The 57,671-nt window shown below is 60.9% G+C and carries 48 protein-coding genes (1 of these 48 running past the window's edge); 22 read left to right on the top strand and 26 right to left on the bottom strand.

Going from position 1 to position 57,671, the window contains the following annotated elements; translation table 11 throughout:
* Positions 1 to 634, top strand: the 3' end of a protein-coding gene (locus U367_RS0108160; RefSeq protein ID WP_028616498.1) for an EAL domain-containing protein. 1,442 nt of this gene lie to the left of the window's left edge; the window shows 634 of its 2,076 coding nt (coding positions 1,443-2,076); its start codon lies beyond the left edge, outside the window; its stop codon occupies positions 632 to 634.
* Here U367_RS0108160 and U367_RS0108155 read toward each other — a convergent pair.
* The 3 genes from U367_RS0108155 to U367_RS0108145 are packed head-to-tail and all read right to left on the bottom strand — an operon-like array spanning position 631 to position 3,905.
* The gene (locus U367_RS0108155; protein ID WP_028616497.1) at positions 631 to 1,464 is read right to left on the bottom strand and encodes a metal-dependent hydrolase; all 834 of its coding nucleotides are present in this window, start codon (positions 1,462 to 1,464) and stop codon (positions 631 to 633) included. The genes U367_RS0108160 and U367_RS0108155 overlap by 4 nt on opposite strands.
* Positions 1,465 to 1,479: 15 nt before the next feature.
* Positions 1,480 to 2,370 (bottom strand): SDR family NAD(P)-dependent oxidoreductase, encoded by an 891-nt coding sequence (locus tag U367_RS0108150; RefSeq protein WP_028616496.1) that lies wholly within the window; start codon positions 2,368 to 2,370, stop codon positions 1,480 to 1,482.
* Positions 2,367 to 3,905 (bottom strand): flavin-containing monooxygenase, encoded by a 1,539-nt coding sequence (locus U367_RS0108145; RefSeq protein ID WP_028616495.1) that lies wholly within the window; start codon positions 3,903 to 3,905, stop codon positions 2,367 to 2,369. The genes U367_RS0108150 and U367_RS0108145 overlap by 4 nt, the downstream gene beginning before the upstream one ends.
* Positions 3,906 to 4,172: 267 nt before the next feature.
* Here U367_RS0108145 and U367_RS0108140 point away from each other — a divergent pair, with 267 nt between their 5' ends.
* The 10 genes from U367_RS0108140 to U367_RS0108095 all read left to right on the top strand — a co-directional run bounded on the left by U367_RS0108140 (position 4,173) and on the right by U367_RS0108095 (position 17,791).
* Entirely contained in the window at positions 4,173 to 5,171 is a 999-nt protein-coding gene (locus U367_RS0108140) for an alpha/beta fold hydrolase (protein ID WP_050587848.1), read from the top strand.
* Between the two features lie 294 nt (positions 5,172 to 5,465).
* Complete coding sequence (locus U367_RS0108135; protein WP_028616493.1) at positions 5,466 to 6,746, top strand: alkane 1-monooxygenase; 1,281 nt, start codon at positions 5,466 to 5,468, stop codon at positions 6,744 to 6,746.
* Positions 6,747 to 6,879: 133 nt separating this feature from the next.
* Entirely contained in the window at positions 6,880 to 7,374 is a 495-nt protein-coding gene (gene praA / locus U367_RS0108130; RefSeq protein WP_028616492.1) for an alkane oxidation protein activator PraA, read from the top strand.
* 132 nt (positions 7,375 to 7,506) lie between these two features.
* A complete protein-coding gene (praB, locus tag U367_RS0108125) occupies positions 7,507 to 8,001 on the top strand; it encodes an alkane oxidation protein activator PraB (protein ID WP_028616491.1) in 495 nt (164 codons plus the stop codon).
* Positions 8,002 to 8,133: 132 nt separating this feature from the next.
* Entirely contained in the window at positions 8,134 to 9,588 is a 1,455-nt protein-coding gene (locus U367_RS0108120; protein WP_028616490.1) for an outer membrane protein transport protein, read from the top strand.
* A gap of 267 nt (positions 9,589 to 9,855) precedes the next feature.
* Complete coding sequence (locus U367_RS0108115) at positions 9,856 to 12,381, top strand: acyl-CoA dehydrogenase (protein WP_028616489.1); 2,526 nt, start codon at positions 9,856 to 9,858, stop codon at positions 12,379 to 12,381.
* Positions 12,382 to 12,523: 142 nt separating this feature from the next.
* Positions 12,524 to 13,867: a 3-oxoacyl-ACP reductase gene (locus U367_RS0108110; RefSeq protein ID WP_028616488.1), complete on the top strand. Its 1,344-nt coding sequence runs from the start codon at positions 12,524 to 12,526 to the stop codon at positions 13,865 to 13,867.
* A gap of 3 nt (positions 13,868 to 13,870) precedes the next feature.
* Positions 13,871 to 14,761, top strand: a complete 891-nt coding sequence (locus tag U367_RS0108105; protein WP_028616487.1) for a MaoC/PaaZ C-terminal domain-containing protein — start codon at positions 13,871 to 13,873, stop codon at positions 14,759 to 14,761.
* Positions 14,758 to 16,056 carry an acetyl-CoA C-acetyltransferase gene (locus U367_RS0108100; RefSeq protein ID WP_028616486.1) on the top strand — a complete coding sequence of 433 codons (1,299 nt, stop codon included), beginning with the start codon at positions 14,758 to 14,760 and terminating at the stop codon, positions 16,054 to 16,056. The genes U367_RS0108105 and U367_RS0108100 overlap by 4 nt, the downstream gene beginning before the upstream one ends.
* Before the next feature lie 31 nt (positions 16,057 to 16,087).
* Complete coding sequence (locus tag U367_RS0108095) at positions 16,088 to 17,791, top strand: AMP-binding protein (protein ID WP_028616485.1); 1,704 nt, start codon at positions 16,088 to 16,090, stop codon at positions 17,789 to 17,791.
* Between the two features lie 70 nt (positions 17,792 to 17,861).
* Here the strand turns inward: U367_RS0108095 and U367_RS0108090 are convergent, their stop codons facing one another.
* Positions 17,862 to 18,977 carry a Gfo/Idh/MocA family protein gene (locus U367_RS0108090; protein WP_028616484.1) on the bottom strand — a complete coding sequence of 372 codons (1,116 nt, stop codon included), beginning with the start codon at positions 18,975 to 18,977 and terminating at the stop codon, positions 17,862 to 17,864.
* A 306-nt stretch (positions 18,978 to 19,283) separates the two neighbouring features.
* On the opposite strand from U367_RS0108090, the gene U367_RS0108085 reads away from it, so the two are divergent.
* From U367_RS0108085 to U367_RS0108065, 5 genes are all read left to right on the top strand, one after another.
* On the top strand, positions 19,284 to 20,312 hold the full coding sequence (locus U367_RS0108085) for a WD40/YVTN/BNR-like repeat-containing protein (protein ID WP_028616483.1): 1,029 nt from the start codon (positions 19,284 to 19,286) through the stop codon (positions 20,310 to 20,312).
* A gap of 15 nt (positions 20,313 to 20,327) precedes the next feature.
* Positions 20,328 to 22,703 carry an efflux RND transporter permease subunit gene (locus U367_RS0108080; RefSeq protein WP_028616482.1) on the top strand — a complete coding sequence of 792 codons (2,376 nt, stop codon included), beginning with the start codon at positions 20,328 to 20,330 and terminating at the stop codon, positions 22,701 to 22,703.
* A 78-nt stretch (positions 22,704 to 22,781) separates the two neighbouring features.
* The gene (locus U367_RS0108075) at positions 22,782 to 23,078 is read left to right on the top strand and encodes a DUF5629 family protein (protein ID WP_016980183.1); all 297 of its coding nucleotides are present in this window, start codon (positions 22,782 to 22,784) and stop codon (positions 23,076 to 23,078) included.
* Positions 23,065 to 24,240, top strand: a complete 1,176-nt coding sequence (locus U367_RS0108070) for a lactonase family protein (RefSeq protein WP_028616481.1) — start codon at positions 23,065 to 23,067, stop codon at positions 24,238 to 24,240. Before U367_RS0108075 ends, U367_RS0108070 begins: the two co-directional genes overlap by 14 nt.
* Positions 24,241 to 24,396: 156 nt before the next feature.
* Positions 24,397 to 24,576 carry a hypothetical protein gene (locus U367_RS0108065; protein WP_016980181.1) on the top strand — a complete coding sequence of 60 codons (180 nt, stop codon included), beginning with the start codon at positions 24,397 to 24,399 and terminating at the stop codon, positions 24,574 to 24,576.
* 32 nt (positions 24,577 to 24,608) lie between these two features.
* Here U367_RS0108065 and U367_RS0108060 read toward each other — a convergent pair whose 3' ends face one another.
* The 3 genes from U367_RS0108060 to U367_RS0108050 are packed head-to-tail and all read right to left on the bottom strand — an operon-like array spanning position 24,609 to position 30,078.
* Positions 24,609 to 25,202, bottom strand: coding sequence for a glutathione S-transferase (locus U367_RS0108060; protein ID WP_028616480.1), 594 nt, complete (start codon positions 25,200 to 25,202; stop codon positions 24,609 to 24,611).
* A complete protein-coding gene (locus U367_RS0108055) occupies positions 25,199 to 28,840 on the bottom strand; it encodes an AAA family ATPase (RefSeq protein ID WP_028616479.1) in 3,642 nt (1,213 codons plus the stop codon). Before U367_RS0108055 ends, U367_RS0108060 begins: the two co-directional genes overlap by 4 nt.
* A complete protein-coding gene (locus U367_RS0108050) occupies positions 28,837 to 30,078 on the bottom strand; it encodes an exonuclease SbcCD subunit D C-terminal domain-containing protein (protein WP_028616478.1) in 1,242 nt (413 codons plus the stop codon). Before U367_RS0108050 ends, U367_RS0108055 begins: the two co-directional genes overlap by 4 nt.
* Before the next feature lie 416 nt (positions 30,079 to 30,494).
* On the opposite strand from U367_RS0108050, the gene U367_RS0108045 reads away from it, so the two are divergent.
* Positions 30,495 to 30,767, top strand: a complete 273-nt coding sequence (locus U367_RS0108045) for a CopG family ribbon-helix-helix protein (protein WP_028616477.1) — start codon at positions 30,495 to 30,497, stop codon at positions 30,765 to 30,767.
* Positions 30,767 to 31,042, top strand: coding sequence for a type II toxin-antitoxin system RelE/ParE family toxin (locus tag U367_RS0108040; protein WP_028616476.1), 276 nt, complete (start codon positions 30,767 to 30,769; stop codon positions 31,040 to 31,042). The genes U367_RS0108045 and U367_RS0108040 overlap by 1 nt, the downstream gene beginning before the upstream one ends.
* Before the next feature lie 81 nt (positions 31,043 to 31,123).
* On the opposite strand, the gene U367_RS0108035 is transcribed toward U367_RS0108040, so the two are convergent.
* The 7 genes from U367_RS0108035 to U367_RS0108005 all read right to left on the bottom strand — a co-directional run bounded on the left by U367_RS0108035 (position 31,124) and on the right by U367_RS0108005 (position 38,609).
* Positions 31,124 to 32,764 carry a BatD family protein gene (locus U367_RS0108035; RefSeq protein WP_028616475.1) on the bottom strand — a complete coding sequence of 547 codons (1,641 nt, stop codon included), beginning with the start codon at positions 32,762 to 32,764 and terminating at the stop codon, positions 31,124 to 31,126.
* Positions 32,761 to 34,497, bottom strand: coding sequence for a tetratricopeptide repeat protein (locus tag U367_RS0108030; protein ID WP_028616474.1), 1,737 nt, complete (start codon positions 34,495 to 34,497; stop codon positions 32,761 to 32,763). The genes U367_RS0108035 and U367_RS0108030 overlap by 4 nt, the downstream gene beginning before the upstream one ends.
* Positions 34,494 to 35,582 (bottom strand): vWA domain-containing protein, encoded by a 1,089-nt coding sequence (locus U367_RS0108025; protein WP_028616473.1) that lies wholly within the window; start codon positions 35,580 to 35,582, stop codon positions 34,494 to 34,496. The genes U367_RS0108030 and U367_RS0108025 overlap by 4 nt, the downstream gene beginning before the upstream one ends.
* Complete coding sequence (locus U367_RS0108020; protein WP_028616472.1) at positions 35,575 to 36,069, bottom strand: DUF4381 domain-containing protein; 495 nt, start codon at positions 36,067 to 36,069, stop codon at positions 35,575 to 35,577. Before U367_RS0108020 ends, U367_RS0108025 begins: the two co-directional genes overlap by 8 nt.
* Positions 36,066 to 36,998: a DUF58 domain-containing protein gene (locus tag U367_RS0108015; protein ID WP_028616471.1), complete on the bottom strand. Its 933-nt coding sequence runs from the start codon at positions 36,996 to 36,998 to the stop codon at positions 36,066 to 36,068. Before U367_RS0108015 ends, U367_RS0108020 begins: the two co-directional genes overlap by 4 nt.
* Before the next feature lie 5 nt (positions 36,999 to 37,003).
* Positions 37,004 to 37,963, bottom strand: a complete 960-nt coding sequence (locus U367_RS0108010) for an AAA family ATPase (protein ID WP_003174327.1) — start codon at positions 37,961 to 37,963, stop codon at positions 37,004 to 37,006.
* A 292-nt stretch (positions 37,964 to 38,255) separates the two neighbouring features.
* A complete protein-coding gene (locus tag U367_RS0108005; protein ID WP_028616470.1) occupies positions 38,256 to 38,609 on the bottom strand; it encodes a hypothetical protein in 354 nt (117 codons plus the stop codon).
* 491 nt (positions 38,610 to 39,100) lie between these two features.
* On the opposite strand from U367_RS0108005, the gene U367_RS0108000 reads away from it, so the two are divergent.
* On the top strand, positions 39,101 to 43,969 hold the full coding sequence (locus U367_RS0108000) for an NAD-glutamate dehydrogenase (protein WP_028616469.1): 4,869 nt from the start codon (positions 39,101 to 39,103) through the stop codon (positions 43,967 to 43,969).
* Positions 43,970 to 44,023: 54 nt separating this feature from the next.
* Here U367_RS0108000 and U367_RS0107995 read toward each other — a convergent pair whose 3' ends face one another.
* From U367_RS0107995 to U367_RS0107980, 4 genes are all read right to left on the bottom strand, one after another.
* Positions 44,024 to 44,644 (bottom strand): hypothetical protein, encoded by a 621-nt coding sequence (locus U367_RS0107995; protein WP_028616468.1) that lies wholly within the window; start codon positions 44,642 to 44,644, stop codon positions 44,024 to 44,026.
* 128 nt (positions 44,645 to 44,772) lie between these two features.
* Entirely contained in the window at positions 44,773 to 45,456 is a 684-nt protein-coding gene (locus tag U367_RS0107990; RefSeq protein ID WP_028616467.1) for a GntR family transcriptional regulator, read from the bottom strand.
* Positions 45,457 to 45,473: 17 nt separating this feature from the next.
* A complete protein-coding gene (locus tag U367_RS0107985) occupies positions 45,474 to 46,175 on the bottom strand; it encodes a FadR/GntR family transcriptional regulator (RefSeq protein ID WP_028616466.1) in 702 nt (233 codons plus the stop codon).
* A gap of 110 nt (positions 46,176 to 46,285) precedes the next feature.
* A complete protein-coding gene (locus tag U367_RS0107980; RefSeq protein WP_174890959.1) occupies positions 46,286 to 47,611 on the bottom strand; it encodes a C4-dicarboxylate transporter DctA in 1,326 nt (441 codons plus the stop codon).
* Positions 47,612 to 47,828: 217 nt separating this feature from the next.
* Between U367_RS0107980 and U367_RS0107975 the strand changes: the two genes are divergently transcribed.
* A complete protein-coding gene (locus U367_RS0107975) occupies positions 47,829 to 48,458 on the top strand; it encodes a DNA-3-methyladenine glycosylase I (protein WP_028616464.1) in 630 nt (209 codons plus the stop codon).
* Positions 48,459 to 48,580: 122 nt separating this feature from the next.
* Here U367_RS0107975 and U367_RS0107970 read toward each other — a convergent pair whose 3' ends face one another.
* From U367_RS0107970 to pdxR, 3 genes are all read right to left on the bottom strand, one after another.
* The gene (locus U367_RS0107970; protein WP_028616463.1) at positions 48,581 to 48,982 is read right to left on the bottom strand and encodes a cupin domain-containing protein; all 402 of its coding nucleotides are present in this window, start codon (positions 48,980 to 48,982) and stop codon (positions 48,581 to 48,583) included.
* Between the two features lie 96 nt (positions 48,983 to 49,078).
* Positions 49,079 to 49,360, bottom strand: coding sequence for a putative quinol monooxygenase (locus U367_RS0107965; protein ID WP_028616462.1), 282 nt, complete (start codon positions 49,358 to 49,360; stop codon positions 49,079 to 49,081).
* Positions 49,361 to 49,443: 83 nt separating this feature from the next.
* On the bottom strand, positions 49,444 to 50,877 hold the full coding sequence (gene pdxR / locus U367_RS0107960) for a MocR-like pyridoxine biosynthesis transcription factor PdxR (RefSeq protein ID WP_028616461.1): 1,434 nt from the start codon (positions 50,875 to 50,877) through the stop codon (positions 49,444 to 49,446).
* 155 nt (positions 50,878 to 51,032) lie between these two features.
* Between pdxR and U367_RS0107955 the strand changes: the two genes are divergently transcribed.
* Complete coding sequence (locus U367_RS0107955; RefSeq protein WP_028616460.1) at positions 51,033 to 51,485, top strand: carboxymuconolactone decarboxylase family protein; 453 nt, start codon at positions 51,033 to 51,035, stop codon at positions 51,483 to 51,485.
* A 117-nt stretch (positions 51,486 to 51,602) separates the two neighbouring features.
* Here U367_RS0107955 and U367_RS0107950 read toward each other — a convergent pair whose 3' ends face one another.
* The 5 genes from U367_RS0107950 to U367_RS0107925 all read right to left on the bottom strand — a co-directional run bounded on the left by U367_RS0107950 (position 51,603) and on the right by U367_RS0107925 (position 55,886).
* Positions 51,603 to 52,370 (bottom strand): SDR family oxidoreductase, encoded by a 768-nt coding sequence (locus tag U367_RS0107950; protein ID WP_028616459.1) that lies wholly within the window; start codon positions 52,368 to 52,370, stop codon positions 51,603 to 51,605.
* A gap of 9 nt (positions 52,371 to 52,379) precedes the next feature.
* The gene (locus U367_RS0107945; RefSeq protein ID WP_028616458.1) at positions 52,380 to 53,447 is read right to left on the bottom strand and encodes a phosphotransferase family protein; all 1,068 of its coding nucleotides are present in this window, start codon (positions 53,445 to 53,447) and stop codon (positions 52,380 to 52,382) included.
* 129 nt (positions 53,448 to 53,576) lie between these two features.
* Positions 53,577 to 54,530 carry a 2-hydroxyacid dehydrogenase gene (locus U367_RS0107940; RefSeq protein ID WP_028616457.1) on the bottom strand — a complete coding sequence of 318 codons (954 nt, stop codon included), beginning with the start codon at positions 54,528 to 54,530 and terminating at the stop codon, positions 53,577 to 53,579.
* Positions 54,531 to 54,583: 53 nt separating this feature from the next.
* The gene (locus U367_RS0107935; RefSeq protein ID WP_028616456.1) at positions 54,584 to 55,108 is read right to left on the bottom strand and encodes a cysteine hydrolase family protein; all 525 of its coding nucleotides are present in this window, start codon (positions 55,106 to 55,108) and stop codon (positions 54,584 to 54,586) included.
* Positions 55,109 to 55,292: 184 nt separating this feature from the next.
* Positions 55,293 to 55,886, bottom strand: coding sequence for a TetR/AcrR family transcriptional regulator (locus tag U367_RS0107925; RefSeq protein ID WP_028616455.1), 594 nt, complete (start codon positions 55,884 to 55,886; stop codon positions 55,293 to 55,295).
* Between the two features lie 284 nt (positions 55,887 to 56,170).
* Here U367_RS0107925 and U367_RS0107920 point away from each other — a divergent pair, with 284 nt between their 5' ends.
* On the top strand, positions 56,171 to 57,448 hold the full coding sequence (locus U367_RS0107920; protein WP_028616454.1) for a serine/threonine transporter: 1,278 nt from the start codon (positions 56,171 to 56,173) through the stop codon (positions 57,446 to 57,448).
* Positions 57,449 to 57,671: the final 223 nt, after the last annotated feature.

Genomic DNA, 57,671 nt, shown 5'->3' with positions numbered 1-57,671 from the left:
AGGCAAGGTGCATTCGCCCTGGGAGTTCCTGCAGTGGCTGGCCCAGGCGCGGTTGATGCCGGACGTGGATGTGTGGGTCGCGTCCCAGGCGGTGCGCCAATACCAGAAGTGGCAGAAGCTCGGCTTTGCCTTGCCGATGACCATCAATATTTCCAGCGCGACCTTGACCGACGCCGCCTACGGTGAGCGCCTCGTAGAAATCCTGGCCCAGGCCCACGGGCAAGTCTCGGTGGAAATCACCGAAGACGCGCTGGTCAGCGATATCCAAGCCACGCGCCAGACTATCCAGAAGCTGCAAGCCATCGGCGCCAAGGTCTATATCGATGACTTCGGTACCGGGTTTTCGGCCTTGAGTTACCTGCATCAGTTTCCGGTGGATTTCATCAAGATCGATCGTAGTTTCGTGGTGGCCCAGCACGATCCCAAGGGCGCTCAGGTCATGACCGGCATGTTGCGCTTCTGTGAGGCGCTGAACCTGGGCGTGGTGGTGGAAGGCGTGGAGACCGCCGAGCAGTTGGCCTTCCTGAACACCGGCGCCGAGTTGATCATTCAGGGCTGGTATTTCAGCAAGGCACTGCCGGGCGATCAGTTGGAAGGTTTTGTGCGTGAGCGCGCTGCCTTGGCGCGAGCCTAATACACGCGTTGGGTCTGCTCGATCTCCTCGACCAGGGCGTCAATCCCGGCCAGGCGCGCACGGTTGTCGTGATCCCAGGGGTGAAAGCCGGGTTTAAAGTAATGCAGCCACGGCACCAGCATCCGTGGGAACACGCCCCTGGGGCCATACAGAAATTTCAGCATGCGCCAGAAGCCTTTCAGATGCCCGCCAGACTTGCGGTCAGCGATCAGCAGGCGCAGGTGAAAATCGAACACCACCAGCCAGAACAACACCGTGGTGGTGAGCATGGTCCCGGTACGCAGCAAATAGCGCATGGGGCCGGGCTTGATTACGGTGTTCCAGACATCGAAGGCCACTGCTTTGTGTTCGGTTTCCTCCAGGGCATGCCAGTACCACATCTGTTGGTAGCCCTTGAGTGAGTCACCGAAGCGAGACGGATCGCTCAGCAGGATTTCGGCCAGCATCGCGGTGTAGTGTTCCAAGGCAATGGTCACGGCCAGGTTGAAAGACGCCGGCATGTGTTTTTTCTGCCAATCGAGGATGAACTTCAATCGGCGGTCCAAGGTATGCGCCGGCAACCCGGCCGCTTGCAGCAAGTCGTTGTAGGCCACGTGTTCGCGGCTGTGCATGGCTTCCTGGCCGATAAACCCCTGGACCTCTTTTTTTAGCTCAGGGTCATCAATACGCTGGCGGTAGTGACGCACGCTGTCCATGAAAAACAGTTCGCCCTGGGGAAATAGGAGCGACAGCGCATTGAAGAAGTGCGTGATGAACGGACCCTGTTCATGCCAGTCCTTGATGTGCTCGGCGGGCAGGGCGAAACGGATGTCACGGCGGATCGGCAACATAATGCGTGCTCCTGTTCAGAGACGGGGCTCGTCGTTGGTTTCAAACACCGGCGTGCGTGGCTTGGGCGCCATGCGTTTGCTGGCGAACACCACCAGCGCTTGATAGGCCGCCGGCAGGCAGCGGGCGAGCAGGTCGAGGAAATACGCGTCGCGGCCGATTAGCACGCGGCGCTTGTTCTTGCGTACGCCGTGCAGGATCACTTTGGCAGCCTGGTCGGCGTCGGTGATGAACAGCTTTTCGAAGTCGGCGCGGGCCTGTTGTTCGCTGTGGATCAGGAACCCTGTCATGTTGGCGTCGATACGGCTGCTGCGACAGATATCGGTGCGAATGCCGCCGGGGTGCACGCAGGTGGCTGACACGCCGCAACCCTGCATATCCAGTTCCTGGCGCAGGGATTCGGTAAAGCCGCGCACGGCAAACTTGGTGGCGTTGTAGCCGCTCATGCCCGGTTGGGCAAACAGGCCGAACACGCTGGAGGTGTTGACGATATGGCCGTCGCCTGAGGCTTTGAGGTACGGCAGAAACGCCTTGGTGCCGTGGACCACCCCCCAGAAGTTGATGCCGACGATCCATTCCAGGTCGGCGTAGTCCACGCCCTCCACCGTGCTCGACAGGGCCACCCCGGCATTGTTGAAGACCAGGTTGACCTGGCCGTGATCGGCTGCGCAGCGTGCAGCCCAGTCCTCCATGGCCGTGCGATCGGACACATCCAGCACCTGCGTAGTGATCAACACCGGTGCCAGGGTTGAGGCCTTGATCAATGCCAACGTCTGTTCCAGCCCCTGGCTGTTTTTGTCCGCCAACGCCAGGTGGCAACCCTCCCGCGCCAGGGCCATTGCCAAGGCGCGACCCATGCCGGATGCAGCGCCGGTAATGGCCGCGACACGGCCGTTGAATGACTTCATGACAAGCTCCCTTCGGCAGTGGAATGGGGCGTAGGTAAAGGCCGGTTGGGCGCATTGACCGGCATCAGACTGGTCACATAGTCCTTGAGCGCAAACTGGCGGGTGACGCGTTTGAAGCGCCAGGTCGAGCCCGGCCATAACGTGGTGTTCTTGCCCGTGCGTGGGTCCAGGTACCAGCTTTGGCATCCTCCGGTGTTCCAGATGGTGCGCTTGAGCTGGGCCTGCAGCTGTTGGTTGTAGGCGCTTTCCACGCTGGGTTTGACATCCACGCTGGCGATGCGATGCCGCTGCATTTGCTCAAGCGCGTCGAGGATGTAGGTCACCTGTGCTTCGATCATCAGGATCATCGAGTTGTGCCCCAGGCCAGTGTTGGGCCCGACGATCAGGAACAGGTTGGGATAACCGGGCACCGTAGTGCCCTTGTAGGCATGGGCACCGTCTTGCCAGGTGTCCATCAGGTCCACGCCGCCGTGCCCGATGATGCAGTCGCGGGGCAGGGGATCGGTGGCCTGGAAGCCGGTGCCGAAGATCAGGCAGTCGGCCGGGTGCTTGATACCGTCGGCGGTGATCACACCGTCGGCTTCGATGCGCAATACATTGTCGGTGACCACCTCGACATTGCTGCGTGACAGCGCAGGGTAGTAGTCATTGGAGATCAGCACGCGCTTGCAGCCGATGGTGTAGTCCGGGGTCAGGGTCTTGCGCAGGGAAGGGCGCGCCACTTGTTTGCGCAGGTGGCGCAGGGCGATTTTCTGCACCATCTTCATCAGCCGTGGGTGCAGGGCAAAGCCGACCACGCGGCCCTCCAGCGCCCAATAAAAGGCGCTGCGCACCAGGCGTTGGGTGAAAGGCAGGTGTTTGAACAACCAGCGTTCCAAAGGCGAAATGGCCCGGTCGGGCTTGGGCATGATCCACGGTGGCGTGCGCTGGAACAGGTCCAGGTGAGCCACGTGCGGCGCTATCTGCGGCACGAATTGAATGGCGCTGGCGCCCGTGCCGATCACCGCCACGCGTTTACCCTTCAAGGAGTACGCGTGGTCCCACTGCTGTGAGTGAAAGCGCTTGCCCTTGAAGCTGTCGAGCCCTGGAATATCCGGCAGCGCCGGCCGCGACAGGCCGCCCATACCCGAGACCAGCACCCGTGCACTGACCTGGCGACCATCGCTGAAGCGCAATTGCCAGCGCTGTTGTTGCTCATCGAAAACTGCCCGTTCAAGGCCCATGCCGAAACGCAAGTAGGGCGCCAGCTCGAAACGCGTGGCGCATTGCTCCAGATAAGCGCGGATCTCCGCTTGTGGCGCGAACTGCCGCGTCCAGTTCGGGTTCGGCGCGAAGGAAAACGAATACACATGGGACTGCACATCGCAGGCGCAGCCTGGGTAGTGGTTGTCACGCCAGGTGCCGCCGAGGGTGTCGGCCTGTTCGGCGATAAAGAAGTCGGTGAACCCGGCCTCCTTGAGCTTGATCGCCATGCACAGCCCGGCAAAGCCGGAGCCAATGATCGCGATGTCGATTGAGTCGCTCTGGGTATTCATAAGCATTCCTTCATGGGCATCGGGTGTGCTCCTTTTCTTGTTGTGTCTTTTAGATAGAACACCATTGCAAAGAAAAATTGAATTACTTATTTTAAAAAAGATTTTAAATAATCTACCTGAAAATATCGCCTACGCTAGTCCCAGGCTCCTCATGTGTGATTTGTCCGACGGACAAGCACGATGTTCAGGCCCAGGGTATGGGCGATAGCTGAGGCCTTGATCAATTCCGGTCGGGTCGACAGCAGCAGGGATGCAGAGGACCGAGCTATGGCTGTTGAATGGGTTATCGCTGCGGCTGTGTTGATAGGCGCGAGCGCCGTTTTATGGGGATTCAGCGCGTGGATGAAACGGCGCATTGAAGCCGCCGTTCCGAGCAACGGGCGCTTTCTGGAGGTGGATGGCGAGCGCTTTCATTACTACGAAGAGGGTAAGGGCCCACCGCTGGTGATGATTCACGGGTTGATGGGCAGCAGTCGCAACCTGACGTATGCACTGTCCGGGCAGTTGCGTGAACACTTCCGTGTCATCACGCTTGACCGTCCTGGGTCAGGATATTCCACGCGCCACAAAGGCACCGCTGCGGACCTGCCGGCCCAGGCGCGTCAGGTGGCGGCCTTTATCAATACGCTCGGCCTGGATAAACCCATGGTGCTGGGGCATTCCCTGGGCGGTGCGATTTCCCTGGCGCTGGCCCTCGACCATCCCCATGCGGTGTCGGGGTTGGTATTGGTGGCGCCACTGACCCATCCACAACCCACGTTGCCCGTGGTGTTCTGGTCACTGGCGGTGCGACCGGCTTGGCTGCGGCGCTGGGTGTCTCACACCCTCACGGTGCCCATTGGCCTGTTGACGCGCCGTGCGGTGGTCAAGGGGGTGTTCGCACCAGACAATGCCCCTGACGATTTCGCCACCCGTGGAGGTGGCCTGCTGGGCATGCGCCCCGACAACTTCTATGCCGCGTCCAGCGAGATCTCCCTGGTCAATGACGCCCTGCCGGACATGGTCAAGCGCTACCCGCAATTAACGTTGCCCATCAGCCTGATCTATGGCGCGCAGGACAAGGTCCTGGACTTTCGCAAACACGGCCAGGCCCTGGCCGACAAGGTCCCAGGCCTGAAGCTGCAGGTGGTGGAGGGACGTGGGCACATGTTGCCGATCACCGCCACCGCGCGGGTGGTGGAGGCGGTGCAACAGTTGGCCAAGCGTGCGCGGCCAGCGCCAACCGCTGCGATCCTGCATCCGCCGTTTGCGTTGGCAAGCAAATAACCGTGTCGTCCACTGCGGGTTGTACCGTTCGAAATGCTTGCCCTAGAGACCTGACCAGGCGGCTGAAAAAGAGACTGCCCAGTCACGTAGAAAAGGCCTCGAAAAAGTAGTTGACGACCTAACGATTCCGCGCTATTTCTTTAAAAAAATATTTCAATGTTTATTTTGAAATGATTTTTGAAATGCCTAAGAGCGAATAAAAATGAAAAAAACGTCTTTTATCGCATGGTTGATTTCCTGGAGCAGTCAACGCTCCCTGAACCTGTTTTCCGCTTCCCAGCATCGGTGGCTGCCATGAATCAGCCACTGGCAGCTCCAAGCGTATGGACCGACGGCAAGCGTCACCTGTGGTGGTTGGGCATCATGCCCCTGGCCACCCCTTTGTTGTCTGGCGCACTGGCTATTACCACCGGTATCCAGCAACTCTGGTGGGTCGGTGTATTGGTGATCTTCGGCCTGATCCCCCTGATTGACGGCCTGCTCGGTGAAGACGTGAGCAACCCGCCCGAATCAGCCGTCAGCCACCTTGAATCCCAAAGTTACTACCGCTGGATCGTCTACACCGGCGTGCTGTTTGTCATCTCGTCGGTACTGATTACGGGTTGGCTCGCCGCTGGCGGTATCGACTGGATCATCCAGGGTGGGCTGTTGCAGGCCACCGCGAACCTGGAACCGTCGAGTTGGTTGTCCCATACCGCCAGCTACATCACTGCACGCACTCAACTGCATGGCGAAGTGAGTTGGTTCACTTACCTGGGCATGGCCATGTCGACCGGTGCCGCAACTGGCATCGCGATCAACACGGCCCATGAGCTGGGGCATAAACCCAATGCGCTGGAAGTGTTCTTGGCCAAGGTCACCCTGGCCCCGACCTTCTACGGGCACTTCTACACCGAACATAACCGTGGCCATCACGTACGTGTTGCCACGCCAGAAGATCCTGCCAGTTCGCGGCTGGGGGAGAGTTTCTGGGCGTTCCTGCCACGCTCGGTCTGGTTCAGTGCCCGCTCGGCCTGGAACCTGGAGCGCGAACGTCTGCGCAAGCTCGATCTACCTGCCTGGCACTGGCAAAACGGTGTGCTGAGCGCCTGGATGTACAGCGTGGTGTTGTGGGGGGCGATGATCGCCTGGCTTGGATGGGCGGTTGTGCCGTTCCTGATCATCCAAGGCATCTACGGTTTCTCGCTGTTGGAAGTAGTGAACTATGTCGAACACTACGGACTTAAACGCCAGAAGTTGCCCAATGGTCGTTATGAGCGCTGCTCGCCACGGCATTCATGGAACAGCAACCGTATTGTTACCAATATCTTCCTGTTCCAACTTCAACGGCACTCTGATCACCATGCCAATCCGACCCGTAGTTACCAGTCGTTGCGCCACTTTGATGAATCGCCGCAACTGCCCTATGGCTACGCGAGCATGATTGTCTGGGCGTATGTGCCGTACTTGTGGCGCCGCCGCATGGACCATCGTGTACTGAATCATTATGCCGGGGATATCACTCTTACAAATCTTCAACCTTCACAACGGTTGAAGTACCTGGAGAAGTACAGCAACAGCGCCAAACCGTTTTAAGTTCATGTAACACATTGTTTGCGTACTCGGGGCCTGCGTGCCGCGCAGGCCTCTATCGCCCGGGATTTTCCAGATCGGTTGCCAGAAAGTTGTTTGACCCGAACAAAAATAATTAAAGGGAAGGACGTACACCATGCAAGCACCTGCCAAATTCACCACACATATCGTATTGGCTGCGCTGGGCCTGATCGCCTATCACCAGGCCCAGGCAGCGCGCATCGAACCCGCCGGCAGTGCGTTTACCGCCCAGGGGCCCATCAGCTTTTCCAAAGGCGCGCTGATCAGTGCCGACTGCACCATCAAGGTGGCCGGCAAGGTCGCCGCCGATGGTTCATCAGTGAACGTCGACAAAGTTGAATTCGACGGTGGCCTCAAGTGCAGCCGGGTCGAAGCCACCAACTTGCCATGGATCTTAGTAGCCAAAGACACCAAGAGCGGCTCCATGTCGAAGATCAGCGTCGATGTGCATGCATTCGGCCTCGGCGGCAAGTGCGGCCCCTCGACCGCCGACGGTACCTGGGATAACGCCACCGGCAAGTTGGAAGCCGCCAATGTCCCGATCGGCGAAGACTGCAAGATCAAGACGGTGTCGATCAAGATGCCGCCGAACTTCAAAGTTGTTGAATAAGCGTTAGATGGTGTTTCGGTAATTGAATTGAAATTTGGCTGGAAAGGGAAGTTCTGCAGTTTCACCGTGACCTCTCGTTCATGGCCATTACCCCTGGCGAAATGACTTCGCCATAACATGTGAGGAAAAACAATGAAAAGCTTGAAAACCCTCGTGTCGTTGACTGCTTTGACTGTTTGCATGGGTGCTGCTTCGATGGCGAACGCCTACAGCATCAGTCCTGTAAGCACAAGCTTCACTGCGCCAGGCACCATCTCGGTGAAGTCGCCTTCGTCCTTCCAGGCCACCGTTAACTGTGGTGCCACGTTTACCGGGAATGTCGATGCGACAGGCGTTGCCAAGATCACCGGCGTCGCGGTCACCGGTGGCGGCCTGTGCGCGCTGCCCAAGATCACCGGTCTGCCTTGGACCCTGACTGCCACCGGCCCTGCCGCCGGTTCGGTGACAAACGTCGGCTATACCATCGCCAGCTCGATTCTGTACCCAGCCTCCAATTGCGGCCCTTCGACGATTACCGTGGGCTACAGCGGTGGTGTGCTGACCGCTGCCAACCAGACCCTGAGTGGCAGTTGCACCGTGGTGAGCCTGAGCGTCACCCCAAGCCCTGCGTTGACGATCGTGCCTTGAGGCGCGCGTAAGAACGAAGGGTTGATCACCCGTTGAAAAACTGGCGCCTTGACTGGGCGCCAGTTCATGAATTGCAAGCCGAAAGACGAACCGGCAGGGCTGGCTCAGAGAGATAACAATAAGGAGTGCCGCATGAATAATAAGAAACAACATGTGCAGGTTTTGTTGGGGCTGGCGTTGATTGGCGGGGCAATGGCGACCGCCCCGGTGCAGGCCGGTGGTTTTTCGACACCGACCTACGGCGCGCCAGGTTGGGGGCGGGCATTTGGCGGTGGTTCGCTGTTCAAGAATGACCCCAGCTCGGCATACAACAACCCTGCGGCCATGGCGTTTGTGGAGCACAACGTTGCGCAATTTACCGTCGACTACGCGCGCATCAAGATCAAGTACAAGGGCGATGCCTCTGATTATGCGGGCAACCCCATTTCCAATACGCCATTGGATGCCAATGGTTTTCCCGATGTTGCGGCGGCCACGGTCAACAACAACGATGGCGGCCAAGGCGGGTTTACTGCCTGGTTGCCGACCGGTTTCATGGTCATGCCCCTGGGGGATCGCTTCGCATTCGGCTTGAGCCAGGTGGTGCCCCAGGGTATGCGTTCCACTTGGGACCAGGACTCGAAACTGCGCGACTTTGCCGTGGATACCAAAATTGAAACCGTAGGTTTGACCGGGTCCCTGTCTTTCAAAGTGAATGATCAATTCTCCATCGGTGGTGGTGTGATCGTGCAGCACAGTAAGGGATTCGTCAGTCAGAACGTCGACTTGTTATCTGCCGCGGCAGTGTCCGATTCGGTGCTGGGAGGGATCAATTTCCCGTCGGATGTCGGCAGTGCGCTGATGCGTGTCAAAGTTGACAATATCTCGGCTGGCTGGTTTACCGGCGTCGTTTGGAAACCTACCGAGCGCGATACGCTTGGCTTGAATTACCACGCTAAGATCAAGAACAAGATGACCGGCAAATACAACATGTACGCCGATCAGTTTTCCTACAACCTGATGACACAGCCGAGCCCATTTGGCGGCAGCGGTACATTGGTGAACACCGCTTATCCAGGGTTGGAGCTCATGCCGGACGGCGCGCACGCCAGTGTCCAACTGGATATTCCTGCCACAGCGGGTCTGGACTGGGTACACCAGTTCAACGATCGTTTCACCTTGGGAGCCAGCGTGACCTGGACGCAGTGGTCCTCATTCAAAGACCTGACGCTCAAGTCCGGTGGCAACACGATTGTGTCTATCCCGTATAACTATAAGGACACCTGGATGTACTCCCTCGGTGGTGACTATCGCTTGACCGACGAGCTGACCCTGCGAGCGGGTGTCGCGCTTGATCAGACGCCGACACGCAATTCGACCCGCGACCCGCGGATCCCGGATGGCGACCGTACATTCCTGTCGTTGGGGGCTGGCTATGACGTGAAAGCAATCAAGGGGCTGAGTGTCGACCTGGCCTATTCCCATCAGTTCGTGCAAGAGGTCAAGCTCAAGACTCAAAACGTTGATCGCCTGGGCGGTGCAAGCCTCGATGGCAAGGCGGAGTCGTCGGGTGATGTGGTCAGCGTATCGGCCACTTACGCGTTCTGATGCGTTGTGGAGAGTGATGGCAGGGAGGCATCAAGCGCATCTTGGTGCCTTCGTCCAGGCATTCATCCTCATTTCATGGGTAGTTTCCAGCGTAGTGACAGACCCGGCTGACGTGTTCAGCCACTCTTTTTTCGCCCAAGCATTAAATAAAAATTTCAAAACAAAATTTGAATTTAGCGTTCCGAGTTTGTAGTGTGGCTTTACGCCGCAGCTCACATCGAGCGGCCAGCGTAATGGTCGTGCCCTGAATCGAATTGAGGTATCCCCATGATTATCTGGTTATTGGTGGGTTTCGCAGCTGCGATTGCCCTGGCGTATCGACAAGCCGCTGCCCTTCATTGGTTGGGTGCAGGCCTGATCTGGCTGGCGGCGGGTTACCTGTTCAACGTGGTGGCCGGTTTAGGCGCCACAGTCGCGGCGGTACTGGTGGTCGCTCCCGCGTTGCTGATGACGATCAAACCCCTGCGCCGTACCTTGCTGACCAGCAAGGCCTTGGGCTTGTTTCGTACGATCATGCCGGCAATGTCGGACACTGAGCGCGCCGCCATCGAGTCCGGCACCGTGTGGTGGGATGCCGAGCTGTTCAGCGGCAAGCCCAACTGGCAGCGCCTGCTGCAAGCCGCACCGGCCAGCCTGAGCGCTGAAGAGCAAGCCTTCCTCGACAACGAAGTCGAAACCCTGTGCGATATCGCCAACGACTGGGAAACCACCCAGGTCTGGCAGGACATGTCGCCCGAAGGCTGGCAGTACACCAAGGATGCCGGGTTCCTCGGCATGATCATTCCCAAGCAATACGGCGGCAAAGGCTTCTCCCACTACGCGCACTCGCAGGTGGTGATGAAGCTGTCGACGCGTTGCTCGGCGGCCGCCATTTCGGTGATGGTGCCTAACTCCCTAGGCCCGGCCGAGCTGCTGTTGCATTACGGCACCGATGCCCAGCGCAATTACTACCTGCCGCGCTTGGCGCGGGGTGAAGACATCCCGTGCTTTGCCCTGACCAGCCCGTATGCGGGGTCCGATGCCGGGGCGATTCCTGACCTGGGCATTGTCTGCAAAGGCCAGCATGAAGGCCAGGAAGTCCTGGGTTTCCGGGTGACCTGGGACAAGCGCTACATCACCCTGGGCCCGATTGCCACGGTGCTCGGCCTGGCGTTTCGCGCCGAAGACCCGGATGGCTTACTTGGCCAGCCCGGCTCGCTGGGGATCACCTGTGCGTTGATCCCGACGTCCCATCCGGGGGTAAACAGCGGTCGCCGCCATTGGCCACTCAATGCCGTTTTCCAGAACGGTCCTACCACCGGCAAGGATGTATTCATCCCACTGGAATGGGTGATTGGCGGCCGCGAACAAGTCGGCAACGGCTGGCGCATGTTGATGGAATGCCTGGCAGCCGGCCGGGCTATTTCCCTGCCGTCGGCCAACGTCGGCCTGGGCAAGGTGGCGGTGCGTGGCACCACCGCCTATGCCGCGATGCGCAAACAGTTCGGCCTGCCCATCGGCAAATTCGAAGGTGTGCAGGCGCCCTTGGCGCGCATGGCTGGACATCTGTATGCCTGCGATGCGGTGCGCAAGGTGTCGGTGGCGTCTCTGGACGCGGGTGAGAAACCGTCGGTGATCTCGGCGATTGCCAAGTACCACGTCACCGAGCGTGCGCGGATCATCGTCAATGACGGCATGGATATCGTGGCCGGCAAGGGCATCTGCATGGGCCCCAACAACTTCCTGGCCCGTGCCTACCAGCAAAGCCCCATTGCCATTACGGTGGAAGGCGCGAACATCATGACGCGCTGCCTGATCATCTTTGGTCAGGGCCTGATCCGCTGCCATCCCTATGTATTCCGTGAGATGGAAGCGGCGCGCAATCCGGACAAACGTCAAGCGCTGGAAGCCTTCGACAGCGCCATGTTCGGCCACGTGAGCTTTGTGTTGGCCAATACCGTCCGTGCTGCGGTGCATTCCCTGACAGGAGGCCGGTTGATTTCTACCCCGGCCAAGACCGACCCGGCGCTGGCGTCCTACTACCGCCAGGCCAATCGACTGTCAGTGGTGCTTGCGCTGATTTCGGACATTTCCATGGGCGTGCTGGGCGGTGCCCTCAAGCGCAAGGAAAGTATCACCGGGCGTTTGGGCGATATTCTGTCGCAGCTGTACATCCTGTCCTGCGTGCTCAAGCGTTTTGAGGACGATGGCCGGCCCCAGGCGGATCTGCCACTGGTGCACTGGGCGGCCCAGGACGCGTTGCTGCGGGCCCACGAAGCGCTGGCGGAAGTGCTCGATAACTACCCGTCGAAACCTGCCGCAGCGGTGTTGCGTGGCCTGACGTTCCCGTTCGGTATCCCACTGCGCAAACCCTCGGATCGTCTGCTGGCCCAAGTGGCCGAGGTGGTGCAGACACCGGGCGAAACCCGCGACCGCTTGCTGGCCAATTCCTATATCCCACGTCCGGAAATCGACAAATTGGCCTACGGCGAACTGGGTTTCCGCCTGCTGCCGCAGGTCGAGCTGATCGATGCCCGGCTCAAGCCCGCGGTCAAGCAAGGCGTGATCGAACCCATGCCGATCTCCGCCACAGCCTTCACCGCCTGGCGTGTCAAGGCGCGCGCGCTGGACTTGATCAGCGATGACGAGGACACCTTGCTCGGCCGTTATGTGGAATACGCCGACCACGGCATCCAGGTAGATGACTTTCCGCAGGACTTCGGCTTGCTGGAGGCGTTGCAGCAGCGCAAGCAAGCGCTGGAACCGACGGCGAAACGTCGCACCAGCCAAAGCGAAAACGCCTCGGTGAACTAACTCAACCCCACCCCCTGTAGGAGCCGGCTTGCCGGCGATAGCGATCTGTCAGCAAACACCTCTGTGACTGATGCACCGCCATCGCCGGCAAGCCGGCTCCTACAAGGGGCGGTTTACTCGGCAGGATTGAGTGGAACCCTCTATGAGCGACAGCTACCTTTCTTTCGTCAATTCCGCCTGGGGCCGTCGCCTGGCCCAGGCCATCGGCTTGCCGCAACCCTTGCCATTGCAACGCTACCGCCGCGGCCAGCAGGGCTTGGTCAACCCGGTGATCGTCGCCGGGGCAGGGCGCCTGGCCGACGAGGTGCAGCGGATCTTCGCGGCAACGGACACCGTCAGTGCCATCCCGGCCACGCTCAAGGCGCCGTCTACGGTGAAAGTGCAGGGCGCCGTATTTGACGCCAGCGCCGTGGCCGACCTGCAACAGTTGGACGAGCTGTATGTGTTCTTCCACGCCAACGCCAAGCGCCTTGGCCACCACGGCCGCGTGGTGGTGCTCGGCACCGCGCCGGAACATTGCCAGGATTTACCCCAGGCCATCGCCCAACGCGCCCTTGAAGGCTTGGTGCGCTCGCTGGCCAAGGAGCTGCGTCGGGCGATCACTGTGCAGTTGATCTACGTGGCGCCGGGAGCTGAAGACGCGCTGGACAGCAGCTTGCGTTTCTTCCTGTCGCGCCGTTCGGCCTATGTGTCGGGGCAGGTGGTGCGCCTGGAAAAAACCGTGGACGGCCCAGTCACGGTCAATTGGGACAAACCCTTCGCCGGACGTCGTGCCCTGGTCACCGGCGCCTCCCGTGGCATCGGCCTGGCGATTGCCCAGGTATTAGCGCGGGACGGCGCGCACGTAGTGTGCGTGGATGTGCCCCAGGCCCAGGCGGCGTTGCAACAGGCGGCGGACAGCGTCGGCGGTTCGGCGCTGCCCCTGGACATCACCGCGACGGACGCAGCCGCACTGCTACAGGCCCATGTCAGCCACTACGGCGCCTTTGACGTGGTGGTGCACAACGCCGGGATCACCCGTGACAAAACCATCGCCAAAATGACCGAGGCCGCGTGGCGCAGCGTACTGGCGGTGAACCTCGAAGCGCCTTTGCAGCTCAGCAATGCGTTATTGGATAGCCAAGGCCTGAATCCTGGAGGACGAATTGTCTGTGTCTCGTCGATTTCCGGCATCGCCGGCAACCTCGGACAAAGCAATTACGCCACCTCAAAGGCCGGTGTGATCGGCCTGGTGCAGGGCCTGGCACCGCGTGCATCGGCACAGCAAGTGACGGTGAATGCGGTGGCGCCGGGGTTTATCGAAACCCAGATGACCGCCAAGATCCCGCTGATGATCCGTGAGGCTGGGCGGCGCATGAATTCGCTGTCCCAGGGCGGGCAGCCGATCGACGTGGCCGAAACTATCGCCTGGCTGGCGCATCCGGCGTCCGGCGGGGTCAACGGCCAAGTCGTACGGGTGTGCGGCCAAAGCCTGCTGGGAGCCTGAGCCATGGACTACGTGACGCAGATCATTGATCCGCCGCCTTCACGCACCCGCTTGCTGCTGGACGGCGTGCGCGCCTTGCGCAAGCCCAAGCTTGACGGTGCGCCTGTACTGCCCACGGAACGCCTGGTGCGTTCGGCAGTGGCGTTGTCTGCCGCCGACATCGCCGCCTATGGTCGTGCCTGTGGTTTTCGCCGCGAGCAGGGGGTGCCGCTGTCCTATCCCCATGTGCTGGCGTTCCCTTTGCACTTGATGCTGCTGACTCGCCCCAGCTTTCCGTACCCGGCCAGCGGTATGGTGCACCTGGCCAATCGCATCCGTCAGCACCAGCGCTTGCACGAAGACCAGGCGTTGCGCATTGAGGTGTATTGCGAGCGCTGGGTCGCCCATCCCAAGGGCCAGGCGCTGAGCATCGCCACCCGTGCCTACGGTGCCGACACACTGGTGTGGGAAAGCGACAGCCTGTACCTGCGCCGGGACGTCAAGGACCCGGTTGGCGAACCGTGGGGTGACGTGTTGCCCTTGCAGGAGGCGGGCTTGCTGCGCACCCAGCGCTGGGTGTTGCCCGCCGATCTGGGCCGGCGTTTTGCCAAGGTGTCAGGGGATTTCAACCCGATTCACACCTCGGTGATCGGCGCCAAGCTGTTCGGCTTTCGCCGTGCTATTGCCCATGGCATGTGGACCCTGAGCCGTGCGCTCGCCGCCCAGCAACCGCCCGGTCGCCTGGACCAGGCCGAGGCCCATTGTGACTTCAAGCTGCCGATCTTCCTGCCCGGCCAGGTCGCGCTGTGGAGTCATCCGGTGACCAGCCCGCGCCGCGAGTTCGAAGTGCGCAATTTCGCCGGCGACAAACCCCATATGCGTGGCCTTTTCATCTGGAAAGAGAACCTGGAATGAGTGACTACAGCTTCAACCCGGCCCCGGTCCGCCGCGTCGCGATCATCGGCGGCAACCGCATCCCGTTTGCTCGCTCCAACACGGTGTACGCCCACGACAGCAACCAGGACCTGCTGGTCGCCGCGCTGCAAGGTCTGGTCGACCGCTACAACCTGCACGGCCAACGCCTCGGTGAGTTTGCCGCCGGGGCGGTGATCAAGCACTCGCGGGATTTCAACCTGGCCCGTGAGTCGTTGCTGTCCACCACCTTGTCGCCGGATACGCCGGCCTACGATGTGCAACAAGCCTGCGGCACCGGGCTGGAAGCCGCCTTGCTGGTGGCGAACAAGATTGCCCTGGGGCAGATCGAGGTGGGCATTGCGGGCGGGTCCGACACCACCTCTGACGCGCCCATCGGTATCAATGAGTCCTTGCGTCACACGTTGCTCGCAGCCAATCGTGCCAAGGGCATGGGCGACAAGTTGAAGACGTTGCTCAAGGTCCGGCCCTCAATGTTCTTCAAACCACTGTTACCGCGCAACGGCGAGCCGCGCACTGGCCTGTCCATGGGCGAACACTGCGAAGAAATGGCCAAGCGCTGGCAGATCAAGCGCCTGGCCCAGGATGAGTTGACCCTCACCAGCCATAAGCGCCTGGATGCGGCCTACAAGCGCGGCTTCTTCGACGACTTGATCAGCCCCCATCGCGGCCTGGCCAGGGACAACAACCTGCGCGCCGATGCCAGCCTGGAAAAGCTCGCTGGCCTATCTCCAGCCTACGACCGCCAGAACGGCACCCTCACAGCCGGCAACTCCACGCCCCTGACCGACGGCGCCTCGGTGGTGCTGCTGGCCAGTGAAGAGTGGGCGGTTGCCAACGGCTGGCCGGTGCTGGCCTACCTGCGTACCGGCGAAACGGCGGCGGTGAATTTCGTCGACGGCACCGAGGGCCTGCTGATGGCTCCGGCCTATGCGGTGCCGCGCATGCTCAAGCGCGAAGGGCTGAGCTTCGATGACTTCGACTTCTTCGAGATCCATGAAGCTTTTGCGGCTCAGGTGTTGTGCACGCTCAAGGCCTGGGAAGACCCCGATTATTGCCGCGAGCGCCTAGGCTTGGAAGCGCCTCTGGGCACCATCGATCGCGCGAAGATGAACGTCAACGGTGGTTCACTGGGCTGTGGCCATCCCTTTGCTGCCACAGGAGGCCGGCAATTGGCGGCGCTGGCTAAGATCATCCATGAGAACGGCGGCGGGCGCGGCCTGATTTCCATCTGCGCGGCGGGCGGGCTGGGCATTACCGCCATCGTCGAAAAGTAGCTCTATCAAAAACAACAACAAGGAGACTGCCATGAACGCTGTAAGCCTGGAACACACCGAACGGATCTGGTTGAACGCTTACCTTCCCGGCGTCCCGGCGGATATCGACGCCGCTATCGAGGAATACCCGTCACTGCGCGAGGTGTTCCTGGAGCACCTGGAAAAATTTCGCGAGCGAGTGGCGTACGTCAGCATCGGCACCGAAATGACCTACGCCGACTGGCAGGTGCAAGGCTATGCCTTCGCCGCCTGGCTGCAGGGACAAGGCGTCAAGAAAGGCGATCGTGTGGCGCTGATGATGCCCAACTGCTTGCAGTATCCGATTTGCCTGTTGGGCACGATCCTGACCGGCGCGGTGGTGGTCAACGTCAACCCGCTGTACACCTCCCATGAACTCAAGCACCTGCTCAAGGACAGCGGCGCGGAAACCGTGGTGATCTTCGAGAACTTCGCCCACACCCTGGAAAAAGTCATCACCGGCAGCAGCGTCAAGCGTGTGGTGATCGCGGCCATCGGCGATTTGCTCGGCACGTTCAAAGGGGCAGCGATGAACTTCATCCTGCGCCGCGTGCAAAAGCAGGTGCCGGCGTTCAACCTGCACGGCGCGCTACGCTTCAACCAGGTGCTGAAACAGGGGCGGGCGCTCACTCATTTCCCGGTGGAGATGCACCTCGACGACTTGGCCTTCCTGCAATACACCGGCGGTACCACCGGCGACGCGAAGGGCGTGATGCTCAGTCACCGCAATATCATCGCCAACCTGCTGCAAGCCAAGGCCTGGGTTGGCGACCAACTGGACCAGGACAAGCAGGAAACCAACGTCACCTTGTTGCCGCTGTACCACATCTTTTCCCTGACGGTGAATTGCCTGATGTTCATGTGCCTGGGCGGGCGCAACATCCTGATCGCCAACCCACGGGACGTGAAGCGCGTGCAGATGATCCTGCGCAAGGAGCGCTTCAACGGGATTGCCGGGGTCAACACCTTGTTTAACGGCCTGCTCGAGAACAAGGAATTCTGCGCACGTGACTTTTCCGACCTGCGCATGGTGATCGCGGGCGGCATGGCCACGCACACGGCGGTGGCCAAGCGCTGGAAGGAAGTCACCGGGCTGCCGATCATCGAAGGCTACGGCCTCACCGAATGTTCGCCGGTGGTGAGCATCAGCCCGATCAACATTGCGCGCATGCGCGAGATGGAATTCACCGGCAGCATCGGCGTGCCATTGCCCTCTACCTGGGTGCGGTTTATCCGCGAAAACGGTGAGTTGGCTGAGGTTGGCGAGCAGGGCGAGCTGCAAGTGCGCGGGCCGCAAGTGATGCAAGGCTATTGGAAACGTCCGGAGGCCACTGCCGAGGTGCTGGATGCCGAAGGGTGGTTGTCGACCGGGGATATCGGCGTGATGGACGCGCGCGGCTTTATCCGCCTGGTAGACCGGAAAAAGGACATGATCCTGGTCTCCGGCTTCAACGTGTACCCCAATGAAATCGAGGACGTGGTGGCGCTGCACCCTGGTGTGGCTGAAGTGGCGGCGATTGGCGTGGAAGATGGCGTGACCGGGGAGAAGGTCAAGATCATCGTGGTGCGCAAGGACCCGAACCTGACCCAGGAGCAGATTCTTGCGCATTGCCGGGAGTACCTGACGGGGTACAAGGTGCCGAAGTACGTGGAGTTCCGCACTACTGAGCTGCCAAAGACCACCGTGGGCAAAGTCCTGCGCCGAGCACTGCGCTAGACTTTGCTTTTTGTGGTGAGCGGGCTTGCCCCGCGCGAGGCAAGCTCGCTCACCACAAGTTTCGGGGCTGTTAAACCTCTTCGACGTGTACCCAGCGTTCTTCTTTGGCCGCCACGCGAATCGCCGTCGCCAACCGCTCAACTTCCCACGCTGCCTCAAAGTCAGTGCCATCCGCACCTTGACCCGCCAACGCCAGAATCAACTCCTGAACTTCCAGCGTCTTCAACTCGTTGTAGCCCAACTGATGCCCCGCCGCCGGGCTGAACGCCGCATAACCGGGCAGGGCAGGGCCTGCGAGCAAACGCTGGAAACCGTCCTGGCCGACGCGACACACCTGTAATTCATTCAAGCGCTCCTGATCGAATGCCAAGGTGCCACGGGTCCCGCTGATTTCGAAGCTCAGGTGGTTTTTGTACCCCTGCTTGAGCCAACTGCTGCTCACCGTTCCACGCGCGCCATTGGCGAAGCGCAGCAGGGCGTGCACCTGGTCATCCACCGCGATGGGTTTCAACTGCGCACTGCCTTTGACGACAGGTCGTCGGGCGTGGACGGTCTGGGTGTCGGCACACACACTCACCACGTCGCCTACCAGATAACGCGCCATCGACAGCAAGTGGCTGCCCAGGTCCGCCAGGGCGCCGCCGGCATGCTCGACTTCGCAGCGCCATGACCATGGTGAGGCCGGGTCGGCCATGAAATCTTCGCTGAACTCGCCCTGGAAGCTGATGATCTCGCCCAACTCGCCGCTGGCAATCATCTGCCGCGCCAGCGTGATCATCGGGTTGTGCTGGTAGTTGTAGCCCACCCGCGTCACCACGCCCGCAGTACTGGCGGCGCGGCGCATGGCATCGGCTTGTTCCAGGCTCACGGCCAGGGGTTTTTCACAGTACACCGCCTTGCCCGCCGCGATGGCCGCCATGGCCATGGGGTAGTGCAAATGGTTGGGCGTGGTGATGGCCACTACGTCGACGTTGGGGTCATTGATCAACGCCTGCCAATCGCTATGGGCCTGGGCAAATCCCCAGTCCTTGGCGCAGCGTTGTGCGCGCTCGGTGTCGGCGTCGGCCAGTGCCGCCAGCTTGAGGTGTACCGGCAGTTCGAATACCGCGCGGGCGTTATTGAAGGCCAGGGCGTGGGCGCGCCCCATAAAGCCTGTGCCGATCAAGCCGATTCCGAGTTCACGCATCGCCGTGGTCCTTTGGATTATTGTTTTCAGGAAGGCTATTAATGGAATAAATATTCCCATATTTCAATAGATGGAATAAAAATTCATTGATGCTGCGGCAATCAGCCCCGCGAATGCAGCTATATTCAGGCGCTGACGAAAGGGGCTCAGTTAACAAAAGATAACGTAGCGCCGATTGTCAGACGATTCGAAAGCCCGATAGGATGGCCCCTGCTTCCTCCAGGCGCTCTAGATTGCAGGTTTCAAGGCCCCGGAAGGCAGCGATAACAATAATAAATGGGAGAAAGGTCTATGAGTGAGCCTGTCATGGGTTGGGTTGTCTGCCGCCCACGCGCCGCACGCAGGGTTGCGATGCTGGCCGCAGCGCTCTCGCTGTTTGGCGCTGTCGCGTTACCGGCAGCCGTCCAGGCCGCCAGCGATACCTCGTTTGCGATTGAATCCCCCAAGGCCGCCAAAGGCCTGATGATCGATGTAGTCCACGCGGGCAAACGCCTGGTGGCGGTCGGTGATCGCGGGCACATCCTCTATTCCGATGACCAGGGCAGCACCTGGACCCAAGCCAAAGTCCCCACCCGACAGTTGCTCACGGCGGTGTTTTTCGTCGATGACAAGCAAGGCTGGGCGGTGGGCCACGACGCGCAGATTCTTGCCAGTTCCGACGCCGGCGCCACCTGGACCCAGCAGTACCAGGATCTTAAACGCGAAGCCCCGCTGCTCGACGTGTGGTTCAACGATGCCAATCACGGCCTGGCGGTCGGCGCCTACGGTGCGCTGATCGAAACCACCGACGGCGGCAAGACCTGGCAAGACGTCAGCGACCGCCTCGACAACGAAGACCAGTATCACCTCAACGCCATCGCCCATATCAAGGACGCCGGGCTGTTCATCGTCGGCGAGCAGGGCAGCATGTTCCGCTCCAGCGACGACGGCCAGACCTGGGAGAAACTCGAAGGCCCCTACGAGGGCTCGCTGTTTGGCGTGATCGGCACCGCCCAGCCGCAAACCCTGCTGGCCTATGGCTTGCGCGGCAACCTGTACCGTTCCACGGATTTCGGCAGCACCTGGGAGCCCGTCGAACTGAACGCTGCGCGGGGAGCGCTGGAGTTTGGTTTGTCCGGCGCGACCTTGCTGGAGGACGGCTCGATTGTCGTGGTCGGCAACGGCGGCAGCGTAGTGGTCAGCCATGACGACGGCGTGACCTTCAGCGTGTTCAACCGTCCGGATCGGATTTCCCTGTCGTCCGTCACGGCGGCGGGTAATGGCAACTTGATTCTGGCCGGGCAGGGGGGCGTTCGCGTCGCTAAAGCCGATGGCGCCGAACCTACAAAACAATAAGAAGGCGGGGAAAGAATGAGCAGTCATCACAACGATAAAGCGACCTTTCTTGAGCGCCTGATCTTCAACAACCGCCCGGCAGTGATCGTGATCTGCCTGCTGGTGAGCATTTTCCTGTTCTGGCAGGCGACCTTGATTCGCCCGTCCACCAGCTTTGAAAAGATGATCCCGCTCAAGCACCCCTTCATCGAGAAAATGATGGAGCACCGCAATGACCTGGCGAACCTGGGCAACACGGTGCGCATCTCGGTGGAGGCCAAGGACGGTGACATCTTCACCAAGGAGTACATGGAGACCCTGCGTCAGATCAACGACGAAGTGTTCTACATCTCCGGCGTCGACCGCTCGGGCCTCAAGTCGCTGTGGAGTCCCAGCGTACGCTGGACCGAAGTGACCGAAGAAGGCTTTGCCGGCGGTGAAGTGATCCCGCAGAGCTACAACGGCTCGCCGGAAAGCCTCGATCAGTTGCGCAACAACGTGCTCAAGTCCGGCCAGGTCGGGCGCCTGGTGGCCAACGATTTCAAATCGAGCATCGTCGACATCCCGCTGCTGGAGTCCTACCCGGACCCGCAGGATCAGGGCAAGTTGCTGGCCCTCGACTACCGCAAGTTCTCCCATGAACTCGAAGACAAGATCCGCACCAAATTCCAGGAGCAGAACCCCAACGTCCAGATCCACATCGTCGGCTTCGCCAAGAAAGTCGGTGACCTGATCGATGGCCTGATCATGGTGGTGCTGTTCTTCGGCGTGGCGTTCGGTATTACCCTGGTCCTGCTGCTGTGGTTCACCAACTGTCTGCGCAGCACCATTGCGGTGTTGAGCACCACTCTGGTGGCGGTGGTCTGGCAACTGGGCCTGATGCATGCCGCCGGTTTCGGGCTGGATCCCTACTCGATGCTGGTGCCGTTCCTGATCTTCGCCATTGGTATTTCCCACGGCGTGCAGAAGATCAACGGTATCGCCCTGCAATCCAGCGAGGCGGACAACGCCCTGACCGCTGCACGCCGCACCTTCCGCCAACTGTTCCTGCCGGGAATGATCGCGATCCTCGCTGACGCGGTGGGCTTCATCACGCTGCTGATCATCGACATCGGCGTGATCCGTGAACTGGCCATCGGCGCCTCTATCGGCGTGGCGGTGATCGTGTTCACTAACCTGATCCTGCTGCCGGTGGCGATTTCCTACGTCGGCATCAGCAAGCGCGCCATCGCCAAGAGCAAGAAAGACGCGAACCGCGAACACCCGTTCTGGCGCATGCTGTCGAAATTCGCCAGCCCGAAAGTCGCACCGGTCTCGATCTTCCTGGCCCTGATCGCCTTTGGGGGTGGTCTCTGGTACAGCCAGAACCTCAAGATCGGCGACCTCGACCAAGGCGCGCCGGAACTGCGCCCGGACTCGCGCTACAACAAAGACAACAACTTCATCATCAGCAACTACTCCACCAGTTCCGACGTGCTGGTGGTGATGGTCAAGACCAAGGCCGAAGGCTGCTCGCGCTATGAAGCCATGGCGCCCATCGACCAGTTGATGTGGAAGATGCAGAACACCGAGGGCGTGCAGTCGGCGATCTCGCTGGTGACCGTGTCTAAGCAAATGATCAAGGGCATGAACGAGGGCAACCTGAAATGGGAAACCCTGTCGCGTAACCCGGATGTGCTGAACAACTCCATCGCCCGTGCCGATGGCTTGTACAACAATAACTGCTCCCTGGCGCCGGTGCTGGTGTTCCTCAACGACCACAAGGCCGAAACCCTCGATCGCGCGGTGCATGCCGTGCAGGACTTCGCCAAGGAGAACAACAAGGACGGCCTGGAGTTCATCCTCGCCGCCGGTAACGCCGGGATCGAGGCGGCCACCAACGAGGTGATCAAGGAGTCAGAACTGACCATCCTGATCCTGGTGTACCTGTGCGTGGCGACCATGTGCATGATCACCTTCCGCTCCTGGGCGGCAACCCTGTGCATCGTGCTGCCACTGGTGCTGACCTCGGTGCTGGGCAACGCGTTGATGGCGTTCATGGGTATCGGCGTCAAGGTGGCAACCTTGCCGGTGGTGGCGCTGGGCGTGGGGATTGGCGTGGACTACGGCATCTACATCTACAGCCGCCTGGAAAGCTTCCTGCGCGCCGGCTTGCCGCTACAAGAGGCGTACTACCAGACACTCAAGTCCACCGGCAAGGCCGTGCTGTTCACGGGTTTGTGCCTGGCGATCGGTGTGTGCACCTGGATCTTCTCGGCGATCAAGTTCCAGGCCGACATGGGCCTGATGCTCACCTTCATGCTGCTGTGGAACATGTTCGGGGCGCTGTGGCTGTTGCCGGCGCTGGCGCGGTTCCTGATCAAGCCGGAGAAACTGGCGGGGCAGAAGGGCAATTCACTCTTCGCACATTGATCGATTAGACCATTGCCGCAAGGCACCGCGGGGGAATTGACCTATCATGTGTCTTTTCCCCCGCAGTGACTTCACATCATGACCGATTCGCAACCCAACCTGAGCACCGCCCTGACCGACAGCGACATGCTGATCATCAACGGGCTGCACGCCTTCGACTTCACGTTCGACCAGCACTTGCTGATCGAAAGCATGGACGGCCGGGAACTCAAGCGTTGGAAGTTCAGTCCAGAACAACTGAACGCCGCCACCTTTGATGACAGCCTGCAAAGCTGGCTCTTGCGCAACGACGACGGTGAACATCGTCTGGTCTGCCTGAGCGCGATCAAGGGCGACAACAATAACGACGAGGATGAAGCGGATGATGATGCGTAAATTCTGGCCCCTGCTGATGGCGGGCAGTGTTGGTGCCATGTCGGTGCAAGCCGCGTTGGCCGATACCTATGAGCTGTTGGTCGGCAGCTACACCGCCGGCAGCAGCGAAGGCATCTATCGCCTGCAATTCGACAGCCGCACTGGCAAGTTCCAAGGCCAGCCGGTGTTGGCGGCCAAGGCGGCCAATCCGTCGTGGCTGACGATCTCCAAGGACCAGAAGCACCTGTTTGTGGTCAACGAGAACGGTCCAGGCCAGAAAGACCCGGTCGGGCGGGTGAGCAGCTACAGCATCGATCCGCAGAATCATCAGCTGACGTTGATCAACCAGGTGCAGAGCCTGGGCAATGAGCCGACCCATTCCAGCGTGGCTGCCGATGGACGCTACCTGTTCGTCGCCAACTATTCGGTGCTGGAAGATCCGGGCGGAAGCCTGGCGGCGCTGCCGGTGGATGCCACGGGCAAGCTGTCGGCGCCGGTGCAACTGAGCGGGCACCCGGCCAGTCGCGTCAACCCTGAGCGCCAGGCGTCCAACCACGTGCATTCGGTGGTGTCGTCGCCGGATGGCAAGTACGTGTTTGTGCAAGACCTGGGTGCGGACAAGGTGTTTGCCTACCACTACGACCCTAAGGCCAACCATGAGCTGCCGTTGACCCCGGCCAACCCGGCCTCGGTGCAATTGCCGCCTGGCAGCGGTCCGCGCCATCTGCTGTTCAGTGCGGATGGCAAGCATGCCTGGCTGACCACCGAGATGAGCGCGCAGGTGGCGGTGTTCGACTACAAGGACGGCCAACTGACCCAGACGCAGTTGGTGGACTTCGCCGCCGGGCAACCGGTGGCCGACAAGGCCGGTGCCGCGTTGCACGCCTCCAGCGATGGCAAATTCCTGTACCTGAGCAACCGTGGCACGGCCAATCAACTGCTGGTGTTCAGCATCGACCCCGCCACCGCGCACCTCAAGGAACTGCAACGCCGTTCCGTGGAAGGTGACCATCCGCGCGAGTTCAGCCTGGACCCGAGCGGCAAGTTTTTGCTGATCGCCAATCAGAAAAGCAATGAAATCGTGGTGGTCGAACGCGATCCCAAAACCGGCCTGCTGGGTAAAACCGTGCAGAAATTGCCGATCGATGCGCCCAGCGACCTCAAGTTCCTGGTGCGTCAATAAGCCACAGGCCCCGCCATGCGGGGCCTGAGCCTTTCTATTAATTCCATTAATAGCGGCTACTGTTTCAAAGCATTTCTAAGGCTTAGCCCTCGGGCGTAAGTTTGGTTCCAAGGCCTTCCCCGGCCACTCAACCAAACGAACACAAGGGTTACCGACATGAATCTGAATCTCTTCTCCATCATCGCCGCTTCCGCTGTTTCCGCCACTGTTGCCCTGCCAGCCGCGGCCAGCGTGGAAGTCTCCGGCAAAAAATCCAGCACCAGCGCCTACACCCAGAAATACCTGCAACAAAGCGCCAACTTCTACGCCGCACTGGATCACAAAACCCAGCAGTAAGCGCGTTGCGGGCGATGCAGGCGACGCGGGATTCAGGGTTTTGCCATCACCGCGATGAACAACGCTGAGTCCATAAAGCGCTCAAGCCAAGCCTGCAACCGCTTGTACGGAGTACCGGCAAACCACACTCGATCCACATGGGCATACTGACGCACAAACGGCGCCAGTGCAGCATCCGCCAGGGTCAGGTGGTTGGCCATCAGGTAATCCCGATCTGCCAATAACGCTTCCAGCTTTTGCAGGAACACTTCACCCCCGGCCCGATAATGCTCCATCGGCTGCTCCGGGTAGCGCTCGGCGTACTTGTATCGATTCAAGTGATACTTGAAGCCTTGGTCGTTCTCGGCAATCAACGCGAATACGGCCGGGTCGCCTTGCAGCAACCAGTTATCCGGGTCGTTCTGCGCCAAGGCCCACTGCATGATTTCCAGGCTTTCTTCAATCACCTGCCCGTCAACGTTCAGCACTGGCACCGTGCCCTTGGGCGACAGCGCCAGCATTTCTGCGGGCTTGGCCTTGAGGCTCACCTCGACGATGCGCACCGGTACGCCCGAGTAGCGCAGGGCCAGCCGCGCCCGCATCGCATAGGGGCAGCGCCGGAACGAATACAACAGCGCCTCGCTCACTTGACCTCCAACGTGCTCAAGCCATTGCCCTGACGCTTGACCTGGATTTGCACCGGAATGCGTTCGTGCATCTCCTGTACGTGGGAGATCACCGCCACTTTACGGCCCTGGGCCTGCAAGCCATCCAGCGCGTCCATCGCCAATTGCAGGGATTCCGGGTCGAGGCTGCCGAAGCCCTCATCGATAAACAGCGATTCGATTTTCAATGTGCTGGACGCCATCGACGCCAGGCCCAAGGCCAGCGCCAGGGACACCAGGAAGGTTTCACCGCCGGACAATGAATGCACCGAACGCAGTTCATCGCCCATTTCCGTGTCCATCACCAACAGGCCGAGCATGCTGCCGCCGCGCTTGAGGCGATAACGCCGTACCAGTTGGCGCAGTTGCACGTTGGCGTGGTGCACCAGCAGGTCGAGGTTGTAGGCCTGGGCGATCTTGCGGAAAGTGTCGCCGGTGGCCGAGCCGATAAGCGCGTTCAGGCGTGCCCAGCGTTGCCACTCGTCATAGGCCTTGGCGATCTGCTCGGCAAAGGCCTGGTTGGCGTCATGGCGGCGCTGGTCTTCGGATTGGCGCGCGCGCAATTCGGCGCAGTGTTTCTCGCTCTCGGCCAGTTGTTGATTGAGCGTAGCCAAGGTGCTGTCCAGCTCCTCGGCTGCGAGGTTGCCATTGTGCAGGGCCTGGTGATCGGCGAGGCGCTGTTCGCGCTCTTGCAACAACACCTTGGCCTGTTCGACGGCTTTTTCGCTGTGCTGCAACTGTTGACGCAATTGGCTGACCTGAGCGTCATCGTAGGCCAGCAAGCGGGTGAGGCCAGCGTCATCGAGTTCCGGATGCAAGGCGCGCCATTCGCTGATACGCGTGACGAGGGCCTGTTGTTCGGCCAGCAACGCCTGTTCACGCTCCTGCTGGGCCTTGAGGTCGGCGGCCAGTTGAATCAGGGCGTTGTGGATTTCTTGCAGGTGTTTGTTGGCGTCGGTTTCGCTTTGGCGTGACTGGGTCACGGCCTGATCCAACTGTTGCTGCCAGTGTTCGGCACTGGTGTGTTCACCGAGCAGCGTGCTGAGTTTTTCCTGTGCCGTCTGTTGCTGGGCAGTCAGTTCGGTGACGTGCTGAATCAGCGCATCAAGCTGATGCTGACGATGTTGCTGGTGGGTCTGTGCCTTCTCGATCGCCTGTTGGTGTTCTTGTTGCTCGGCCAGCTCATCGCGTTGGTGACCCAGCTGTTCCAGGCGCTGACTGACTTGCTGGTCCAGCTGCATGAAGGTAGCAGCCGGCTCGGCGCGCAGACCATCCAGGATTTCTGCGGGCAACAGGCTGGCGAAGGCGCTCATTTCCTGGTCGAGGCGTTCACGGTCGCTGGTCAGCTCGCGTTGCTGATCGACCAGCAATTGACGGGCCTGCTGGCTGGCTTCCTGGGCCGCTTGCAGTTGCTGCTGCAAGCGCCCGGCGTTTTGTTGCAGGTTGAGCAGGGCGCTTTGGCGTTGTTCGTCCTGAGTGATGCTTTGGCTCAGTTGGCCCAATTGCTGCTCAAGCCAAGTGCTGCGTTTGGCGGCTTCCTGGTTGAGCAACGACGCGGCCAGCGGGTGCGCATCCAGGCTTGGCTGGAGTGCTTGTTGTTGCGTCGCCAGGTGTTCCTGCTGTTGCAGGTATTCCTTCTGTTGGGCGATCAAACCGCCCACTTCGCCGCGCAACTCGGTGAGTTTTTCCTTGAGGCTGTCCACGGCTCTCTGCGCGGTGGCTTCTTCGTTTTCGTCATGACGACCGAGGCTTTGCAGCAACGCTTCGGGCTGGTGGTACGGGTGTTCGTGGCTGCCGCACACCGGGCAGGGTTGGTCGTCCTGCAACTGCTCGCGCAACTCCTCGACGCTGGCGCTGCGGGCCAGGCGCTGGCGTTCCAGCAGTTGTTTGGTCACGTTCAGTGTCTGTTCGGCAACGGTCAGCTCGGCCTTGGTTTGCAGGCCGGTCTGGTTCAGCTGTTCGCGTTGCTGTTGGGCATCGGTGAGCTTTTGCGTCAGGCTGGCGGCGTGTTGGTCCAACTGTTGCTGGTTGTCCCACAGGCGCGTCAGGTCTTCGAAGGCGCGTTGCTGTTTGCGATTGTCTTGCAGCAGGCTGGCCAGCAATTGGATCTGCTCGGCCACGGCATGAGGTTCGGCACCGGCTTCCTGATACAGCAGGTCCAGGGCTTCGCGTTGCTGAGTGAACTGTTCGGCGGCGGTGGTCGCGCGTTGTTCCAATTGCGGCAGTTCGGCCTGGCCCTTATTCAGGCGATTGCCGATCAGCATCAGCTGTTGCAGACGGTCGCGGTAGGCGCTCCAGGCGTCGCTCAGTGGCGCGAGGACGGCGCTGTGCTCAAGCTCGGTCGCCAGGCGTTGCAGGCGTTCAGCGACATGGCTCTGTTTTTCCAGCAGCCCGGTGAGTTGGGCCTGGCCTTCGGTGCAGGCGCTTTCGTGCTGCTGTTTTTCCTCGGTGCGCTTGGCCAGCTCTTTGGTCAAGTGGGCGAGGGTGCTTTGCTCTTCAAACGCCTGTCGCAGCAATGGCACTGCATCAGTTTGGTTTTTCAGGGCTTCAGCCAACGCAGTTTGTGCGCTGGCTTGTTGCTGCTGGGCCTGCTCCTGGCGGGTGTGCAGTTGGGCTTGTTGTTGGATATGCGACTGAATCTGCGCGGCCAACGGAGCAAGCACGTTGCTGACTTCTGCCTGACGCGCAAACTGATGACGTTGTGGCGCCAATTGGTCCAGGCGGCCCAGGTCTTCACGTTGCTGGCGCTGATTATCCCATTCGGCCTGTGCACGCTGCAGTTGTTCGGTGGCGGCGAGTTGGCGTTCCTGCCATTCGCGCAGCTCTTGGAGCCATTTGTGCTGTGCCTCCAATTGTTTTAGTTGCGCTTGGTGGGTCTTGAGCTGGGTTTGCGCGGCATCGAACTGCTGATCCAGCTCGGCCCGTGCCTCTGGCAAAAGTGGAGTTACGCCGCTGGATTGGATCTTTAGATCATCATGTACCTTTTCAGCAGCCTTACTTTTGGTGAAAGCTCTTCGACCGAGATGGCTGTAGATAGCTGTATTGGTAAGCTTTTCAAGAAGATCGCTACGTGATTTGTCGTCAGCTTTTAGGAATGCGCTAAATTCACTCTGAGCAAGCATCACCGCGCGGGTGAATTGGGCGAAGTTCAATCCAAGTTTTGCTTGGATTAGCTGTTCAGCTTCTTTTTTCTGGCTGGCAAGCAACTGATCAATATCAAGGTCATACAAGCTGTGTCGTACTGCTTGTAACCGCCCACTTGCTTTATCTCTAGCTCTGTTTGCTTCCCATCGTGCGCGATATCTGTGGCCGTCAGAGCCCACAAAATCTACTTCGGCGTAGCCGCTGCCCGTTCCACGACGTAACAAGGTTCGAGCATCATCTGTGCCCAACTCAGCGTCGACTTCTGGAATCTTTCCTTCTTTACCCAAATTACCCAGGCGCGGCACGGCGCCAAACAACGCCAGGCACAAGGCATCGAGCAGGGTACTTTTACCGGCGCCGGTCGGCCCGGTAATCGCGAACAATCCGGCACTGGCCAGGGGCTCGGCGGTAAAGTCGATTTCAAACGGGCCAGCCAATGAAGCCAGGTTTTTCAAGCGGATAGCGAGGATCTTCATGGCTGTTCATCCTCCTGTTGCACTTCCTGGAGCAGCACGGCGAAGTCCTTCAAAGTCTGTTCATCCACTTCACTGCCATAACTGTCCTGCCAGGCGCGGCTGAACAGTTCCTGGGGCGTGAGCTGGTCGAGTTCGATCAGGCGGTCGTCGCCTTCATCTTCACGGCTGCCTTTACCTGCGTATTCAGCGGCGATGCGCACCAGGCGCACGGCCTTGCCTTGCAGGGCGCTTTCGATCTGCTGGCGCAGGTCGGGTTGCGGCTCGTCGAGGCGTACGCGTACTTCCAGCCAAGGGTGGCGCTGGGTTTCGGCCAGCAGGTCGACGTCGGGCAACTCGGCCAGGGCCTTGAGGATATCGGCCAGCGGCGCGGCGTCCAGGCGTTGCAGGTCGACCGAGCGCGGAATCAGCAGCGGCTCGACACTCACCAGGCATTGGCCCTGGAAAGTCACGTCGAGGATCTGGTGCTTGTAGCCGATTTCGGAAAACGACAGCGGAATCGGCGAGCCGCTATAGCGAATGCGTTCCTCGCCATTGACCTTCTGCGGTTTGTGCAAATGGCCGAGGGCGACGTAAGCGACACTTCGATCAAACAGACTGGCCGGCAACGCCTCGGCATTGCCGATGATCAGGCTGCGCTCGGAGTCTTCCGATACCGAACCACCGGCCATGTGCGCATGGCTGATAGCAATCAGCGCCTGGCCTTTTTTGCGCTTGGCGTTAGCGGCGGCGATCAACCATTCATGCACCTGGCCGATACCGCGCAGGTAGTCGTCACCCAAGTGCGCACCGGTCACTTCTGCCGGGCGCAGGAACGGCAACGCGAGGCACCAGGCGGCGATCTTGCCTTTGGCGTCCGGCAGGGGGATCAGCAGGCGTTCGGCGTCGAGTTGGCCGTCATCCAGCCACAACACGCGGCCGAGCGCATGAGTGCGCAGGCGGCGCATCAACGGCGCGGGCAGTTCGATACGCGAGCCGGAGTCATGGTTGCCGGCGATCATCACAATCGTCAGCTTGGGGTTCTGTTCGTGAGCGCTGATGATGAAGTCATACAGACGCTCCTGGGCCTTGAGCGGTGGGTTGACCGTGTCGAAGATATCCCCGGCGATGAGCAGTACATCCGGCAGATGGGCTTTCAGTTGACCCAGCAGCCACTCGAGAAAACAGGCGTGTTCGAAGTCGCGTTCCTGGCCGTGGAGGTTTTGGCCCAGGTGCCAGTCGGAGGTGTGAAACAGACGCAAGGCGAACTCCGTTGAAGAGATGAAAAGGAGGGGAGTTTACCTGTGTGGGAGCTGGCTTGCCTGCGATGGTGGTGTGTCATTCGAAAAATCTGCTGGATGACCCACCGCTATTGCAGGCAAGCCAGCTCCCACAGGGGCTATGCGCTATGCAGGCAGTCCAGCGCTCGGTCGGCGAGTGTTTTGGCGCTGTTGATCAAGTGCTGATCACTGCTCATCCCTTGGATGGTGCCCGCTGCGGTCGCGGTCGCGGTCGCGGCTGCGGAGCGACGGAGCGACACTTTGCCAGTGGAGTAAGCAGGCGCAAGGGCGGTTGATGTTGTACAGTTACTCACTATGATTAACTTTGATTAAGATTGCTGCGTCGTGGCGCATACTTAAAGCCACCAGAGAACTCTACCAATCAGGAGTCGTCCCACATGGCCACCCCCTCTAAAACCAGGTCTGTCACCGCGCACGTGCCCGAGCAACTGGCCCAAAAGGTCGATTTGATGGCAGAGCGTCTGGAACGCTCCAGAAACTGGATCGTCAAGCAGGCGCTGTCTGCCTGGATTGAACAGGAAGAAGAGCGTAGTCGTCTGACCCGCGAGGCCTTGGCCGATGTTGACGCTGGCCGCGTGATTGACCACCAGGCAGTCCAGGCCTGGGCTGATAGCCTCAGCGGCGATGCGCCATTGCCGGTGCCGCGCTGATGGAGTTGAAGTGGACGGCCAAAGCGCTTTCCGACCTCGCCCGACTGTATGAGTTTCTAGCATTGGTCAATCAACCCGCCGCTGCACGAACGGTGCAGCAACTTACCGCTGCGCCCATGACGCTGCTCGCTAACCCTCGTATCGGCGAACGCCTGGAAGAGTTCGAGCCCAGGGATGTGCGCAGGATTCAGATCGGTCATTACGAAATGCGTTACGAGATAGTGGATTCCACTGTCTATCTATTGCGCCTGTGGCATACCCGAGAGGATCGGTAGCTTATCGATCAAACGCTAGATCCCCTGTGGGAGCAGGCAAGCCAGCTCCCACAGGGTTTTGTGGTGTTGGTTGGATCCGCGTTACTTGGGATAGAGCGGCGGCAAGCTGGTGGTATCCGTCGCCGGGTCCACCTCGCGCTCAGCCACCGGAATGGCCTTCACCGCACGCCATAGATCCTCACCCAGCCAGAAATGCCCACTCTCGCTGTACAGCGCGCCGTTCAACCCATCCAGTGCATCCGACAGCGGCACAAACCGCGCCGCCATATCCGCGAGTGTTTCCGGTTGCTGCCGCGCCCAGGCGTCGAGCGCCTGGCGGGTTGCATGCGGGTCGTTGGCCTGGGTGGCGCGTTTGAGGTCGTCGAGCAAGGTGCGTGGGCTCGGGCCGGTTTGCGCGGCGCGTAGCACGGCCGGTTGTCGACGTGCACGCCACCACAGGCCAAGACCCAGCAGGGTCGTGCAGGCAAGGACCAACGTGCTCAGTTGCCACAGCCACAGGCGTTCATCGTCCGGCGCGGTGATGACTGTGGGGGTGGCGGGCGTGTCCACTGCCAGGCTCGGGTTGATCGCAACTTGCACGGTGCGCGCCGGCAGGCTGGTGCGCTCCAAGTGATCTTCATGGGTGTTCCACCACACCACTTCCACGGCGGGCAGTTCCAGGTTGCCGGCGCGGGTGGGCACCAGGGCTTCGCGGTCTTCGCGGCTGCCGATCAGGCCACGGTCGTTGGTCTGGTTGCCGAGTAACGGTTGGTCCGGGTAGCGGCGCAGGCCGTTGATCTCGGTGCTGGGCAGCGCCGGCAGTTGCGCGCTGGACAGGCCCTCGGCCTTGACCGTGAGGCTGCGGGTCAGGGAGTCGCCGACCTGCACATGCTCAGGCTCTGGGTTCCAGTGTTCGCTGAGGGTCAGGCTGCGTGCCGGCAGCCATGGCGTATCGGCGGGGTACAGCGCGGGCTTGGGTTTGACCACCAGCGGCAACTGCGCAGAACTGACGTGGATCAGCTTGCCGGGCTTGGTGCCTTGCAGGGTGTTTTCCTGGGGCGGGCGCGACTCCACCAGCGTCGCGCTGAAGGTCTGCGCCGGGATCGCCAGGGTGCCGCTGTGCTGCGGATAGATCGCGTAGCGGGTTTCGATCACCCCGTGGCGGATGCTGTTGATGACCTTTTCGTAGGTACGCGACTCACCCAGCTGCTCCACGCGCGCATCGGCAATTTGCAAGGGTGTGAGGCTGCTGTCGTCATACAGCGACACTGAGTGGTAGACACGCACGGTCAACAGCGCCTGGGCCTGGACGTAGACGCTGGTCTGGTCGAGGTTGGCCTCGACAAACACCGGCGCGAGCTCGGCGGCGGTGTTCTGGCTGGCGGTTTCTACCACTTGCAGGCTGATCGGCTGGGTCTTGTATTCGCCCACTTGCAGGGGCGGGATGACCACTGTGCCGTTTTCCTTGGGCAACAGGGTGATGATCCAGCGTGTGGTGGCGTGGTTATCGCCGCCCAGGGTGGTGAGTTGGTTGATCTGGCGCGTGCCGCTGACTTCGAACTGCGCATCCAGCGGCGACAGGTCGGGCTTGCCGAACTGCGTGACGTCGCTGGATTCCACCGTCAGTTCCACCGTTTCCCCGGAGTTGACGCGGCTGCGGTCGACGCTGGCGGACAGGGTCGCCGCCTGGGCGTGGCCTGCCGAGAGGGCGAGCAGGAGCAGTAGGGTGGTGCGGCGGCTCATCGAGTCTTGTCCTGATGTTGTTGCTGTTCGTACCAGAATTTGCGGCGCAGCAGTTCGCCGGGGTTGTCCGGGATTTCCTGCAGCCATTGCTCCAGGGCCTGGCGGTGTTCACCGTCGAGACTGGCGTCATTAGGGCGTAGCGGCGGGGTGGTGGTCTGTTCGTCACCCAGTTCGCTGCCCGGCACTTCGTTACCCGTGGTTTGCGGTGTGTTGCCGGGCTGGGTGTCGTCAGTGCCGGCTCCCTGGCCTTGGGACGGCGGCTCGCCCCCCGTAGCGTTTTGCCCACTGGCGCCCGGTTGCGCAGTTTGGCCGGGTTGGGTGGTTTCGTCATCCTCGTTCTTTGCAGGCTCGGTGGGCTCCGGTTCGGCCTGTTCCTGCATCAGGGCTTCCACCAACGCCTTGTTTTTCAGCGCCGGTTGCAGGTCGGGTTGCGCTTCCAGGGCCTGTTCGTAGGCGTCGATGGCGGCTTCCAACTCACCGGACTTGGCCAGGGCGTTACCTCGATTGTAGTGGGAGTAGGCGTCATTGCCTTCGGCAAACAGCTTGATCGCCTCGGCATAGTTGCCGGCCTCGTAAAGCGCCACGCCTTTCCACTGCGGGTCCTGGAAGTGTTCGGCGGCTTCGGCGGGGCGTTTTTTCTTCAGCAGGTATTGGCCTTGCTGGTCGGGGCGCAACCACAAGTCCTGCAAGCCGAATGCGTAGCTGGGCTGCGGCGCGCTCAACAGCAGCAGCGGCAGGCAGAACAACCAGCCACGCCGCCCGGCGCAGGCAGCGAGTAGCAACAAGGGCAGGAGTAGCCAGTAACCCTGGTCGGCCCAGGTGTCGAGGTGCAGCAGTTGGCCGTCGTTGCGCAGGGTTTGTGGCGGGTCGAGCACGCCGAGTTGACGCAGGTCCTTGTCGTCCAGGCGCGCAGCGCGGTAGCGGCCGCCCATTTCACTGGCGAAGGCCTTGAGTGTCGGGCTATCGAGGCGTGGGACGAGGATCGCGCCTTGTTCGTCCTTGAGGAATTCGCCGCTCTCCTGTGTCACAGGGGTGCCTTCACGGCTGCCGATGCCCAGAATCGACAGGGTGGGCGCCTGGGCGCTTTGCAGCAACAGGCGAATGCCCTGGCGTTCCTGTTTGGACAGCGAGGAGCCAATCAGCAGCAGGCGACCCTGGCCGAGGCCACCTTGCTTGAGCAGGCCGAGGGCTTTCTCGACGGCCAGGTCGGCGCGATGGCCCGGCTCAGGCATGATCGACGGGCGCAGGGCTTCCAGCAGGTTGCGGCTGGTAGCCAGGTCATCCGACAGCGGTACCAGGGTGTGTGCGCTGCCGGCATACACGACGATTGCGGTTTGCGCATCGGTGCGCGCCTGCAACAAGTCGTACAGCTTGCGGCGTGCCTGTTCCAGGCGGTTGGGCGGGCTGTCGGTGGCGAGCATTTCCGGGGTCAGTTCCAGCAACACCACCAGCGGGTCGGAAGGCTTCTGGCTGGACTGCTCCACACGCTGCCAGCTCGGGCCGAGCAATGCCAGCACGGCCAGCAGCCAGGCAATACCCAACACTATCCACGGTGATTTGCTTTCTCGGCCGTTGCCACCACTGAGCAGCACGGCGTGGAAGGCCGGCGGCAGGATCATCTGCCAGCGCCCAGCGCGTTTTTGCCGGTGCCACAGGTGCCACAGCAGCCAGCCAAGCAACGGCAGCAGCAACAACCACCAAGGACGAAACCAGTGCGGCCACAGGTCGATCATCGACGCCTCCGCAAACGCAGACGCTTGAGGCGCTGACGCCACTCAGGGTGTTGTTGCAGGAATATCCCCTTGCTTGATAGTTTGTTGAACAGCCGTTGCAGCGCGTTGTTCGGCCAGCGTTCTTGAATCACCAGCAACATGCTCAGCACCAAGGCCAGGGCCAGTGGCGCGCTGTACAGCGCCAGGGCCGGGCGTGCTTGGGTGGGTTGCTGTTCGACCGGCTCCAGTTGGTCAAGCGTCTCTTTGATCGCTTGCAGCTCTTCACCATCGCGAGCGCGGAAGTACTGACCGCCGGTGGCTTCGGCGATGGCCTTGAGTGCAGGTTCGTCCAAGTCGAGGCTCGGGTTGACGCCCAGAATACCCAAGGAGCCGGTTTGCTCCGGGTCGGCACCGATGCCGATTGGATAGATTTTTACGCCTTCTTCAGCCGCCAGGCGCGCGGCGGTCAGCGGATCGATTTGCCCGGCGTTGTTGGCGCCGTCAGTGACCAGGATCAGCACGCGGCTCTGCGCCGGGCGCTGGCGCAGGCGCTTGAGGGCCAAGCCGATGGCGTCGCCAATCGCGGTGTTCTTGCCGGCAATGCCGATGCGCGCTTCGTCCAGCCAGGTGCGCACGGTGCGGCGGTCAAAAGTCAACGGGGCTTGCAGATATGCCTGGCTGCCGAACAGGATCAGGCCGACGCGATCACCTTCGCGCCCCTCAAGGAAATCGCCGAGCAGGTGCTTGACCAGGCTCAAGCGACTCACGTCCTCGTCCTGCCAATTCATATCCGGGAAATCCATGGACCCCGAAACGTCCACTGCCACCAACAGGTCACGGCCACTGGCGGCGATTGGCAGCGGTTCGCCGAGCCATTCCGGGCGCGCGGCAGCGGTGAGCAGTAGCAACCACAGCACCACGAACGGTGCTTGCTGGCGCCAGCCGGGCAGGTTGACGCGGGCGCGGCGACGGGCCAGTCCTTCGAGGTCGCTGAGGTAGCTGACTTTCAACGCGGGCTCGCCACTGTCGGCGGCCGGCAGCACGAGGCGCATCAACCACGGCAAGGGAAACAGGGCAAAGATCCACGGCCAGGCGAACTCAAACATGTTTGCGAATCCAGGTGTCGACGGCTTGGGTCAGGCCGGCGATGGCCTTGTCGTCGAGTTTGCATTCGGGTTTGTAGGCACCTTCTACCAATACCATCCAGCGCGTGAGGCCGGCAGCGGGGCAGCGGTTGTCGAGGAATGCCAGCCATTTGCGGCCGTTGAGGGTGTGGCTCTGGCTGTAGGGGTAGTCGTTGCGGCACAAGCGCTTGAGCAGGCCATTGAGCTGTTGCAACCAGGCACCGGCGGGCGCGCCATCGTAAGGCTTGGGCATTAACGCAAGCTCTGCCAGGGCGGCGATGCGCAGCGGGTCCAGCGGTTGTTCGGCACGGGCGATGGGGCGGCGGGTCGGCAGAAAGCGGCGCAGTGACCACAGGCCCCAGCCGAGCAGCGGAATCACCAGCAGCAACAGCCACCAACCCGGCGCGGGCGGCCAGAAGCCGATGGCGGGTGGGGCGATCAGCGGTTGCAGTTGGTCAAGGCTGCTCATTGTTTTTTAACCGGGCGTCGCGGGTTGAGGTATTCGCGCAGTTGCTCGACCATTTCGCTCTGGGTGCTCAGGGGCATCAACAGCACGCGCAGTTTCTGCGCGAGCAGCTCCCAGCGCGCAATGCGCGCTTCGGCCTGGGCCTTGTAGGCCTGGCGCAGGTCGAAATTCAGTGTGTCCAGTTCCAGCTGGGCGCCGCGCTCGGCAAAACGCAGCAGCCCGGCGGCGGGCAGGGCGTGGTCGAGTGGATCGGAAATCGGTAGCAGCAACAAATCGCAATGTCTCGACAGCAAGCTCAGCTGTTGCTCGGCGCCTTCGGTCAGCGCGCGTTCGTCGCAGATCACAATCACCAGGCTGCCAGGGCGCAACACCTCGCGGCCACGGCGCAGGGCCATGCCGAGGGCGTCGGCTTCGGGGCGGCTTTCGGTGCTCAGGCTCTGGTTGACGCGCACCAGGCGGTTGAGCAGTTGCAGCAGGCTTTGCTTGCTGCGGCGCGGCTTGATTTCGTAGTGCTCGTTGTCGCCAAACACTAGCCCGCCCACACGGTCGTTATGCCCCAGCGCGGCCCAACCGATCAGGCTGGCGGCCTGGGCGGCCAGCACCGACTTGAACATCTGCCCCGAGCCGAAAAACAGCCGGCAGCTTTGCTCCACCATGATGAAGATCGGCCGCTCGCGTTCTTCATGGAACAGCTTGGTGTGCGGCTCCTGAGTGCGTGCGGTGACGCGCCAGTCGATGGTGCGCACATCGTCGCCGGCCTGGTACACGCGCACCTGGTCGAAGTCCACGCCACGCCCGCGCAGCTTGGAGTGGTGCAGGCCGATCAATGGGCTGCGCTGGCTCGGCGTGGAAAACAGCTGCACTTCGCGCACGCGATGGCGCATCTCGATCAATTCGCTAAGCGTGGCGCGGATCCCATCACCGGCGTTCATGGGTTTCAAGCGACGGCAACGACGTCGAGAATGCGCTGCACCACACGGTCCTGGTCAATGCCAGCGGCTTCGGCCTCGAACGACAGGATGATGCGATGGCGCAGCACGTCGAACAGTACCGCCTGGATATCTTCCGGGCTGACGAAGTCGCGACCGGCCAGCCAGGCATGGGCGCGGGCACAGCGGTCAAGGGCGATGGAACCGCGTGGGCTGGCGCCGTAGGCGATCCACTCGGCCATTTCCGGGTCGAACTTGGCCGGGGTGCGCGTGGCCATCACCAGTTGCACCAGGTATTCCTCCACGGCGTCGGCCATGTACAGGCCGAGGATTTCCTTGCGCGCGGCGAAGATCGCCTGCTGGCTGACACGCCGCTCTGGCTTGGTTTCGCCGTTGAGCGCTTCGCCACGGGCTTGTTGCAGGATGCGTCGCTCGACGGCGGCGTCCGGGAAGCCGATTTTCACATGCATCAGGAAACGGTCGAGCTGGGCTTCGGGCAGCGGGTAGGTGCCTTCCTGCTCGATCGGGTTTTGCGTGGCCATCACCAGGAACAGCGGCGACAGGTCGTAAGTGCTGCGCCCGACGCTGACCTGGCGCTCGGCCATGGCCTCCAGCAAGGCTGACTGCACCTTGGCCGGGGCGCGGTTGATTTCGTCCGCCAACACCAGGTTGTGGAAGATCGGCCCTTGCTGGAACACGAAACTGCCGGTTTCCGGGCGATAGATCTCGGTGCCGGTGATGTCGGCGGGCAGCAGGTCGGGGGTGAACTGGATGCGATGGAACTGCGCTTCGATGCCTTCGGCCAACTCTTTGATGGCCTTGGTCTTGGCCAGGCCTGGCGCACCTTCCACCAGCATATGGCCGTCGGCGAGCAAGGCGATCAGCAAGCGATCGATGAGTTTTTCCTGGCCGAGAATCTGCGTAGAGAGAAAGGTTCGCAGCGCAAGCAGCGCTTCACGATGTTCCATCGATGACGGTTCCTGGAGAGATGAGTCGGGGCATCGTGAAAAATGCCAAGGCCTGGGGCGTCTACTTTAATGCATCGAGGGGGGCGGCGACTAACGGAGTAACGGGTATTTTTGGCAATACTTGTAGGATTTTTGTGTGTAACGCACAAACAGAGGCACGCGTACTTTCTGTTGCGAACACCGTTACTGTGGGAGCTGGCTTGCCTGCGATGGCATCGCCCTGGTCTGACTGATAGATCGAGTCGCCCGCATCGCAGGCAAGCCAGCTCCCACATTTTATCGTTGGTGCGGTTTAAATCCGGGTGAAGGTGCCGGTACCGTTGAGAATGTTCTGCAAGGTCTCTTCAACCTCGTCCAGGTCGGAGGCGGCCGTGGCGTGGGTGATCTCCAGCTGGTCCTTGCCGCCCAGGGCATCGGCATCACCTGCGGCCAGTTCAACCAGCAGGGTCGTGGCGCCCAGGGTGACTTTCAGCCCGTCGAGGGTCGACGGTTCGTAATCCCAGGTCAGTTCCACTTCGTCCTCATCCGGGTAGCGGGTCAGCATGAACATCTCGCCGTTCTTGCCGTGGCAGCAGAGCATCGCCATGTTGTCTTCTTCGTCATCGCACGGGGTGACCATCAGGGCGTCGGTTTTCAGCTGCAGCATGGGGAATCCTGTCTGGGGTAGGGCGTAATGCGGGCAATTGTGCCATTGCGGCGAATTTTGTGCTGCATCCTGTGTCAGACCCAGTGCATGACCTGACGGGCACTATCAGTCATTTCTGGTACTCGCGGGCGTTGAAATAGCCGGTTTCTTTGCCGGATATTGCGGGTTGCCCAAGTAGCAACCCAGTGCCTGCTTACCGATGACCGAATATGTCGCAGCGTCGCAAGCAGCGGGCTTCCCACACTCGTTAAGCTGCGCAACGGATGTGCCCTGTGCCGGGAACCTGACCTGCCCGTCGTACCGTCGCCTGGCAAGGCGTATGTCCAATGGAAGTTGTATGTGACCTGACTGTCTTGTCCAGCTTCACTCACCTGTCACCCTGATTCGCTAGTGTGCTTATATCAGTACCAGCGAACAGCGCTGACGGTCTCCCCGCAAGGGGATAACACGCGACGCTTCCATCAATAACAAGCCCAAGCGGAGTACCACAGATGGCGTTCTTCACCGCAGCCAGCAAGGCCGACTTCCAGCATCAACTGCAAGCGGCACTGGCGCAGCACATCAGTGAACAGGCACTGCCACAAGTGGCGCTGTTCGCTGAACAATTTTTCGGCATCATTTCCCTGGACGAACTGACCCAGCGTCGCCTTTCCGACCTGGCCGGTTGCACTCTTTCTGCGTGGCGCCTGCTTGAGCGCTTTGACCATACCCAACCGCAAGTGCGGGTCTACAACCCCGATTACGAACGTCATGGCTGGCAGTCGACCCATACTGCGGTCGAAGTGCTGCACCATGACCTGCCATTCCTGGTGGACTCGGTCCGTACCGAGCTGAACCGCCGCGGCTACAGCATCCACACCTTGCAGACCACCGTGCTCAGCGTACGCCGTGGCGCCAAGGGCGAGCTGGTGGAAATCCTGCCAAAAGGCACCCAGGGCGAAGGCATCCTGCAAGAATCGCTGATGTACCTGGAAATCGACCGCTGCGCCAACGCCGCCGAACTGAACGTGCTGAGCAAAGAGCTGGAGCAGGTGCTGGGCGAAGTACGCGTGGCCGTGGCTGATTTCGAACCGATGAAAGCCAAGGTCCAGGACCTGCTGGCCGGTATCGACGCGAGCCAGTTCAGCATCGACGGCGAAGAGAAGGCCGAGATCAAGAACTTCCTGGAATGGCTGGTGGGCAACCACTTCACCTTCCTCGGCTATGAAGAATTCGTGGTACGTGACGAGGCGGATGGCGGTCATATCGAATATGACGCCGATTCGTTCCTCGGCCTGACCAAACTGTTGCGCGCCGGCCTCACCGCCGACGACCTGCGCATCGAAGACTATGCCGTGGCCTACCTGCGTGAGCCGACCGTGCTGTCGTTTGCCAAGGCGGCGCACCCGAGCCGCGTGCACCGCCCGGCGTATCCGGACTACGTGTCGATCCGTGAGATCAGCGCCGACGGCACAGTGATCAAGGAACACCGCTTCATGGGCCTGTACACCTCGTCGGTGTATGGCGAAAGCGTGCGGGTGATTCCGTATATCCGTCGCAAGGTCGCGGAAATCGAACGCCGCTCCGGCTTCCAGCCCAAGGCTCACCTGGGCAAGGAACTGGCGCAGGTGGTTGAAGTGCTGCCACGCGACGATTTGTTCCAGACCCCGGTCGACGAACTGTTCAGCACCGTGATGTCGATCGTACAGATCCAGGAACGCAACAAGATCCGCGTATTCCTGCGCAAAGACCCTTACGGTCGTTTCTGCTACTGCCTGGCCTACGTGCCACGCGACATCTATTCCACCGAAGTGCGCCAGAAGATCCAGCAAGTGCTGATGGATCGCCTGAAGGCTTCGGACTGCGAGTTCTGGACTTTCTTCTCCGAGTCCGTGCTGGCCCGTGTGCAGTTGATCCTGCGCGTTGACCCGAAGAACCGCCTGGACATCGACCCGCTGCAACTGGAAAAAGAAGTGGTACAGGCTTGCCGCAGCTGGCAGGACGATTATTCCAGCCTGGTGGTGGAAAGCTTCGGCGAGGCCCACGGCACCAACGTGCTGGCGGATTTCCCGAAAGGTTTCCCGGCCGGTTACCGCGAGCGTTTCGCTGCGCATTCGGCCGTAGTCGACATGCAGCACCTGCTCAGCCTGACCGAAGCCAACCCTTTGGTAATGAGCTTCTACCAGCCGCTGGGCCAGGTTTCCGGCCAGCGCGAGCTGCATTGCAAGCTCTACCACGCCGACACCCCGCTGGCGCTGTCCGACGTGTTGCCGATCCTGGAAAACCTCGGCCTGCGTGTGCTGGGTGAATTCCCGTACCGTCTGCGCCATGCCAATGGCCGAGAGTTCTGGATCCATGACTTCGCGTTCATTGCCGCCGAAGGCGTGAACCTGGACATCCAGCAGCTCAACGACACCCTGCAGGACGCGTTTGTGCACATCGTGCATGGCGACGCCGAAAACGATGCGTTCAACCGCCTGGTACTGACCGCCGGCCTGCCATGGCGCGACGTGGCGCTGCTGCGTGCCTACGCCCGTTACCTGAAGCAGATCCGCCTGGGCTTCGACCTGGGTTACATCGCCAGCACCCTGAACAACCACACCGACATCGCCCGCGAATTGACCCGGTTGTTCAAGACCCGCTTCTACCTGGCGCGCAAGCTCACCGCCGAAGACCTGGAAGACAAGCAACAGCGCCTGGAGCAAGCGATCCTCACCGCCCTGGACGACGTCCAGGTGCTCAACGAAGACCGCATCCTGCGTCGCTACCTGGACCTGATCAAGGCCACCCTGCGCACCAACTTCTACCAGACCGACGCCAACGGCCAGAACAAGTCGTACTTCAGCTTCAAGTTCAACCCGCACGCGATCCCTGAATTGCCTAAGCCAGTGCCGAAGTTTGAAATCTTCGTGTACTCGCCACGGGTTGAAGGTGTGCACCTGCGCTTCGGCAACGTCGCGCGCGGCGGCCTGCGCTGGTCCGACCGTGAAGAAGACTTCCGTACCGAAGTGCTTGGCCTGGTAAAAGCCCAGCAAGTGAAAAACTCGGTCATCGTGCCCGTGGGTGCGAAGGGCGGCTTCCTGCCGCGTCGCCTGCCATTGGGCGGCAGCCGGGACGAGATCGCGGCCGAGGGCATCGCCTGCTACCGCATCTTCATTTCCGGCCTGCTGGATATCACCGACAACCTGAAAGACGGCGCCCTGGTGCCGCCGGCCAACGTCGTGCGCCATGACGACGATGACCCGTACCTGGTGGTAGCAGCGGACAAGGGCACTGCGACCTTCTCCGACATCGCCAACGGCATCGCCATCGACTACGGCTTCTGGCTGGGCGATGCGTTCGCTTCCGGTGGTTCCGCCGGTTACGACCACAAGAAGATGGGCATCACCGCCAAGGGCGCGTGGGTCGGTGTGCAGCGTCACTTCCGTGAGCGCGGTATCAACGTGCAGGAAGACAGCATCACCGTGGTGGGCGTCGGCGACATGGCCGGTGACGTGTTCGGTAACGGCCTGTTGATGTCCGACAAGCTGCAACTGGTCGCAGCGTTCAACCACCTGCATATCTTTATCGATCCAAACCCGAACCCGGCCACCAGCTTCGTCGAGCGCCAGCGCATGTTCGAGCTGCCACGTTCGGCCTGGACCGACTACGACACCAGCATCATGTCCGAAGGCGGCGGTATCTTCTCGCGCAGCGCGAAGAGCATTGCCATCTCGCCACAGATGAAAGAGCGCTTCGACATCTCGGCCGACAAACTGACCCCGACCGAACTGCTGAACGCCTTGCTCAAGGCGCCGGTGGACCTGTTGTGGAATGGCGGTATCGGTACCTACGTCAAGGCCAGCACCGAAAGCCATGCCGACGTGGGCGACAAGGCCAACGACGCGCTGCGCGTCAATGGCAACGAGCTGCGCTGCAAGGTGGTAGGCGAGGGCGGCAACCTCGGCATGACCCAGCTGGGTCGTGTGGAATTCGGCCTCAATGGCGGCGGTTCCAACACCGACTTCATCGACAACGCCGGTGGTGTGGACTGCTCCGACCATGAAGTGAACATCAAGATCCTGCTCAACGAAGTGGTGCAGGCCGGTGACATGACCGACAAGCAACGCAACCAGTTGCTGGCGAGCATGACCGACGAAGTCGGCAACCTGGTGTTGGGCAACAACTACAAGCAGACCCAGGCCCTGTCCCTGGCTGCGCGCCGTGCCTACGAGCGTGCCGCCGAGTACAAGCGCCTGATGAGCGACCTGGAAGGCCGTGGCAAGCTGGACCGCGCCATCGAGTACCTGCCGACCGAGGAGCAGCTCACCGAGCGCGCCGCGAATGGCAAGGGCCTGACCCGTCCGGAGCTGTCGGTGCTGATCTCCTACAGCAAGATCGACCTCAAGGAAGCGCTGCTCAAGTCCCTGGTGCCGGATGATGACTACCTGACCCGTGACATGGAGACCGCGTTCCCACCGAGCCTGGTCGCCAAGTTCTCCGAGGCCATGCGTCGCCACCGCCTGAAGCGTGAGATCGTCAGCACCCAGATCGCCAACGACCTGGTCAACCACATGGGCATCACCTTCGTTCAACGACTCAAGGAGTCAACGGGCATGAGTCCGGCGAACGTTGCTGGCGCTTATGTGATCGTGCGTGACATCTTCCACCTCCCGCACTGGTTCCGTCAGATTGAAGCCCTGGACCACCAGGTTTCCGCTGACGTGCAACTGGAGTTGATGGACGAACTGATGCGCCTGGGCCGCCGCGCGACGCGCTGGTTCTTGCGCAGCCGTCGCAACGAGCAGGACGCTGGGCGTGACACCGCGCACTTCGGTCCGCACCTGGCGGCGTTGGGCCTCAAGCTCGACGAACTGCTGGAAGGCCCGACCCGCGAAGGCTGGCAGAACCGTTACGGCAAGTACACCGAAGCCGGTGTGCCGGAGTTGTTGGCACGCATGGTTGCAGGCACTACTCACCTGTACACCTTGCTGCCGATCATCGAAGCCGCCGACGTGACCGGGCATGACGCCGCTGAAGTAGCCAAGGCCTACTTCGCCGTCGGCAGCGCCCTGGACCTGCCGTGGTACCTGCAGCAGATCAGCGATCTGCCGGTGGCCAACAACTGGCAGGCCCAGGCCCGTGAAGCCTTCCGCGATGACGTGGACTGGCAGCAACGCGCGATCACCATCTCCGTGCTGCAAATGGCCGACGCGCCACAAGACATGGAAGCCCGCGTGGCCCTGTGGCTTGAGCAGCACAAGGACATGGCAGAGCGTTGGGTGGCGATGATGGTGGAAATCCGTGCCGCTGTGGGTACGGACTACGCCATGTACGCGGTGGCCAACCGTGAGTTGCTGGACCTGGCGTTGAGCGGTCAGTCGGTGCTGCAACCGGCGTGATTCAGCTGTAAGACAAAAAGCCCCGTATCCTGAGATACGGGGCTTTTTTTTCGGTTAAAAACTGGCATTGGCCAGGCACGGCTGGATGACTCTTTTCAAGCCGTTGTTGTTTGTAGGCAACAAGAACGTTGCGGTCAGCGGTTTGCCACCCTCTTTGGCGGGCGCTATTGAGAGTTTTAGTGTCTGGCCGCGTGAGGCATCGCTGGCCCAATAGGCTAATTCGTCGTGCGGAACAGTAGCACTGAGCGCAAATATCGTACCGATCTGGAATGCACCGCCGTAAGTCCAGACGCCGTTTACCGAGTGATCGATGGCCGTGCGTGTTGCAGTAGTGATGCGCAATGGCCCATTTGCGCTGGCGTCTGGTCCTTCGAATGGCGCGATGTCAAAGCCCAGTGATTCCGGTGTGATTTGCAGTGCAATGCTGGCGGTCGGGCTCTTTGGGAAACAGCTGATCTCAAGGCTGGCCTTGACGTGGTAGTCGCCGTAAGCGCTGCCACCGAAGGTGCGGGCGGTCAGCATCGGGCTATCCGCGTAGGGTTGTTCAACCAACCACACGGGGGTTGCCGGGGTGATGATGTCAGTCCCGGCAGTTAACGCGTCGCCGGCCCGTAGATCGGCACTGAACTGCGTAATGACCAGGCCAGTGACCAGTGCGAAAGTGAGGGGGTGCATAGTGCTATTCATCCGTGTCCAAGGCTTTAGGAATGAACGCAGTTTTGCAGTTCTATAACCGTCCGTGCTGTCGGTGATTTCGTAAATCAGCGTTGTAATTGTAGTCAGTCAGGGTGGGCCATCTGGTCCTAGTGGCTGAGCAATTTGGCTTCCAGGTGATCCAGATGTTGGGTCATCAGGTTTATTGCGCTGTTCACATCGCGTTGTTCTACGGCATCCACAATCGCTTCATGCTCTTGCCACGCGCAATAGGTGCACGCCTTCGCTTCGTACTGGGCAATGATCAAGGAGGTCAACGGCACCAGGCTGTTGAGAAATTGCGCCAAGGGCGCGTTACGCGCCATCGCTGCGAGTTGCAGGTGGAATTCTCCGGAGAGGCGAATGGCTGGCCCGCGTTGGTCCCGTTCAATATGCTCGCGTTCCTGAGCAATCAGTTCGCGTAGATGCCGGATTTGCGTCGACGTGGCCTGCGCACAGGCCAATTGCACCACGGTGATCTCCGTCAGCCGCCGCGCTTCCAGGATTTCCCGGGCTTGCTGCGCATCCGGCGCAGCCACCTGGGCGCGCTGGTTGGGACGCAGAATGATCACTTGCTGATGGGACAGCTTTGCCAATACGCGGCGAATCACGCTGCGGCTCACCCCGAAGATCTCGCCCAGGCCTTCTTCGGTAAAGCGGCTGGCCGGGGCGATACGCTGTTCAAGAATGGCGTCGAACAGGCGCGGGTAGATGTCATCGACCGAAGGCTTTTTACCGGCGACCAGGCGCAGGGTCGGGAGGATAGGTTCGTAGTGCAAGGCGTGGGCGGTCATGGCCTGTCTCCAAAAAATCAGCTACCCAGATGGTCGTCCGGGATGTTCAAGCGAATGCCCATGCGCAAGCCTTCCTGAAGGATGTGCCGACGCATCTCGGCGCTGGCCAGGGCGCTGTTCTTGTTGCGGATGGCGCGCACCACGGCTTCGTTTTCCTGCAGGCGCTCTGCCAGGTGTTCTGGCGAGTTGCGCAGTACCTGGGCGCTTTGCTTGAGGGCGTTGCTGGTCTGTTGCACCACGTTCTGGAAGATCGGGTTGGAGGTGAGGGCGAACAGTTCTTCGTGAAAAGCTATGTAGGCATTCATTCCGGCCTCTGCGTCACCCGCGTCGAGGGCTTCGCGCATGTCCATCAGGGTCAGGCGCAGTTGGCCGACTTCCTTGCTGCTGATGGACTGGGCCACCAGGCCGACGATGAAGGGTTCGAGGGTGTAGCGCAGTTGCAGGATGTCTTCCAGGCTGGCGTCGGCCACGGCGTCGCTGGATTGCGGCTCGCTGACGCTGGTTTCCAGCACCACCACGCCTTTGCCGGGCATGGAGCGCACCAGGCCGAGGGTTTCCAATACGATCACCGCTTCACGCAGGCTGGGGCGGCTGATGCCCATCTGTTCGGCCAGTTCGCGCTGACCGGGGAGCATTTCGCCCCGGCGCCACTGGCCACGCGCCAGGGCGGCGCGGAGTTTTTCTACCACTGAATTGACGACGGTTGAGGTGCTGATCACGTCGATGGCTCCCTAGCTATGCATTACATTTGTAGGAGCCGGCTTGCCGGCGATGGCGGACTCAAGGGCCCCATCGCTGGCAAGCCAGCTCCTACAGGTGGTGTACGGGATCAGAACTCCTGATGCGCCGGCAGTACCGGTTTCTTCGCCTGGAAGGCATACCCTTGCTGGCCGTCCAGCACCTTGTTGGCGCGCTGGATGTCGATGTCTTTTTCCCAGCGGGCGATGGCCACGGTGGCGACGCAGTTGCCGATCAGGTTAGTCAATGCGCGACCGATGCCCATGAACCAATCCACCGCCAGTACCAGCACTAGGCCCACCACAGGAATTGCCGGAATCGCCGTGAGGGTCGCCGCCAGGATCACCAGCGCTGACCCGGGGATCCCATGGGCGCCCTTGGAAGTAATCAATGACACCAGCAGGATGGTCATCAGATCAGTCATCGACAGCGGTGTGCCGGTGGCATTGGCGATAAATACGATGGCCAGGGTCAGGTAGATGGAGAACCCATCGAGGTTGAACGAATACCCGGTCGGAATCACCAGGCCCACGGTGGAGCTGCCGATGCCCAGATGTTCGAGTTTACGCATGATCTGTGGCAGCACGGCGTCGGAGGAGGCGGTGCCCATTACGATCAGCAGCTCTTCACGCAGGTACTTGAGCAAAGGCAGCATGCGCAGGCCCGACAGACGCATTACCAGGCCGAGGATCAGCCCGACGAAGGCAAAGCAGGTCAGGTAGAACAATCCCACCAGGCTGCCCAGGTGTTGCAGGGAATCCAGGCCGTAGGTGCTGGTGGTAAAGGCAATCGCGCCGAACACACCGATGGGAGCGAGGCGCACGATCATGCCCATGATGCGGAAGATCACATGGCTCAGTTCATTGATCAGCCGCGAGATGCCCGAGGCGGCTTCGCCCACCAGGTTCAACGCACTGCCGAACAGCACCGAGAACAGCAACACCTGCAACACGTTATTGTCGGCAAAGGCGCCGATCACCGAGTTGGGGATCAAGTCCATGAGGAACTGGCTAGTGCCGCGGATGTGCTGGCCCTTGTCGGCCAGTTCATTGAGGCCGGCGGACGACAACTGCTCCAGGTGGATATTGGCGCCTTGGCCGATACCGGTGCTGAAAGCCATCACCAAGCCGATCACCAGGGCGACGGTGGTCAGTATTTCAAAGTAGATCACCGACTTGAGGCCGATGCGTCCGACTTTCTTCAGGTCGCCCGCGCCGGAAATGCCGCTGACCACCACGCAGAACACGATCAGGCCGATCAGCATCTTGATCAGCTTGATAAAGCCGTCACCCAGGGGTTTGAGTTGCGAGGAGAATTCGGGAAGGGCCAGACCGCAGAGGATGCCGAGCATCAGGCCAATCACGACTTGCAGGAAAATCGAACGCGAGCACCATCTGAGCATGGGAGGGATCTCTATTCGGTGCCCTGGTGGTTCCAGGGCTTAATTGTTGTGGTCTTACCGGTAAGTCCAGTGCGCGGCCAGTCTACGCCCGGTATTTTTGAAATCACAAGCAATTATTTGGCGGTTGACAGGTCCCGGTCTGACCAGTTGGTCGGTATGGGTGGTGTTTGAGCGGTTGGCGCGAGGGAAAATTTTTCGCTTATCATCCGCCGCTCGGCACATGAGGTGATGGATGGACACACCAGGACTGACCACTGACGAAACCGGGCAGACCTACTGCACCTGGCGCACAGCGGCGCCGGAATACCCGCGTTACCACGACTCGGAGTGGGGCGTGCCGGTGGCGGATGATATCCAGTTGTACGAGAAGATCTGCCTGGAGGGTTTTCAGGCGGGCATGGCGTGGATCACCATCCTGCGCAAGCGTGAGCAGTTTCGGGTGGCGTTCGAGGGTTTTGATTTTCGCCGGGTCGCGCAGTATGGCGAGGCGGATATCGCACGGTTGATGCAGGATCCGGGCATCGTGCGTAATCGGGCCAAGATTGTGTCCACCATCAACAATGCGCGCCGGGCTTGTGAGCTGGTGGACGAGTCGGGTTCGTTGGCACGCTGGTTGTGGGCGTTTGAGCCCAGTGAAGATGAGCGCCCGACACAAGTGGATATGGCTTATTGGACGGGCAACCCCACATCACCGGCTTCGGTACGTTTGTCGAAAGCCTTGAAGAAGCGTGGTTGGACCTATGTGGGGCCGACCACAATGTACGCGTTGATGCAGGCGATGGGGATGGTCAATGATCATCTTGAGGGTTGCGCGTGTCGCGAGCAGATCGAAAACCTGCGCGGCCAGTTCAAACGCCCCTGAGTCACTGACGTTACTCGCTTGAACCTGTAGGCGCCGGCTTGCCGGCGATACCGGTCTATCAGGCACAGAGGTGTCGGCTGAACCACCGTGATCGCCGGCAAGCCGGCTCCTGCAAGGGTTGGTTATTTTGGAAGGGGGGTAAGCACCTCAGCCTTGTCATCCAGTACCATCACCACCAGCAACTTGGCCGGTTTTGTCTGGCTGGCATTACTCGATTCAAAGTGCCGCGAGCCCGCAGGTTCGTAGAACGATTCGCCGACCTGGTAGGTCTTCGCTTTCTCATCATTCACCCGCGACGTAATCGCGCCTTCCAGCACATAGGCCACGGCCGTGCCCGTGTGGCTGTGGGGCACGGTGGCCTGGCCGGGGGCGTAGTCCACGGTGAGCATGATGGTTTTCTTGCCGGGTACATTGGTCAAAGCGTGTTCTTGCAGAACCTTGATCGACTCCTGGTTGTACACCGGTTCGTGGGCAAAGGCGCTGAGCGAGGCGAGCATCAGGGAGGCGGCGAGCAGTCGTTTCATGGCGAAGTTTCCGAGTAGTTCAAGACTTCTTCACCCTACGCCGCAAGGCCTGGGTGCCCAATGACCAATCCTGGCTAAGACCAGGAGACCAATACTTCAGTGGTCGAAATCCAGGCGACGGGCCAGGTGTTCACGGGTCAATTCGATAAAGCCTTGCAGGGCCGGTAATGCGAAGTGTGCGCTGAGCTGCTCGGCACAGGCCCAATGACCCGTGACGATCCACAGATCGCGGTCTATCGGGTCGCGGTGCACCCTGTAGTCCAGGCAGCCGGGGGCGGTGCGCACGGCGTCGCCTATCTGCTGCAGGCGCTCGCCCAGTTCCGCTGAGCGCCCGGCTACTGCACGGACATGGACAGTGTTGAAGGCACAGGCTGGCATGGCGATGGTCTCCGAGGTCGGGTCAGTGCACAGGCTAGAGCCTGACTGAGCCCGGACCAATGACCAATCCGGCGGAAAATCCACTAGCCAATCTGCTGAAGAATGTCTCGCACCTTGTCCAGCGCCGGGTCGATGTCCAGGGTTTCGATGGCGCCGAAGCCGATGATCAGCCCCTGGCGGACCGGCACATCGTGGAAGAACACATCCAGGGGATACAAGCCCACTTCTACCTGGCGTGCCAGTTCCATCAGCAGGGGAATGTTCACCGGCACCTTGCACAGCGCGGCCATGTGAAAGCCGGCCACGGTCGGTACCGCTTCGAACCACGGCGACAAGTCGCCCGCCAGGCGTTGCAGGATGCGTTCACGGCGCCCGGCGTAGACCGTGTGGCAGCGACGGATATGCTTGAGCAGGTAGCCTTCACTGATGAACTTGGCCAGGGCCCATTGCGGCAGTGTGGAACTGTGCTGGTCGGTCAGCTGCTTGGCCTTGAGGACTGCGCCATAAATCGCGGGTGGCAGCACCGCGTAACCGAGGCGCAGCTCCGGCAGCAAGGTTTTCGAGAAGGTGCCGACGTAGGTCACCACGCCACGGGTGTCCATGCTTTGCAGGGAGTCGGTAGGTCGCCCTTCGTAGCGGAACTCGCTGTCGTAGTCGTCCTCGATAATGATCGCGCCCAGTTCGAACGCCCGCGCCAGCAAGGCTTCACGGCGCGGCAGGCTCATCGGCATGCCGAGCGGGAACTGGTGGGAGGGCGTCACGTAGATCAGGCGTGTGCCGTCGGGAATCTGGTCGACGCGGATACCCTGTTCGTCCACCGGCACGCTGGCGACACGGGCGCCCATGGCCATGAACATTTGGCGCGCAGGGCTGTAGCCGGGGTCTTCCATGGCGACGATGCTGCCCGGTTCCAGTACCACACGGGCGATCAGGTCCAGCGCCTGCTGCGCGCCGTTGGTGACCACGATGTCGCTGTCACGGCAGTTGACCCCGCGTGAAAACGCGATATGCCCGGCAATGGCACTGCGCAGCGCCGGCAAGCCTTCGGGCTGGCTGTAGAAACCGCTGTTTTGGGCGATGCGGCGTAGAGCGTCCTGTGTGCAGCGCCGCCATTCATCCTGGGGGAACTGGTTGCGGCTGGTGGCGCCGCCGATAAATTCATAGCGCAGCGTGCTGTAGCGGGTGGGGTGGCGCATGGGCGAGGGCAGTGATTGCCACTTCGCCAGGTTGGCGGCGCAGGCCAGGTCGGTGGCGGTTTGCAGGCGTTCGGTCTGTGGCGCACGGGCGTTGACGAAGGTGCCGCGACCGGTCTTGCCGATCAGCAATCCCTCGTAGGTCAGGGTGGCATAGGTGTCCGACACGGTCTTGCGTGACACACCCAACTGCTCGGCGAGCAAGCGGCTGGGCGGCAGCTGCGCGCCGGCCGCCAGGCGCCCGGAGCCAATGGCTTCACGCAACTGTTGGTACAACTGTTCGGCCAGATCCTTACGGCCGTTGATCACAACGTGCAGTTCCATGTCTTATTCCGGGCATTTACTTTGCGCCAAGCGTACGCGCGTGCGCGGCAGGCTCAAAATGGTCTCTGCATAAACCGGCCGATTGGCTATAGGGCTTATGCCCTGTGGGTTCTAGGCTGGACGGTCATTGAACCTACCGCCAGAGAGCAATCCCCATGGAACCCCGCCTGGATTACTACACCGCCTCACCGCAGGCGCTCAAAGGCATGCTGATGCTGGAGGCGACGACCTTCGGCTTGTCCATCGAAAAGCCTTTGCTGGAACTGATCAAGATCCGTGTCTCGCAGCTCAACCACTGTGGTTTCTGTACGGACATGCACTCGATGGCGGCACGTCAGCGCGGCGAGACCGAGCGACGTTTGTTCGCGTTATGCGTCTGGCGGGATTCGCCGTTCTTCACGGCGCGGGAAAAGGCCGCGTTGGCCTGGAGCGAATCGGTCGCGACACTGCCGACCTCGGTGGTATCGGATGAACTGTTCGCCGCCGTGCGGGTGGAGTTCAGCGAGCAGGAACTGGTAGACCTGACCATGGCGGTGTCCAGCATCAGTGGCTGGAACCGCCTGGCGGTCAGTTTTCGACAGCAGCCGCCGAATGCCTCACCTCTGTAGGAGCGAGCTTGCTCGCGAAGGTCGTCAACGATAACGCGTGCTGTCTGGAGGCTCGCGGTGGCCTGACTTTCTTCGCGAGCAAGCTCGCTCCTACAGGGTGGGGTGTCGTTTGTGAGATCAGGACAGGAAACCACCGTCCACGTTCAGCGACACACCGGTGGTGTAGCTCGATGCATCGCTGGCCAGGAACAGCACCGCGCCAGCCATTTCGCTCGGGTCGGCCACGCGCTTGAGCGGGATCTGCGCGAGCGCCATTTTCAGGATCGCGTCGTTCTTCACCAGCGCCGAGGCGAACTTGGTGTCGGTCAGGCCTGGCAGCAGGGCATTGCAGCGAATGCCGAACGCTGCGCACTCCTTGGCGAACACCTTGGTCATGTTGATCACGGCGGCCTTGGTCACCGAGTAGATGCCCTGGAATACACCGGGGGAGATCCCGTTGATCGACGCGACGTTGATGATGCTGCCGCCGCCGTTCTCGCGCATCAGCTTGCCGGCTTCCACGGACATGAAGAAGTAGCCACGGATGTTCACATCAACGGTCTTTTGGAATGCACCGAGATCGGTGTCCAGTACGTTGCAGAACTGTGGGTTGGTCGCGGCGTTGTTGACCAGGATATCCAGGCGCCCGAACTGTTCGCGGATACCGGCGAACACTTGGGTGATCTGTTCCATTTCACCGATATGGCAGGCCACGGCCGTGGCTTTGCCGCCATCGGCGATGATTGCGTCGGCCACGTGCTGGCAGACTTCCAGCTTGCGGCTGGATACGATCACATGGGCGCCTTGCTGGGCCAGCAACTTGGCGATGGCCTCGCCGATGCCACGGCTGGCGCCGGAAACGAATGCGATCTTGCCGTCGAGGTCGAACAGGTGGGTCTTGGACATAGCGGTTCCTTAAAGGGACGATTTGCTGATGACGTTCAGGCTCATCTGCTCCAGCAGCGTGTTCATGTGAATGAACTGCGCAAAGCGTTTGTCCTGGGTCTGGCCATGGAAGAAGCGGTAGTAGATCTGCTGCACGATGCCGGCCAGGCGGAACAGGCCGTAGGTGTAGTAGAAGTCGAAGTTGTCGATCTGGATGCCCGAGCGTTCAGCGTAGTAGTCGACGAATTCACGGCGGGTGAGCATGCCCGGCGCGTTGCTCGGCTGGCGGCGCATCAGTTGCACCGGCGCCGGGTCGGCCGCTTCGATCCAATAGGCGAGGGTGTTGCCCAGGTCCATCAACGGGTCGCCGAGGGTGGTCAGCTCCCAGTCCAGCACGCCGATGATCTGCATCGGGTTGTGCGGGTCGAGGATCACGTTATCGAAGCGATAGTCGTTGTGCACGATGCTGGAGGTTGGGTGGTCGGCGGGCATCTTGTCGTTGAGCCAGGCGCGTACCGCTTCCCAGCGCGGCGCGTCGGGGGTCAGGGCTTTTTCGTAGCGATCGCTCCAGCCAAGGATCTGGCGCGCTACATAGCCTTCCGGCTTGCCCAGGTCGGCGAGGCCGCAGGCGCTGTAGTCCACCTGGTGCAGTTCGACGAACTTGTCGATGAAGCTTTTGCACAGCGCTTCGGTCTTGGCGGCGTCCAGGCCCAGTTCAGGTGGCAGGTCGGAGCGCAGGATGATGCCGTTGACCCGCTCCATCACATAGAACTCGGCGCCGATCACTGACTCATCGGTGCAATGCACGTAGGCCTTGGGGCAATAGGGGAAGCCATCTTTGAGCTGGTTGAGAATGCGGTACTCGCGGCCCATGTCATGGGCGGACTTGGCCTTGTGGCCGAAAGGTGGGCGACGCAGCACGAATTCCTGGCCCGGGTATTCCAGCAGATAGGTCAGGTTGGACGCGCCACCGGGAAACTGGCTGATGGTGGGCGTGCCGCTCAGGCCGGGGATATGGGCCTTGAGGTAGGGATCGATCAGGCTGGCATCAAGTTCTTCGCCTGGGCGAATCTGGGTCGATTGGTCGTTCAGCGCCATGCTTATCCCTTCTGCTTATTCTAAAGGCCTTGGACTATTTCCTAATCTAATGCGCACAACCGCCCAGCGACAAGGTCGGGGCGGCTTAATAGGTTAGCGTGTTGGATGATGATCAGCGTGCCTGATCGGTCATTTAGTGGGCGAGGGCAGGGCAACCGGCGTGAGCACGGGGCGACCGGCGAAGTATTCCACCAGGTTGTCGGCCACGCGCTGCACGGTGTCATGGGCCGCTTCGGGCGACAGGCCCGCGACGTGGGAGGTGAGCACGGTATTGCTGAGTTTCTTGAGGGCGTCGGGCACTTGGGGCTCGTCGTCGAATACATCCAATGCGGCGCCACCGATGCGGCGTTGTTCCAGGGCAGCGACCAGGTCGGCGGTGACCACCACGCTGCCACGGCCAATATTGACCAGGTAGCCATTCGGGCCCAAGGCATCCAGGGCGTGGCGATCGATCAAGTGGCGGGTGCTGGCGCCGCCGGGCGTGGCCAGGATCAGGAAGTCCGCGGTGCGCGCCAGTTCCACCGCAGTGGCGCAGTAGGTGTAGTCCACGTCATCGCGCGGCTGGCGGTTGTGATAACTCACCTCCATGCCAAAGCCTAGGGCTGCACGTTTGGCGATCTCCAGGCCCACCGCACCCAGCCCGAGGATGCCCAGTTGCTTGCCGCCCAGGGACGGGCGCATCACTTTCGGCCATTCGCTGCGGCGTACGGCGGCGTCGGTCTGCGGGATGCCGCGCACCAGCGACAGCAGCAGTGCCATGGCGTGATCGGCCACCGACGGCGCATTCACCCCGGCGCCATTGGTCACGACGATCCCGCGATTGCTGGCGGCTTGCAGGTCGACGTGCTCGTAGCCGGCACCGATCACACAGATGATTTCCAGCAGGGGCAGGGCGGCGATTTCCTCGGCGTACAAGCCCAGCGGGCCACGGGTCAGCACGGCCCTGATCTGGCTGCCATGGGCCTTGATGGCTTCGGCGCGTTCGGCGGGTGTCGGTGCCAGGATCACATGAAAGTCATTGCCCTCGATGATGGGCAGGTATTCGTTGATGGTTTCAACCAGGACCAGAACAGTAGCGGTCATCGGAAGGCTCTTCCTGAAGGGTTTGAGTGGGGGAGTATGCCGTATTTGTGCGATCAGAAGCGGACCTCGGCCGCGCATGTACGCTTCACAAACGCCCCGGCAAGGGTCGCATTGTGATGCTCGATAATCGCTTCGGCCTTGAGTGCCGGTGTGTCCATGCTGGTATGGCCGTCTTCCGGTAGCACCACCGAAAACCCTAATTCCACGGCGACCCGGCAAGTAGTGTCGATGCAGAACTGGGTTTTCATACCGGCGATCACCAGGTCTTTGACCTGCGCTGCTCTCAGTTGCTGTTCTAGATTTGTGCCCAGGAAGCAGCTGGGGCGGGTCTTGTTGAACAGGTGATCGCGGGACTCATCCACCTCAAGCTCATGCCACAACTGCCAGAGCGGGCTCCCGGCTTCAATCGGTGAACCTGCCGGGCCGGTGTGACGGGCGAAGAAGATCGGGGCGCCGGCATGGCGTGCACGCTGAATCAGCAGGTTGAGGGTGGCGAGCACGCGTTCGCGCTCGAAGGGTTTTTCCGGGCCATCGTATAAGCCGGTTTGCATGTCGATGATCAGCAGGGCGTCAGCCATGGTGTTGCTCCTTGTGATAGCCACATGGACGGAGCAATAAAAAGGCCCCGTCCATTGCTGGCGGGGCCTTGGGTTGAATCTGTGAAGTGTCTAGCTCAGGCACTCACAGCCACCGCGCGACCCGCCGTAAGCGGTCGTGGTGGTGGTGCGGGTGAGGAAGCGCTGGAAAATGTTCATGGCCTGATCATGCCGGGACGGAGGAAGGGCTGTCAACGGCCAGTAGGGCATTTCGTGCAGCAACCAGAAACTCATCTGACAGCTCAATGCCACGTGTCGCACGCGCTAGGGTCACTGCGCCAATCATCATCGCGTAGTTGGCCAGCATTGCCTGGCGATCTCCATCCTGTAGCTGCGCAAAGACCTCAAGCGACTTCTCGACGCCCTCAATAAAAGCATGCTGCAAGGCGCTGTCGGCGGGCTCATGGCACATGTCCGGGGCGAAGGCCGACACAGGGCAGCCATCGCCAGGGTTGTCGCGATGGGTGGCTGTCAGATAAGGCCCCATCACGGCCACGCGGGCAGCCTGTTGATCTTCGCTGTGATCGATTTTTGCCTGCCAGCCCAGGTTCGCTTGCTCGAATGCCTGCTGGCAGGCTTCGGTGGCGAGGGCTTCCTTGGAGGCGAAGTGCCCGTAGAAACCGCCGTGGGTCAAGCCCGCGGCGGCCATGACGTCCGACAGACTAATGCCGTGCAAGCCGCGTTCGCGAAACAGATGCGTGGCAGCCTCGACGATGATTTCGCGATTGAGTTCGGCTTGTTTGCGGGAAACGCGAGGCATGGCAGGGCTCTCTGGATAAACGGCGGATGCTGGATGAAAACTACAGGATCACGTGCGATTCTAAAATAGATTTGTGCGGGAATGTATATTTCACATTCAGCCGCACGCCCCGAATACCGCCGTATACAGGTGCCCCTGCGGGCCTGCACCGCACCACCGTTCCTCAGCTAAGTCTTTGCTTATTCACAAGAATCCCGGACAATCCGGCCCCTTCTATGGTCGGGGCGCTGCCTGTCAGGTTTTTCTGACTCGTCCCGGCCGTGTAAATGCGGAGATCCGACCGGATGAATGATCAGGCCAATAGCGTCGACGAACGCTATGCAACGACACCTGCAACCCTCACAAGCTGGAGCCGCCAGGACACCACCTGGATGCTTGGCCTGTTCGGCACCGCCATTGGCGCCGGTACGCTGTTCTTGCCGATCAACGCGGGCCTGGGTGGCTTCTGGCCGCTGGTGATCCTCGCGTTGCTGGCGTTCCCGATGACCTTCTTCGCCCACCGTGGCCTGACCCGTTTCGTGCTGTCCGGCCGTGAAGGCTCCGACATCACCGACGTGGTCGAAGAGCACTTCGGCATCAAGGCCGGCGCGCTGATCACCTTGCTGTACTTCTTCGCCATTTTTCCGATCCTGCTGATCTACAGCGTGGCGTTGACCAACACCGTCGGCAGCTTCATGGAGCATCAACTGCACATCATGCCGCCGCCACGGGCGCTCCTGTCGTTCGTGCTGATCCTCGGCCTGCTGGCCGTGGTGCGTTGCGGTGAGCAAGTGATCGTCAAGGCGATGAGCCTGATGGTGTATCCGTTTATCGTCGCGTTGCTGTTCCTGGCGGTGTACCTGATCCCGCACTGGAATGGCGGCATTCTCAGCACTGCCAGCGTGGTGCCTGCGCCGTCCGCCTTGCTCAATACCTTGTGGCTGGCGATTCCGGTGATGGTGTTCTCGTTTAACCATTCGCCGATCATTTCGGCCTTTGCGGTGGACCAGAAGCGCCAGTACGGCGTCCACGCTGATGAGCGCAGCTCGCAGATCCTGTCTCGCGCGCATCTGCTGATGGTGGTGATGGTGCTGTTCTTCGTGTTCAGTTGCGTGCTGACCCTGTCGCCGGCGCAGCTCGCCGAGGCGAAGGCACAGAATTTGTCGATCCTGTCGTATCTGGCCAACCACTTCAATAATCCGACCATCGAGTTTGCAGCGCCGTTGATCGCGTTTGTGGCGATTGCCAAGTCGTTCTTGGGGCATTACATCGGTGCGAGTGAAGGCCTCAAGGGGCTGGTGCTGAAGACCGGTCGTCGTCCTGAGGCCAAGCGTCTGGACCGGATGACGGCGGCGTTCATGTTGGTGGTGTGCTGGATCGTTGCGTCGTTGAACCCAAGCATTCTCAGGATGATTGAGGCGCTGGGCGGTCCGATCATTGCTTCGATCCTGTTTCTGATGCCGATGTATGCCATCCGTAAGGTGCCGGCCATGGCCAAGTACCGTGGGCAGGCGTCCAATGTGTTTGTCACGGCGGTGGGGTTGGTGGCGATCAGTGCGGTGGTTTATTCGTTTTTTGCTTGAGGTTGGTGTGGTCTGTTGGTGTACATATCCGTTGCTGCGGTGATGGCTGATATTGGTTCCGCCCTTACGGCGGGTCACTTTTGAAAAGAGCCCAAAAGTAACCAAAAGGCTCTTGCCCCAACACTCGGCACCTCGCTTAGGCTCGGTGTGCCCTCACTCCGGCTTGAATCCGTGGGCCGCCGCGATGGGCCATCCTTGGCCCAGCGCGGCTAACCCGGCGTCC

The organism is Pseudomonas canadensis (genome assembly GCF_000503215.1).
Lineage (GTDB): Bacteria > Pseudomonadota > Gammaproteobacteria > Pseudomonadales > Pseudomonadaceae > Aquipseudomonas > Aquipseudomonas canadensis.
This window is presented reverse-complemented; position numbering and strand designations above follow the sequence as displayed.

Excerpts from the sequence above, each read along its gene's own strand:
- U367_RS0108155 (WP_028616497.1), bottom strand. The coding sequence starts at position 1,464 with ATGTTGCCGATCCGCCGTGACATCCGTTTCGCCCTGCCCGCCGAGCAC.
- U367_RS0108150 (WP_028616496.1), bottom strand. The coding sequence starts at position 2,370 with ATGAAGTCATTCAACGGCCGTGTCGCGGCCATTACCGGCGCTGCATCC.
- U367_RS0108145 (WP_028616495.1), bottom strand. The coding sequence starts at position 3,905 with ATGAATACCCAGAGCGACTCAATCGACATCGCGATCATTGGCTCCGGC.
- U367_RS0108140 (WP_050587848.1), top strand. The coding sequence starts at position 4,173 with ATGGCTGTTGAATGGGTTATCGCTGCGGCTGTGTTGATAGGCGCGAGC.
- U367_RS0108135 (WP_028616493.1), top strand. The coding sequence starts at position 5,466 with ATGAATCAGCCACTGGCAGCTCCAAGCGTATGGACCGACGGCAAGCGT.
- praA (WP_028616492.1), top strand. The coding sequence starts at position 6,880 with ATGCAAGCACCTGCCAAATTCACCACACATATCGTATTGGCTGCGCTG.
- praB (WP_028616491.1), top strand. The coding sequence starts at position 7,507 with ATGAAAAGCTTGAAAACCCTCGTGTCGTTGACTGCTTTGACTGTTTGC.
- U367_RS0108120 (WP_028616490.1), top strand. The coding sequence starts at position 8,134 with ATGAATAATAAGAAACAACATGTGCAGGTTTTGTTGGGGCTGGCGTTG.
- U367_RS0108115 (WP_028616489.1), top strand. The coding sequence starts at position 9,856 with ATGATTATCTGGTTATTGGTGGGTTTCGCAGCTGCGATTGCCCTGGCG.
- U367_RS0108110 (WP_028616488.1), top strand. The coding sequence starts at position 12,524 with ATGAGCGACAGCTACCTTTCTTTCGTCAATTCCGCCTGGGGCCGTCGC.
- U367_RS0108105 (WP_028616487.1), top strand. The coding sequence starts at position 13,871 with ATGGACTACGTGACGCAGATCATTGATCCGCCGCCTTCACGCACCCGC.
- U367_RS0108100 (WP_028616486.1), top strand. The coding sequence starts at position 14,758 with ATGAGTGACTACAGCTTCAACCCGGCCCCGGTCCGCCGCGTCGCGATC.
- U367_RS0108095 (WP_028616485.1), top strand. The coding sequence starts at position 16,088 with ATGAACGCTGTAAGCCTGGAACACACCGAACGGATCTGGTTGAACGCT.
- U367_RS0108090 (WP_028616484.1), bottom strand. The coding sequence starts at position 18,977 with ATGCGTGAACTCGGAATCGGCTTGATCGGCACAGGCTTTATGGGGCGC.
- U367_RS0108085 (WP_028616483.1), top strand. The coding sequence starts at position 19,284 with ATGGGTTGGGTTGTCTGCCGCCCACGCGCCGCACGCAGGGTTGCGATG.
- U367_RS0108080 (WP_028616482.1), top strand. The coding sequence starts at position 20,328 with ATGAGCAGTCATCACAACGATAAAGCGACCTTTCTTGAGCGCCTGATC.
- U367_RS0108075 (WP_016980183.1), top strand. The coding sequence starts at position 22,782 with ATGACCGATTCGCAACCCAACCTGAGCACCGCCCTGACCGACAGCGAC.
- U367_RS0108070 (WP_028616481.1), top strand. The coding sequence starts at position 23,065 with ATGATGATGCGTAAATTCTGGCCCCTGCTGATGGCGGGCAGTGTTGGT.
- U367_RS0108065 (WP_016980181.1), top strand. The coding sequence starts at position 24,397 with ATGAATCTGAATCTCTTCTCCATCATCGCCGCTTCCGCTGTTTCCGCC.
- U367_RS0108055 (WP_028616479.1), bottom strand. The coding sequence starts at position 28,840 with ATGAAGATCCTCGCTATCCGCTTGAAAAACCTGGCTTCATTGGCTGGC.
- U367_RS0108045 (WP_028616477.1), top strand. The coding sequence starts at position 30,495 with ATGGCCACCCCCTCTAAAACCAGGTCTGTCACCGCGCACGTGCCCGAG.
- U367_RS0108040 (WP_028616476.1), top strand. The coding sequence starts at position 30,767 with ATGGAGTTGAAGTGGACGGCCAAAGCGCTTTCCGACCTCGCCCGACTG.
- U367_RS0108035 (WP_028616475.1), bottom strand. The coding sequence starts at position 32,764 with ATGAGCCGCCGCACCACCCTACTGCTCCTGCTCGCCCTCTCGGCAGGC.
- U367_RS0108030 (WP_028616474.1), bottom strand. The coding sequence starts at position 34,497 with ATGATCGACCTGTGGCCGCACTGGTTTCGTCCTTGGTGGTTGTTGCTG.
- U367_RS0108025 (WP_028616473.1), bottom strand. The coding sequence starts at position 35,582 with ATGTTTGAGTTCGCCTGGCCGTGGATCTTTGCCCTGTTTCCCTTGCCG.
- U367_RS0108020 (WP_028616472.1), bottom strand. The coding sequence starts at position 36,069 with ATGAGCAGCCTTGACCAACTGCAACCGCTGATCGCCCCACCCGCCATC.
- U367_RS0108015 (WP_028616471.1), bottom strand. The coding sequence starts at position 36,998 with ATGAACGCCGGTGATGGGATCCGCGCCACGCTTAGCGAATTGATCGAG.
- U367_RS0108010 (WP_003174327.1), bottom strand. The coding sequence starts at position 37,963 with ATGGAACATCGTGAAGCGCTGCTTGCGCTGCGAACCTTTCTCTCTACG.
- U367_RS0108005 (WP_028616470.1), bottom strand. The coding sequence starts at position 38,609 with ATGCTGCAGCTGAAAACCGACGCCCTGATGGTCACCCCGTGCGATGAC.
- U367_RS0108000 (WP_028616469.1), top strand. The coding sequence starts at position 39,101 with ATGGCGTTCTTCACCGCAGCCAGCAAGGCCGACTTCCAGCATCAACTG.
- U367_RS0107995 (WP_028616468.1), bottom strand. The coding sequence starts at position 44,644 with ATGCACCCCCTCACTTTCGCACTGGTCACTGGCCTGGTCATTACGCAG.
- U367_RS0107990 (WP_028616467.1), bottom strand. The coding sequence starts at position 45,456 with ATGACCGCCCACGCCTTGCACTACGAACCTATCCTCCCGACCCTGCGC.
- U367_RS0107975 (WP_028616464.1), top strand. The coding sequence starts at position 47,829 with ATGGACACACCAGGACTGACCACTGACGAAACCGGGCAGACCTACTGC.
- U367_RS0107970 (WP_028616463.1), bottom strand. The coding sequence starts at position 48,982 with ATGAAACGACTGCTCGCCGCCTCCCTGATGCTCGCCTCGCTCAGCGCC.
- U367_RS0107965 (WP_028616462.1), bottom strand. The coding sequence starts at position 49,360 with ATGCCAGCCTGTGCCTTCAACACTGTCCATGTCCGTGCAGTAGCCGGG.
- pdxR (WP_028616461.1), bottom strand. The coding sequence starts at position 50,877 with ATGGAACTGCACGTTGTGATCAACGGCCGTAAGGATCTGGCCGAACAG.
- U367_RS0107955 (WP_028616460.1), top strand. The coding sequence starts at position 51,033 with ATGGAACCCCGCCTGGATTACTACACCGCCTCACCGCAGGCGCTCAAA.
- U367_RS0107950 (WP_028616459.1), bottom strand. The coding sequence starts at position 52,370 with ATGTCCAAGACCCACCTGTTCGACCTCGACGGCAAGATCGCATTCGTT.
- U367_RS0107945 (WP_028616458.1), bottom strand. The coding sequence starts at position 53,447 with ATGGCGCTGAACGACCAATCGACCCAGATTCGCCCAGGCGAAGAACTT.
- U367_RS0107940 (WP_028616457.1), bottom strand. The coding sequence starts at position 54,530 with ATGACCGCTACTGTTCTGGTCCTGGTTGAAACCATCAACGAATACCTG.
- U367_RS0107935 (WP_028616456.1), bottom strand. The coding sequence starts at position 55,108 with ATGGCTGACGCCCTGCTGATCATCGACATGCAAACCGGCTTATACGAT.
- U367_RS0107925 (WP_028616455.1), bottom strand. The coding sequence starts at position 55,886 with ATGCCTCGCGTTTCCCGCAAACAAGCCGAACTCAATCGCGAAATCATC.
- U367_RS0107920 (WP_028616454.1), top strand. The coding sequence starts at position 56,171 with ATGAATGATCAGGCCAATAGCGTCGACGAACGCTATGCAACGACACCT.